Genomic DNA, 57,671 nt, shown 5'->3' with positions numbered 1-57,671 from the left:
AGTGCGGCTTCAATTCGAAAACATCTTTCTACGCGAATTTTAAAAAACATACAGGGTTAACTCCCAAGGAATTTCGAAATCAATAGGTGCTATTTTATGTAAAGTTCCGAATTCTGCACTCCTCAACCCTCTGAATCTAATAGGTTTGTCAAAAATTAAACTCGACAAACTATGCGAATTCTATTTAGCTTTATCAGTATTCTACTCTGTGGAATTATTTTCACTTGCCAGGCACAACAACCAATTACAGCTATTGAAAATGTTCATGTTATTCCCATTTATAAAGACACCCTACTTCTCAATCATCGAATACTCATCCGTGGGAACCGAATTTTGCAAGTAGCTCCGAACTCAAATTCTTGTGACTACGAGATAACAACGATTATTGACGGAAAGGGTTCGTACATCCTTCCCGGATTGTGTGAAACACATTTTCATCAACAAAATGATATTCAAAACGAATTCAAACTTCTTATTGCAAATGGGATTACCTCGGTTAGGAATATGGCCGAATTTCCTGGTCAGGACCAAATTCTAATTAAAAATCAAGTCCAAAACGACGAATATCTCGCTCCGTACTACTATACGGCCGGTCCATATTTAAAAAGAGAGCACTTCGCTCAACAAAGTGTACAGGAAATTGTTAACCAACACCGATCAAAAGGATATGACTATATCAAATTAGCTGACAACCTCCCTAAAAAAACCTATTTGGCATTATTGAAAAGTGCCAAAGAGGCCGCTATCCCCCTTATTGGCCACGGACAACGTAGACTTCCTTTGCGTTATACACTGCGGATGAAATCGATAGCACATATGGAAGAGTTTCTGAACATCATACCTCCTCATCACCTTACGGTTCCTAAAAAACTTAAGAATATCGCTCAACAAATAAAATCTAGTGGTGTCTATGTTTCACCAACATTGGGAACCTTTGACATGATTAGCAACTATGCCAATCCCGAAAAAACTAAAAAGCTGCACTGTGATCCAAGTCTTGAGTACTTGCCTGAGAACTACAAAAACTACTGGATGTCTGATAGCATTAACTACCGCTCCAAAAAATGGTTTACAAGCCTCGAATCACTCGCTCGATTACAACGCGAATTTAATTGGCAACAGCAGTTTACACACATTCTTCACCAAGCTGGGGTTCCTTTAATGGCTGGCAGTGACACCTATGGCCTTTTTGTGGCTGGATTTTCTTTACACAAAGAGCTCTCACTACTCCATCAATCAGGACTTTCTACCTATGAAACCTTAAAAACTGCCACAGTAGTTCCTGCCAGATACTTTAACAACGTTGCCCACAGCGGAACTATCGAAGCAGGAAAACTGGCAGATTTGATAATGCTTGCAAAAAACCCTCTTGAAAACATCGAAAATACACAGACCGTTATCGGAGTCTATTTAAAAGGGCAATGGCATTCGGAAAAACGTCTCAAACAATTGCTGCATTCGGTAAAATTAAACCTCAAATCCCAGCATACGACGCATTAATTCCGTAAAAACCAATCGTAATAACCAGGCATTTAAAAAAAGTTATCTTTGCAAAAAAATTGTAATTAATCAAGGGAACTTCCCTTACACCAACAAATAATTAACCGCAATCATTTACTATTGAACCATGAAATACATGAACCGAATGCTACTGCTTTTCGCAGTTCCGTTATTACTAAACTGTTCAGGAAACGAACCTATAAAAGCCCCTGCAGATGATGAAGAAACTCCTAATTACAGTAAACGTCTTAAGAGTATTAGCTACCAAACACCAGATGTTCCGTTTTCATATGACGGCCTAATTCTTAACTATAACCAAGAAGGTAAGATACAACGAGCTGACTCCTTTATGTGGGATTATGAAATAAGCTACCCCTCAGACGCAGTTATTGAATTCGTCGTTGTAGACGATCGATTATCGAATGTAAAATACAATGAGCTCAAGAGATTTTTCATCAAAGACAATAAAATTACCCACCACACAGTGAATGGGACTTACCTGTACGCAAACAACACGACCAGTGGAGTATACGACTCTGTAACCTACAACTACCAAAACGACAGGTTGATAAAAATTGAAAGCTTTGACAAAAACAAGACGCTAAAACGCTACGCAACCTACACGTATGCCAATAATAACATCTCAGAAGTCAAACGATCATATATCAACTACAAAAAGGTAACCGAAACCACTACGTTGACTTTCACCTATGACAATACACCTCGTATACAGTGGAGTAACTCAAACTATTACGCTCCCCTTGCCGGCTTTATTGGGTTCCGTGATTATCCAATAATTCAAGATAAACTAGGGAAACTCAATCAGAACAATATTACAGGAATTACCTATCAATACGATCACCCTGTACTCAGCCCTAGTTTTTCTTCAATTCAACTAACGTACGTGCGAAATAAAGACACGAATTTATTGGAAGAAGTTAAACTCAAAGGACACATAAAAACAGATGACAAAAATTCTGATTACTACCCTACGAAAGCCTTCGATAAGTGTGCTGTAGTCATAGAATATGAAAAATACATCAAATAAGTAGTATGGGCCCCTCAGGGCCCGTACTCAATAGGATTTTTTGAAAAACATCTCCTCAGAAATCGATATTCTACGATACGAAAACACCGACTTCCTTCAGAATTGATTCGGTACTTCCCAAAAAGTCGTTTGGCACTGCCCCTCACAATAGGATGCTTGGAAATTGCTAAAAGCAAAAACCTATAACACGGCCTTTACGCAAACACCTTAACCTTTGATCTTTCATTGATCGGGCTATGCATAGCACATGTATGGCACGAATAATCATTTTTTTATAGTACAACGCTGTAACTTTTTAAGTCCACCACACGTCAAACAGTATAAAAAAGATGCCTTCAAACCACTCATTTTCAAACAACACCCACAAAAACCAATTGGCTTTCTTAGTAGACTGTGCATTGTACCTTGCCGTCATGTTTCTGATTCGCGAACTGTACTTTGAACGCCTTCATTTTATTGCCAATGGATTATTTTGGTCTTTAACAACCCTGCTGGTCGCAACGTGGCGAATGCACGCTAGAGGAATTCGTTGGAAAGATCTAGGCTTGACCCAACCAGAGCATTTAGGAAAAACCTTATTGATTACTTTAGGCATCCTGATCGCTGTCCCAGCAAGCTTGATCGTATTCCACCTCATAAAAGATCAATTTGCCCTAGAAATCATCGCCGATCATTCAGAAGCTACGGCTGTTGATAAATTCGGACCGTTGAGAAACAATTGGTCCCAGTTTTTTGTGATCATGCCCTTTGTTTTACTACAATCCACTTTAGAAGAACTCTTAGATAGAGGCTTTTTGATCACATGGTTAGAAAAAACCTTTTCTTCCACCACAGGAGCCACAGTACTCGCAGTGCTCTTACAAGCAGCTATCTTCGGATTTAGACACTCCTACAACGTCTCAGAGAGATCCATCACCGTTGCCATTATCGGTTTACTCATGGGGATTGCCTATGTGTGTTTTGGGAGAAACCTATGGCCTTTAATAATTGCACATTGTACCCTGAATACCCTTTCCATGCTAAACCGAGTATAGTAATCATAAATACTAAATGTATTAAATTGTTTTATTTTTACCTTCGATTGAAAAGTACAGGTAATCCATGATCAACGAACACTATATTCAGCGACGAAAAAAAGCCTTAGACACCGCAGCAAAACTGCGTAAAGACAAGGCGATTGTCCCATTTTTAGTAACAGTACTCCCCTTAAAACAGCACGAATATAAAATTAGAAAACTCTACCGCCTACTCTTAATTCAATATTTTTTCAAATGGGTATTATACGCTCTTCCAAAAACAGCAGAGGATTTAAAACTTGCTACCGACGATTTGCTAGTAGCGCTCGACACCTCTCAATTCCACTTCCCAACATTAAAGCAGGTGTTTAGAGAGTTACACGTTCATTCTAATTATGGAAAACAGCCCATAACAGTTGTCGCTTTTGCCTACTTCGAAATTTCCAAGGCAACTTACAACCCTATGAAAGAAATTCAGCGATATATGGATTTACTCTTTACTCACGATATATTAGAGGTGGTCCCTCACCAACCAACTACTACCTATCAATTTACTGAAAAAGGAGCCACAATTCAAGATGACCTAGCCATTAAAAACCTACTCTCCTTAACAACCTAATTAACAAAACAGTAAGCCAAATTCAGATATTCCATAAAAGCCGCAGTACGTTTCATGCAGAACACAAACCAGCCTTAATAAACATACCTTAGCATTACCTAAAAACGACTAAAATGGCTATTAAGAAAAACTCAAAAAAAGGGGGGCAGCGAGTAATACAAGAAGAACAGCATGCACATAAAGATGGAGTGAAAGTAATAAGAGAAGAGCAACACCCACAAAAAAATACCATAAAAGATAGGCCGCAAGTAATACAAGAAGAGCAGCACCCACAAAAAGATACCATAAAAGATGGGCTGCAAGTAATACGAGAAGAGCAGCATGTACAAAAAAATGCACTAAAAGATGGGGTTCAAGTAATACGAGAAGAGCAGCTTGTACAAAATGATGGAGTGCTAGTAATACAAGAAGAGCAACACCCACAAAAAGATAGAGTGCTAGTAATACGAGAAGAGCAGCATGTACAAAAAGAAGCTATAAAAGGTGGGCTTCAAGTAATACGAGAAGAGCAGCTTGTACAAAAAGAGACTAAAAAAAGTAGTCAGCAACTATCAAAAGAAGCTAAACCGTATCTAAAACAACCAACAAAAAAGACAAAAACAAAGAACTGCTCTTCGGACAATGAACAAAAAAAGGATTCAAGAAAAAGACTTCCTCAGTTAAAAACAGCAGCTAAACAAAACTCAAAAAATGATATACGCCAGTTAAAAATTGCAACTCAATACCAACCGCGATCGCGTTATAAGCTAATCAAAGTTCCTGAAATCCGCCTTGTAGGCAAGTGGCTCAGAGAACTAGGGTTTACAGAAGGAAATTTCGTTGAACTTCAACTGAAGCAAAACAAAATCACCATCACTCGCTGCATTCCAAAATCTTAACGAGCATCCAATAAACATTGAAAACACCTTACCAACCCTTTCGGTAGGGTGTTTTTATTCCTTCTCTTTTCTAGAAGAATTATCAGATATTTTTGTAACTTTAATTTATTCTATCCCTATAATAGAACACCTACTACGTTCTAGTACTAATTGGTAACACCCCCTAAGTACCGTTACCCTAAAAGGTTGTGCTCTATAGCCAACGAAAAAATGAAACGAATATGAACGCTCGAAGTGAAAAAACAAAAGAAAGTAAAACACTGTTAGCCAAGGATCCCCAATCGCTACACAGTACTAAAAACAACCCTACCTATCAATTTAACGATAAGAGGGTGAAATCAACTACCCATAGCGTAGTACAGCAAATGGCAGATGAAAGTAGCCAAAGCAAACACGCCGCCCAACTGCAATCAATGGCAGACCAATATACAGATGCAAAAACAGGCACCGTTCAACGTCAGGAAAATCGGACGGGACTACCAGATCAACTAAAATCTGGTATTGAAAATCTCTCTGGTTATGCCATGGACGATGTTAAAGTACATAGAAACTCTGACAAACCAGCGCAATTGCAAGCACACGCCTATGCTCAAGGCAGTAATATTTACCTCGGACCAGGTCAAGAAAAACATTTAGCACATGAAGCCTGGCACGTAGTTCAACAAAAACAAGGTAGAGTAACTCCCACCAGACAATTTAAAGAAAAAGTCCCTATTAATGACGATAGCGGCCTAGAAAGAGAGGCTGACATCATGGGAGCTAAGGCAATGGAGTTCAGCGGCAACCCTGAAACCACCCAACTAAAAACCACTACGCTCAACCAACAACCAATTCAACGTAAACCCGGAGATCAGTATCGAAAGAAGAAGAACGACTTGATATATGGAACCTATAAGGATCGACTTAATTACGAACCTAAACTAGGAGCTATGAATAGAGCTTTCAGCAGTATGGATGGCGACTCGATCGTAGCAAAACCAGAACTCGATGAACCATTGATTGCCGATTTCATGAACGATTTATTCCTAGGAACCAAAAAAGGAAGTTCGTATGGAAACGCTGTTGATGAAACCCCTGACATCGCCAAAGACAATACAGCATATAGAGATTTTATCTTTTATATACATCGCTATTTAGCCCCCAAATTCCCGCATGGTTCGGAAGAGGAGGGAAATCGAGTTAGAATTGCCGCCGCTTGTAAATTTGGAATCTGGTTGACAGCAAAACAAGGACGTAACGTCCATTTCGTATTGGATGAATTGAACACCAACAAGATACAACACAATATTGCAAGTGGAAAGTCATCATCTTTTACCTCTAGAGAATTACGATTTGTAAGAAACAGTTGGCATGATAAAGATATCAGCCAACATGTAAAATTCTACGTCAAACAAAAGGAAGTCGCTCCACCATGGGAAACCTATCAAAATGAATGGGCAGCTTTTAAACCAGGTAAAGAGCATGGATTAGACCTATCTCAAAAAGCAGAAGATGAAGTTCAAGCACTTCAAAAGCTCACGATAAATAACAATGAATTAGAAAAAATCCAAGTAGAAGTTTCTCAACTTATTAGTGAACGTTCAGAAAAACTAGAACTAATCACAACAATGACAGAGGAAATTAAAGAGCTACAAGAAACAAACACTCCAACATTCTTCCAAAACATGAAAACTTTCTTTGGAGGAACTAACACAACGGCAACCAAAATGCATAAGAATTTACAAAAGGCAAAACACATGGCTTCCGAAGTTAAAAGTTTGATCGCAGAAGCAAGAGAACTTGGAGAAAAAATCATTTCATTAAACCAAGAATCCATGAAGAGAGCGAAAATCATGAAAATACATTTAAACAATGTGAGTAGTATTAACATACAAAAAGAAGAATTCTTTAGAAATCCACCTCCTCCTCTTGATAAAGTTTTATAAAAAACCACAGAAAACAACTCATGCTAACCAATAATACATACCACTATGACAACCATTGAAAGTATTCAAATTGACCTATTTATAAACAAAACACATTCATTAGTCATTCATTTATTCAATGACGGAACCATACATCGGAAAGGATATGGAACGACCAACTTCCCAGACAACGATTTATATGTTGGAATTATTGACCCTTCCATATTTGAAAATTACATAGCTCAAATTCATGAAGGATACCTCCAACATGCTGGTGTATATGATTTTGATACTAAACTCGGTGAGCAATGTATGTTGAGCTACATAATCAACTGTAAAGACCAAAGCTATACTTTTGAATACCAATACGGTTCGCAATCGGAAGGACCCCATCAAGAAATAGCCAATTTATTAAGTGATGCTATCAAAATCACAGATCCTTGGTTTGTTAAACAACGTACAACAACAACCCCATAGACTGAAAGCCGAACTAGATGTTCGGCTTTTATTTTGGCTATCCTATAAATACCAATCCTCAAAAAGTATCAAAAAACCTTACTTTTTTTACCATTAACCCGCTGACATACAACAACAAAAACAGTAAATTACTCTCACAATAACAACTTCTCTCGCAAAGAAGCGACATATACCTCGGGTGTCTTTAAAAAATTCGGGGAAACACAAAACTAAATTCAAAAATGATGACAAAAAACATCTTAAAACTTGGAAAAACCCTGAATGCCACAGAGCAAAAAGAAATCAATGGAGGAATGGGAAGCACTTGTATGGGCTTTGGATCGTACTATGTTAACAGCTGTAATCAGTGTGTTAACAACATCATCCCTGGTGGACCAACTGCCTGTATCAGGAACTGTTGTATCGTTGCCTACTAAGTAAACACTTAAAATTTCTCTTCTTACTCTCTTAGTACGCAATTATCAAAAGTATTAAGAGAGTTTTTTAACAGTCACTCCTCATAAAGCTTCTATTACTTTATTCTTTAGCACTATTTTTTTAATTTTGAGACTATGTGGACGGTAAAGAGGTGTTTATTTCTACGAATTGTGCACAAACAAGATACATCTCTCAAAAACAATTAGGCATGAAATACAACATAACGAAGTTCCTGATTATCGTACTTGTATCGATAGGTTGTCAATCTCAGAAAAAGAGGCCAACCATTACGCCACAATTACCCAACCCACTCCCTACTCTTGGTGATTATAAAAAAGAATTAAATGCGGAAGGGATCGTAATTTCAGAAGGCTATTATCTGGATGGTATTGCCAATGGACCAATGAAATGGTATCATGACAAAGGGCATTTAGCCGCCGAAGGTACCATGCATAACGGAAAACGCACTGGTGTTTGGAAGGTATATGCTATTGATGACGGAGTTCATTTAGCAGACGTTCTTTTCGATAATGATCGAGAAATTGGAGTAGTCAACGCTTATTATTCTAACGGTCAATATAAGTATACTCATAAATACGAAGCTGGTGAACTATTTCAAAAAACGTGTTATGACTCCTTAGGAACGGTTATAGACTATAGTTTACTACTAAAACATAAACAACAGTAAACCGTCCGGAATACACCAATTTATTAACGCACTACGTTTTCCTCTTGCAATCTAGCAACATTTTACTCAAATTGTCTCGTCCTTTCTCCTAACAACATCCTCAACAACCAATGACGAAGGATTACCGACTGAATTTCGAATAACGTTTTAAATACGCGAAATCTATATTCAAAAAGATACCTGAGCCTTATCGTTAACGAACTATAAAAGGCATACTAACATGCTATCAACAAAAACACATGAAGCTATATTCAATAAGATACCTGAGCCTTATCGTTACCGAAATATAAAAGATATACCAACATACTATCAACAAAAACACGCGAAGCTATATTCAAAAAGATAACTAAACCTCATCGTTACCGAAATCCAAAAGACATACGAACATACTATCAACAAAAACATATGAAACTATATTCAATAAGATACCTGAGCCTTATCGTTACCGAAATCCAAAAGACATACGAACATACCATCAACAAAAACATATGAAACTATATTCAATAAGATACGTGAGCCTTATCGTTACCGAAATCCAAAAGACATACGAACATACCATCAACAAAAACACATGAAGCTATATTCAATAAGATAACTAAACCTCATCGTTACTGAACTATAAAAGATATACCAACATACTATCAACAAAAACACATGAAACTATATTCAATAAGATACCCGAGCCTTATCGTTACTGAACTATAAAAGACATACGAACATGCTATCAACAAAAACATATGAAACTATATTCAAAAAGATATCTGAGTCTCATTGTTACCGAACTGTAAAAGACATACCAACATACTATCAACAAAAACACGCAAAGCTATATTCAATAAGATACCTGAGCCTAATCGTTACCGAGCTATAAAAGACATACCAACATACTATCAACAAAAACACATGAAACTATATTCAAAAAGACACCTGAGCCTTATCGTTACCGAACTATAAAAGACATACCAACATACTATCAACAAAAACACATGAAACTATATTCAATAAGATACCTGAGCCTGATCGTTACCGAAATATAAAAGACATACCAACATACTATCAACAAAAACACATGAAACTATATTCAAAAAGATACCTGAGCCTCATCGTTAACGAACTATATAAGATATACGAACATACTATCAACAAAAACAAGCGAAGCTATATTCAATAAGATACCTGAGCCTCATCGTTAACGAACTATAAAAGACATACGAACATGCTATCAACAAAAACACATGAAGCTATATTCAAAAAGATACCTGAGCCTTATCGTTACCAAAATCCAAAAGATATACGAACATACTATCAACAAAAACACATGAAGCTATATTCAAAAAGATACCTAATACCTGAGCCTTATCGTTAACGAAATCCAAGCCTTCCCAAAAACAATCCCCATATTTTCAGTAACTTAGACAAACACCAAAACCTCTTGACTATGATCGTAAAAAGCATCCTTCCGCAAGACTTTGAAAGTATTCTTGAAATCATCAACGATGCCGCCAAAGCTTATAAAGGTAGTATTCCTGCTGATCGCTGGAAAGAGCCGTATATGTCACCGCAAGAACTTCAAACACAACTTACAGAAGGAGTTATCTTTTACAATTTTAAAGAAGACAATCGAATTCTTGGAGTTATGGGAATCCAATTCAAAAAAGAAGTCACCCTCATCAGGCATGCCTACGTTCGGACTATTGCTCGGCAAAAAGGAATAGGAGGAAAACTACTAAATTACCTAAAAAGACTTAGTCATGCCCCGATCTTAATTGGTACTTGGGCCGCAGCAACCTGGGCCATTTCCTTTTATGAAAAACACGGGTTTCGAATACTCTCTACCGACGAAAAAAACACCTTGCTACAAAACTATTGGTCCATCCCCAAAAGGCAAATTGAAACATCCATAGTGCTGGCTGATAAGTACTGGCATCCCGGACTTTTAACACCTCCTTGGACTCCAGAACAAAACAACTAACAAACTACTAAAAGCATAATCATTAAACCTTTCCACGAATAAACCGTCTTAATTAAAAGAATTCCAAACACTTACTCCAATGAGAATATTATGGTCAATACTTTGTGGTTGTATCTTTCTAGTAGCTTGTAGTAAAGACAATTCATTTGCAAATACCACTGATGAGAATACTCCTACAGTCACTACCTCCAGCGCATACTCTGTACGTATCGTTCCCGATATAACCTATGCCAAAGGACTTCGTCATCAGCAAATCAATAGCAGTACTGCCACTGAAATCCCGTTAAAATTAGACCTATACCTACCTGATAATAACTCAAAAAACAGACCGGTCTTTATGTTTATTCACGGAGGAGGCTTTATAGGTGGATCTCGTAAATCAGCACAAATTATTGATATGGCTAACTATTTCGCATCACGCGGTTGGGTGTTTCTGTCCATTGATTACCGACTACGCGATGATACGGGAACTGTTCCGCAAGCTTGGGTTGATTATGCCAACAACCTACCTGCAACTTCAGTAGCGCAATTCTTGGCCATATACCCCGCACATAGAGATGCCAAAGCTGCACTCCGATGGCTAATTTCCAAGGCAAGCACCTATGGTATAAACACCGATTTTTTAACGGTTGGAGGAAGTTCTGCCGGTGCCGTTACCGCAGTTACTTTAGGAGTCTCGAATTTAGAAGACTACACCAATGAACTCACCTTACAACAAGACCCTACCTTAACTTCAACTCACCTTTCTCAATCCTATCAAATTCAAAGTGTTGTAGAATTCTGGGGCACCAAAGTGGGAGTTGATATTTTAAGTGAAATTTATGGTCACCAACGTTTTGATGATCAAGACCCTGACTTACTTATTATTCATGGCACGGCCGATGCCAATGAAAACACTCCATACAGCAGTGCCTTGGAATTAAAAAACAGCTACGATGCTTCCGGAGCCTATTCCGAATTGATTCCTTTAGTAGACAAAGGTCATGGCGCCTGGAATGCCTCTGTAAACGGCAAGAGTTTATCAGAACTTTCTTTCGATTTTATCGTAAAACAACAAAAACTACAGGTACAATAACCCTCTAATAAGTCACTGGAATTAAAAAAACATACCCTACAAGTAATAATGAGGTAAACTACTCACAATAGCACTTGTAGTTCCATCTTTCATTGACCTCACCATCAGAACAGTAGAGCTTTCTGAAGCATAGCAATACTACTTCCATGCCTCAAATCAAGAACGTTTGAGACATGATACAGCGCATTCACAACCATTTTCAGGATTACTTTGACTATAAAGGCTAGCTTTAACTTAAATAAGCAATAGCTTAAAAAGTCAATTACTATCCGTTCCTATTCGGTTTTAATAGGAGGTGAAACCGAAAAACCTTACGAGTAGGAATCAACTAACATATCATTACATTATGAAACATGCTTCAGTTTTAACCCCCAAAGCAGTGACTACACATACCCCAATTGTAGCAGAGCTCCAAAACATTTTAGACGGTCATCCCCTCATTAAAAAAGCCCTTGTTGCTTCTTTAAAAATTGCGGTTCAGAGAGCCCAAAAGGACCTCAACTCTGATTTATACAAAGCCATCGATAGAGTTTTTAACGGCAACGGATGGCCAACAGATATCGACAACTACTTAAACTACTTGGATCAGTACGTTCAACTGGTACCCAATGAAGAAAAAGACCCCTTGTATCCAAATGCATGGAAAAGTGATGGTACCAAAAACGGGTATAATCAAAAAATCTACGATTTATTATGCCAATTTTATTGGCTCATTGACCAGGGAGTCGACAATATTACCATGCAGAGTTTTCCTGCCTTTTCCGATTGGCTTATCGATTTCGCAAAAGCATGGGGTAGCTTTTTAGATAAACCTGAGTCGTTAACTCCAGCATCTTTAGCTTCTTTTAAGGCAGATAGAATGTATAAATTTGACATGTATGCCTCAAATGAAAAGAATTGGAACACTTTTAACGAGTTCTTTTACCGACAATTCAATCACGCTGACCCAACCACCGGAATTACACCACTTCGTCCTATTGCAGCCCCCAATGATAACAGTACCATCGTGGCACCTGCCGACTGTACCTTCCAAATGAACTACCCTATTGACAACGAAGGAAATGTAATTAGTGAAACCACAGGAAAGCCAACTCAACTTACCTTAAAACACACGCATACTATTGGGAATATCAACGATTTACTGGCAGGAAGCGAGTATGCTGAAGACTTTTACGGCGGAACTTTTGTACATTACTTTTTAAGTCCTTTTGATTATCATCGCTTTCATACCCCTGTAGGTGGAGAAGTTGTAGATTTTAGAGACATCCCTGGAAAAGTATACTTAAATGTTGTTATGCAAGAAGACGGACAATGGGACGCTCCCGATGGTGCTGAGGACGGTTATGAATTTTATCAATCACGTGGACTACTAATCATCGACACAAAATCTGCAGTTGGAAAAGTAGCAGTTTTACCCATTGGAATGTGTCAGGTATCAGGAGTCGATTTGTACACAGATAAAATTAAACTCAAAGACCAACTTATAAAAGGACAAGAGTTCGGAAAATTCCAATTTGGTGGATCCGATGTGATTCTATTGTTCGAAAAAAATCCTGACTTGTATTTATTCAAAAATAACCCGGGCTTAGATCCGATATATTTCCAATACGGACAAACCGTAGCTTATTGGAACGTCGAGGCTCAAAAATAAATACGATACCCGTTACAAAAACACTCTATGTTTGTTTAGAGATTATCGATTTCCTTCGGTAATCTCTATTTTTTGCCCCTATAATTCGCTTCAAAAATTGTATATTTCGATGGCTAACGAGCCAACTACATCCAAAAATTGAAACACTCATAAAGAACAAAAAACTGCTAACAAAACATGCACAGTAAAACTGTACTCATCACCGGAACAAATAAAGGAATCGGAAAGGGCCTAGCGCATCAACTGAAATCTATGGGGTACAAAGTGTACGGGACATCTCGAACTCCGCATAGCTCTACAGACCTTGACGGGGTATATACTTTAGATGTAACCAACCAACAAAGTATTTCAGATGCTATTAGCACCATGACTCATGATGCGCTTCATATAGATCTTTTAATAAACAACGCAGGGATAGGCTCAGACTACAATGAGCAACTCACGGCAAAAGAAAATTTTGAGCTACGCTTTCAAACCCATGTTTTTGGCACTTTCTTTTTCACCGAAGCCATTACCCCTTTACTCAAACCCGACGGAAAAATCATCAATATCAGTTCTAAGCTATCTTCATTTGCCGAGGTTGACAATATCGCCATCGCTAAGCTCACGCAAAACAAAATGGCATATATTCTATCGAAATCTTCCTTAAACATGTACACCAAACTGCTGGCAAGTCGTTTACGAGAAAAACAAATAGCAGTGCTAAGCATACATCCTGGTTGGGTGCAAACAACCTTGTCAACCACCAACAAAAACGCGCCACTTTCCATAACAACTTCTGTTGACGGAATCATTAAACTCATCCTAAAAAATCCTCCGACAGGAACTTTTTGGAACGCTGAAAACCAAGAGGAATTGCAATGGTAGGCACCAATATCCACACATTAAATGCAGCGATCACCTTCGCTATCATCGATTGTTAACCAACACAAAAAATAGTGTCTTGAATCAACAAAATCCAGCGACCAATAAAAATATAAGAGTACTCAAATTTAAAAACATCAGAAACCTGATGAGTTTCAAAGTACAATTATTCCAAAAGCTAAAATTAAGAGACTGTCACAATGATAGCCAAGCAGTCTTCTACACCCAACTAAGCCAGTACTGTAACAGACAACGAGGAACACATTTCGAAATCAGAATGTCAAAAACTGAACTAACAGCCTCCTTATACAAGCACAAATACGATGATTTAAGCAAAATTCCAATTCCCAAAAACTATCCTTGGGGAGCTTCCAACATGGAAACACAGACCTACTACCAACCTAGGAATGAGGAAGCTGTTAACGCCTCTAAACAACAAGCCCTAAATTTCGCTAAGAAAGAATTCAACGCATTTAAACTACTGTTTGTCAAACTTTCTGAGATTGAAAATTTCCACGTAATTTTACAAGACTAAGACTTGAAAAAACTCGAATATGAACGTCAAAACCTATCGCGAAGCCAAACAACTCACTCAAGAAGAACTTGCAAAAGCTTCGGGAGTATCCGTGCGTACCATTCAACGCATTGAGGCCGGGCAAGCTCCAAAAGGCCATACCGCTATAGTCCTGGCGAAAGCTTTAGGTATTGAGCTTACCCAAATTACCCAACCACAAACCATTGCCAACAAGGTTACACAGCTAAAACTCATTAACCTCGCACCCTTGTTTGTATTGAGTATCCCCTTACTAAACTTTATCTTACCAATAGCCATTACTGCATACCACAAGCAATTTAACAATATTACTAGGCAACTAATTACGCTACAAATTTTATGGAGTATCCTAAGCACGCTAAGCTTTTTTATACTTGCTTACCTTAAAATGACCTTCTCACTTTCACACCGACTACTTCCAGCATTTATGCTCGTACTCTTCATTAGTAATCTCATTATTATTGTAAAAAATGCCATAAGCCTAGAGCAACACCAGCAACTTTGTATCAAACTTAACTTTTCACTCTTATAAACACTTTTTGTTAACAACTCCAACAATGACGGGATATTGGCGGGGTATTGTCGGGAGGAAACTAGGGCCTATTGCGAAAAACTTAAGGAGTTTTGCACAAAAAAATGTCCATTATGCATAAAACACGATTCGGAACACTACTATTGTTTTTTGCGGTACTTTCACTGTACTCACAAACGTCTAGTACAAACAATACTGTTTACCACAAAATTGATGCTTATCTAAAATCGGGGATACATCACGGATTTTCAGGAGCGCTCACCATTATTAAAAACGACTCGATAAAACTCCAAGAAGGTTACGGTTTTGCTAATCGAGAGCAACAAATTCCCAACAGTGCTACTACCATCTATGATATTGGTTCGAATACCAAACAATTTACAGCAACAGCCATCCTCAAATTAGCGGAACTCGGCAAACTAAAGCTCGATGATTCCATTGCCCTGTATTTTAAGAATATTCCCGAAGACAAACGCTCTATCACCTTACATCAATTACTTACCCACAGTTCAGGATTGATAGACCGTATGGGGAATGACTTCGAAAAGACCAGTACCCAACCCTTTTTCAAACAACTTTTTCTCAGCAAACTCCTCTTCCAACCGGGGAAACAATTCCACTACTCCAATACAGGGTACAGCGTACTCGGTCGTGTTATCGAACTGGTTTCAGGAACCTCTTACGAATCCTTCCTACAAAAACACCTATTCCATCCAGCAGGAATGTATCAAACGGGCTACTTACTTCCCAAGTGGAGGAATTCCAAATTGGCCTCGAGTTATAATCGAGGAATACTCCCCAGTAACTCGCCCATACTCAAATATCAAAAAGACCAGGAAATTTCTTGGCATTTAAAAGCGAATGGAGGTATCAACAGTACTCAAACCGATTTAGCACTGTGGTTCAAGGCACTCAAAACAAACAAAATACTTTCAAAAAAGAGCCTTAACAAAGGTACTACTCCCTATATTTTCTATCCAAATAGTAGGCTACAATACGGCTATGGTTGGACCATTCGCACCCTAAAAACCGTAGGCAAGCGTATCGCTCATAACGGTTCAAACGGGGCATTTGCACATTCCTTACTCTGGTATCCTCAACAAAAGCTGTATATCAGTTATATCACAAATGCCAACAGTGACGAGGTGGAATTCCTTGGTTACCGAATTGCCAAAATGCTACTTGACCCCGAGTACGCTCCACCTCCTATAAAAAACAATGTATATGCTACGGCCTTTAGGTTTATGGAACAGCACCCTAGCACAGCGAGCGAACAGCTATTTTCCCTGCTCTCCAATCAATATCCTGAAGCCTACGGTCGATCTAACTTACTCAACAGCCTTGGGAATCTAGTACTTCGCTTACACAAAGACCCCACTTGGGCCCTTTCGTTGTTCAAAAAAAACACACAGCGCTTTCCTCAAGATGGCAATCTATGGGATTCTTTAGGCGATGCACATCAACGAGCACAGCAACCACATCGGGCTATACCTTGTTATCAAAAGGCAGTGAAACTAGGGTATACCCCGGCAAAAAAGAAACTGTTACGACTTCAAAAAAACATTCCCGAAAAATCACAATAAAAAGCCCCTCAAAAAACACTATTCCATATAGAAGTATGTTTGTTCTTAACACAAGCAACTAACTCCCTCCGACTCCTTATGCGCTACCTTGATAGCACATAAGGGTCGGTTTTTTTTGCTCCAGCTAATCAATTTATACTTTTGCAAGATTATTCCAATACATTATGTCTCATTTTTTGTTTAATTTAGGCATAGAAAATTATACTTTGTAAAAAACTTAGTAAGTTTAATAAGAAAATTCATGGGAGTATTTAAGAATCTAAAAATAGGTCTTAGTTATAATAAAATTCAAATTTCGGAACTTATTGGTGAAGCAAAAATGGCGAAATATCAGTCTGGAATTTACTACTGTGATACCCGAGATACTACCATACTTTTTGTAACTTTAGATAAAACTGGGAAGAAGAAAGATCTTCATTATAACGATTATTTTGATGGTGAATATTTCGAGTGGGACAGTCAAAACTCGCAATCATTAAAAAGCCCTCGAATCCAAAAAATTCTAACTCGTGAAACTGATGTTCATTTAATGATCAGAATTCAAGATAAAATCAAAGGACAAACTCAACCTTTTACTTATTGTGGTGAACTAAGCTATTTCGAATTCGACGAACTTACCAATAACCCAATTCACATTACCTTTCAAGCCTTAAACTTTGATGGCAACACAAAAAATACTGAACTAAAAAAAATTTACAATTGGAAACCCGCTCAAATCGGAGGGAGTAGTTCATTTCGAAAAAATTACAACAAACCCGTGAGCGAGGAAAGGAAGAAAGACTACAAAAAACCGAATAAAACGGAAAGAAATGGCATCGTACTTTCCAGAGTCGGACAAGGGTACTACAGAGAACAACTCTTAAAAAAATGGAACTACAAATGTGCAGTTACTGGCTCATCACTGACTAATATCCTAATTGCATCACATATAGTTCCATGGAAAAATGCAACCGATGAAGAAAGATTGAACGCTAATAATGGAATCTTACTAAGTCCAAATTACGATGCTCTTTTTGACAAAGGTTTAATCACCTTTAATGATGATGGAAGTATCGTATTTTCTGATATTATCTCATCAAAAGAATTAATTGCTTTAGGAATTGATAAAAATGCTTCAATAAAAGTAAACGAAGAAATGAAACCTTTTTTAAAAAAACATCGAAACTCCCTTTCTTAAAATGATTAATGTCGTTTGTGGTATCATTTACAAAAATGATAAAATCTTTATTGCCCGAAAAAAAACAGGGACGAATCTAGCCGGTTATTGGGAATTTCCTGGAGGAAAAATAGAAAAGGGGGAAAATCCCAAAACTGCTCTGAAGCGCGAACTTCTCGAAGAATTAGACATGCAAGTAACAATAAATGAGCAAATCGGAATAAACATTCATAAATATGAAACTATTACCATTAACCTCATAGCCTATCATTGTAATTTCATAAAAGCCACCTATCATTTAACGGACCACGACCACTATGAATGGGTTCATCCTAAAGAGCTTTTGAATTATAAATTTGCTCCCGCAGATATACCATTCTTAAGTCTAATATAGATCAAAAAAAAATCAAATAGTCGATATTATCAAGGATGAAATTCTCCTTACTTATCCAACAGAGCTTTACCATAAAAGAACCAAGGAACAAATGTCATCCCAATTGCATAGGATTTTGAACGTTTCAATTCACGAGCTAGGCTTAGGTTCATGGCATATTTCGGAATATAACGAACAAAAGGAATACACATCGGAAGTACCCACCAAAGTGGCTTGTTTGCCAATTTCAACAACCCTACACTGTGCAATACGGGAATAAATGCCCAATACCCTGCCTGTTGTTGATCCTTAAACCATAAAAACACACTGTAACAATACACCATGGTAACGGCCATAAAAAAACTCGGCGTTGCAAACAAAGCCATTAACCACGACAAACTACCTGTAGTTATAAACTCTACACACGCAATATACGGAGTCATCACAAAATACTGCCACAGATCAAAACTGTTAGCATCATATGGTGTAAAACTTGCCAAACTTAAAATGCCAGTAGACGTCTTTTCAGGAGTATTCCCTAACTGATGAACATACGCAAAAAGCATATCCGTAGCCCAATTCAAAACATAGGAAATCAACACAATGCTAATGCTTAGTAACAAACAACTCACAAAACGGATAGAAACCAGTTTCTTGTAGCTCTCGAAGCCCAATACCAATACCACACTAAATACTGCTATTTTGTAGGGTTGACTAAAAATCGCATTGAATATCGCGGCATCCTGAAAAGTTTGCACACCAAATATGAAGTATAACGATTTTAGTAAAAAGGTTGTCAATGCAACGTACAATACACTTTTTTTTAAACTTATCTCAAAGAGCACTTTCAAATCCATATACGATATTTTATAATCCTTTTAATACTGTTTTTCAGCATTTAAAGATAGTACAAATAATCAGTTGATATAAAATCATCAGTTATTAGCTTTACTTTTACAAAATCACTATTTTTACCCAACACTCGCTATAAACACTTTTTTATACTACCACTTTATGAATTGGTAGTTGCGAAGGATACGAGAAATTGCGTTTCAAAAAATTTAATATTGCGACTATGAAAACTTCAACTATAACTCTTTGGAGCTGTTGTGCCCTACTATTGACTACAGTGCTGAATTCCTGCAAAAAGGAGATACAACAACCAAAGGAAAATTCAGAAATCATCACAATTTCCTATCCTGAACCCTATGAATTGGCCAATATCATTTTAGCCTTGACAGACTATGGGAAATCAGATCGTTGGGAGGTGCAAAAAGATTTTGAATACTACCGTGAGGTACTAGACTATTTCACTCCAGTACAAAATCACCCACTCTTAGATTCTGTAAATTACTCACGTGCCAAATGGAAAGAATTATTGAGTTTTAGAACCGATGCCTATGCCTTCGCCTTCAATAATCAAAACCAACTCTACAGAACAACTGATTTTTATGCCAATAAAGGAGTTCAACCATTTGATGATCATCTTACTTTAGTAAATGACTTTGTTGAGAAATCAAATTTTCGTGATTTCTTCAAAAAGCATCTTCCGTATTACGAAAAGATTAAAAAACGTTATGCTCAAACACAATATCTGAACGAGATGCGTAGCTTTTTAAAAGCCGAATTCGGAGATCAGTTTTCACAAGATCAAAAATACGAAGTAGTGGTATCCCCTTTCGTAGGTCGAATGAACTGTCACAGAACCATCGATTCGATAACCACTGCTGATTTTATTACGCTACCAAAATACGTCATTACCGACAGCATTCAAATTCAACCTAAAAACATCGCTACCTCCGTTCATAACTTGTTTACAGAAATGGACCACGGCTATGTAAATCCTACCACCGAACACTATCGAGAACTCGTACTTGAGAATTTCGATGCCGCTCTGTGGGACCATAAGAGTGGTTATAATGAAAATTCCGAATTTGGTGTCTTTAACGAATATATGACCTGGGCTGTGTACGACATATTCTTGACCAAACACTTCCCCGAATACGCACGTGAGGTCGGTTTGTATTGGAGTTATCAAAACGATTCGAGAGGCTTCAAATACGCACAGGCCTTTAGTCAACAATTGCTCAAATGCTACACTGAACGAAAAGAAGGGCAAACACTTAAAGACCTATACCCACAACTTTTAAACTGGACAGCTGAATTTCAAAAAAAGGCTACAAAACCAACTGTAGTTTCCCCAAAAGATTCCTTAGCAGCCGCATTTTCTGCCTCTACGAAAATTCCTCTTACCTTTTCAGAACCCATGCATGCTTCCGATACCCTGAGCGTATTTGTGTTGGACGGGAAAAACTTTAAGAAAATCCATCGACTTACCAAGGCTAAAAATCAAATCTCTTGGAATGCGACGAAAACGGAGTTAGTACTTTCTATTGACCTACCCAATGACAGACCTGCCTATTATATACAGTTCAATTGGTGGGGAGCTCCCTACCCTTTGCAAAGTGATAAAGGGGTACTCATAGCGAGTGGACGCTATTTTAAAGTTCAAAAAAAATAATAATTCGTATCACAACTTTCACTTGCATTAGCAGCAAGAATTTCGAAGTTAGGTATTGCCTGAGAAAAGGTGATCCGTTTCACATTTATTTAAATTACCATGAGCCGTAAAAAATGGACTTCTGAAAAAATTTTTTCTCGACTACTTACCAATAAGACGAAAAGTACCTATTGGAAAAACATTTCTGAATTGAGAAGGAGACCTAACAACGAGGTCTACGATCGCGCCTATGAACTGGCGCAGTCTCCTCTAGCTTTCCAAAAAGAAATCGGAATTTACATCCTTGCACAACTCGGTTTTGCGCCGAGGTTTCAGCAAGCAAAAACGCTAGAACTGTACTTTCAACTTTTAAATACTGAAGAAAATCCAAACATAATAAGCGCTGTTTTATCGTCTATAGGACATAACAATGAACAACTCAACAAAGAACAAGTTCAACAACTTATTCCTTACCAAAATCATCGCTGGGTAGCTGTCCGATTTACACTGGTTCAAGCACTGTTGGCAGTCACACATCCCGAAGCCATTACGATGTTAATTTCTTTATCAAAAGACGAACACCCCGATATAAGAAATTGGGCAACTTTTGGTTTGGGAAGCCAACTCGAAGTCGACTCACCTGCTATTCGAACTGCTTTATGGGAGCGAATTGATGATGTCGATTTTATGACAACACAAGAGGCAATCATAGGACTAGCAGTACGCAAAGATACCGGCATTATACCTCGATTAAAAGCAGCTATTCAGAAATTGGATTACGATTCTGGTCTTGTCTTAGAAGCAATTGAAGCTATGCCTAATATTGCCTATATCCCCTTATTAGAACGAGCATTAGAACAGCGAAAAGGCGCACCTAACTTCCCTGCTAACTGGGTTACTGACACACTAATATTCTTAAAAAACAACACCTAAACAACGTATAGCATTGCATACACCTTCCGTTGTAAACCCAGAAAAAACAGCATTGGTTACCACGGCTTTTTAAGGAAATCCCATAAAAGTAGCTACTACTGAACTTCTAATATTAGTCAATAGTAGCTACTTTACATCAACAGTCATACAACTTTACAATGATGGTATCTTTTAGACATCACAAATCCCAACTTCCTCACTAAAAAATTAAAAGTGTATCTTTAAACCTCTCGAAAACAAACCACTAGTGTTTACACAAAATAAACCAACTACTCATGAAAAAGAATAACAAATACTTTCTCATTATAGGTATATGCTCCTTGCTCTGTATTGGGTACTTTATAGCCGATAACATCCTTTTTGACGGTATCCGACCTAAAAACATACGTGAAAAAGGAATCCACGCGCAGCTATTCCTTCCTAAAAATGGGAAAAACAACACCACCGTTGTCTTATTAGGTGGAGGACAATGGGGAGATTATTGGGGACAATACTTCGCCAAAAACAATTTTACAGGACTATCACTTGCCTATACACGACAACCGGGGTTACCACTACTTCCTGAAGCTATTGACTTAGCCTACTTCGAAAATGCTCTCCGCTGGTTACAAAAACAACCTGCTGTGGCTCCCAATAAAATTGTAGTCATGGGCGCATCGCGAAATGCCGAGTTGGCACTCGTACTCGCAGCGACCTTCCCTGAGCTTATTCACGGGGTAATTGCTTATGCACCGAGTTCTGTTTCTTGGTCCAATACGGTACTCCCATTTAATTCTGACGACCTAAAGGCCAGTTGGGTGTACCACAATCAAGATATCCCTTATGTCCCTATGGATAAAATTAAACCCGATAGCACTGGCACCCTCCAAATGCTCAGCTATTGGCAACGAGGACTCAGCAAGCCAGCAGCGAAAAATGCGGCCATCGCCGTCGAAAATATTCAAGGCCCTATTTTACTATTCTCTGGTTTGGACGATCAGGTATGGCCTTCGGCAAGCATGGCCAATCAAATAGAAAATCGCCTACAGCAACATAACTTCTCCCACAGCGTACAAAATATTCAGTATGCTCAAGCAGGGCATTTAATTACGACCAATCCCGATCAGCGATCAAAACAATATCAAGCGAGTTTACTGATCGAGGGCAAGTCGTATCCCTATAATTTTGGTGGTAACAGTGAGGGGGATGTAAAAGCAAAACAAGATGCTCGCACCAAACTCATGCAGTTTTTGAAAAAGCTCTAACCCTCATAAAAATCATTAAATTGACAGGATATTTCAACAGCTAGAGCACTGTAATTCTCAGTATTTTACTACCTTTAGCTCCACTGTGAAAAAACGGACACTCTGATTGCGAATTACAAACTTCGTGAAAGGTCTTAAAAATGAAAACTATGAAAAAAACGCTAGGCATACTCTGCGCCCTACTCCTTGCAGGAGGTAGTTATGCGCAATCACAACTTCCAAATACTTTGAGTAAGATTGACAAAATTTACGGTCTTTCGAAATATTGGAATGAAGTTAATTTCAATTTCGCCTACCTAAACAAGGTTGACAAAAACCAGTGGGAGGAAAACTACAAAGAACTACTTGCTAAAGTACAAAACACAAAAAATGATTATGACTACTACCGATTACTCCAGCAGTTTTCCGCTTCATTAAAAGATGGTCATACCAGTATTTTCTTACCAAAATCATTAACTAAATTTATTCTTAACGGAGAATTTGGTGACTATAAGTTGGTCATAACAACCATTGATGGCAACATGGTGATCACACAAGTTAATTATAGTAAGAGGAAAGAAATTCCTATCGGCACGGTAATTACAGCCATCAACGGTCAACAGACGGCCGACTACCTCGCTGAAAAGGTATTGCCGTATATCTCCTACAGTACTGAGAAATCGAGAGAGGCCTTGGCAGCAACCCAAATTCTCAACAGCCCGATTGGCACTGAATACCAGCTTCAACTTAAAAAACCCAACGGAAAACTACTGCATAAAACATTTCGAATAAGCCCAGCTAAAGAAACTAAGCTCTATCCAGAAATGAGCTCAAAGGCTTTTGAATTCAAAAAACTCGATCGCAATCTCGTGTACATCGCTATCAATAGCTTCGAAAACGCAGCGGTGGTCACCGAATTTAAAAACAAGCTTCCCGCTATCAGAAAAGCAGATGGACTCATCATTGATTTACGAAAAAACATGGGAGGAAATTCAGGCTTTGCCTATACTATTTTAAAGCACTTAACCCATGATCGCGAACTGGTTATTAACCGAACACAGGTTCTCGATTACAATCCTCTTTTTGAATTCTACGGAGTCCAATACAACATACAAGCAAAAGATACGGCTCAAGGAAGTCCTGAAAACAGGAAACTCCTACAACGTGCCTATTTAACTGCTAGGGATAGTTACTTTTATGAGATTCCATTTAATACTCACGATAACCAAATCAACAAATCAGAGCGAGTAGTTTTACCGACAGTTCTTTTAACCGGACCACTCACAGCTTCTTCTTCCGAAGACTTTATCGTGGCTACGGATAATCAACATCACATCACAACTATTGGGCAACCTACTGCTGGAACCACTGGGATGGCTATGGGTTTTCAGCTACCTGGCGGAGGTTGGGCTCGCATCTGTATCAAAAAAGAACGTTTTCCTGATGGTCGTGAATACGTAGGATATGGAATACAACCCAAAGTCCAGGTCAAAACGACGGTACAGGATTTTATACAACAAAAAGACCCTGTATTGCGAACAGCCATAGCCTACCTAGTAAAAAAATAAAATGAAGCCATCCTGAAAAGGATGGTTTTCTAAACAAAAACCTGTACAATTTTTATGACTGTAAATCATAGCTCAGCATCAAATTTAACTCGTCGTATTGTCTTTAAGTATTTGGGGGTATCTGCACTAATCATATCCCTATTAAGCTACTTATTTTACTTAAAAGTGCCAGAGTTCAACCACTTACTTCATCGCCTAATCCTGCAGCCAGTGCTGACGGAACCAATTTACTATACCATACAACTCATTGCTTTTCTCATTATTACCTACATCATTTCGGGGCAAATTGACAAGGCCATTTTCCAAAAAGCGCAGTCTCCTTATTGGCCCCTCTTTATAGGATTTGTAAAAATATGGCTTGCCGTCTTCCTCATGACAATGCTCTTAGAGTTTACGAATCGAATAGCCTTTAATTCGGACTGGAATTGGGATGCAATGAGCCTATTTTTAGGATTGCTTCAGTGGTGCATCACTCTACCTGCCTTCCTTGCAATTGGCGCCACTCAAGGTTTTTTCTACGCTTGGTTTATCGGAAAAGAACTCACTGCACAAAAAAGATGATTTAGTCGACAAACTATCTTCGGACAGGTTTGACACTCTGTCAAAGAAACACGAGCCCATCGCTACTTTTTAATCTCCGCGTTAATTCCTATATTGAGCTACCAACATTTATACACCTACTATGTATACACTCTACATCATCGCCTTACTTTTACTGGCACCATTCGGAATATTCGCATACCTCTTTGCAACAAAAAAGCCAACAACGGAAGCTGCTAAAAATGTCAAAGCTAAAATGGTCATTCGGTTTGGCATCGGGCTAATTATGTTTATCACTGGTATCATCCTTACCGTCATGTCTAAAGGAAATGCCATCTTTTACGGAGCCATTGTTGCTGGGTATGTGCTTGTATTAGCCTCCATCTTCCAGGTCTCCAAAATTAAATAACTTCGAATAACTGCGTACAGTGCTCGCTAATTAGCACCCCTTAATACAATCACCTGGCGAGCATTCACAAACTCAATAGCCTAGATATACTGTTCGAGTTCAAACTTGAACACTCTGAACTACATGCACCCTCACTAATGTCTTGTATTTCTAAAGTATGAATCCCCCCTAGTAACAGTGCCTATAAAAGCCATAGGTATTTCGTATTTGTTAACTTCACCCCACTTCACACCTCTGACAACTAACAATTACGAATTCTAAAAACGCCCTATAAGCAGCGTTTTTAGCCCAATAAAAGAATTAAAAAAGAGCTTTTATCGCTTTTTTTTAAACGAATATAACAATTTAAAGCCTCGTCTTTTTATGAAATTTACCATACCCAAACACCTATTTTTTACAAATAGTAAATAAACATATAGAAGTCCCTAAAAATTAAATATTCATGAAGCAAAATTAATATACGTATCCAATGGAACCGATTCCATTCACCTAAAAAAGGGCATTTATCACGCCCCTATTAACAGTAGATATAACCATTTTCTATTAAGCTATTCCAAACAAAGTCTTATAACTTAAGTCTATTTTCAATTCCCTATGAAATTTTGACATCAATGTTGTCATAAACGTCCAAAGTATCATGAAATTAGGATAGGTTGTTTTAAATTCCCCATACTAAAATAACTATAGATTTTTAGAGAAAAAGTACCTGTACTCGTATTCCATACTGCGGGATAGGTTATCTACCTAATAAAATTCAATAATACTGTACAAAATTTCTACAGGAGCCATTGATATTACCGAAACTGAGAAGGATTAAGAACAAAAAACAATAGAAAAACATAATAATAATTTCCATCATTCAATAATATACATCTCAACTTCTTATCTAACAGTTCTGCGAGTAGTCGATGCAATAACACAGACTTAATACCGACCTACCTAATGGCGATTAGCTGCTCAAATCACCTTTGACTAGCGACGTCTTAATTGAAAACGTACGTTTCCAAGCTTTCGTTAACAAAAGGAGTGGCCTCGGTAGTAGTATTTATAAAATATTCTTAAAGTTAAACGGGCTTCGTAAGGAAAATCTTAACGGAAGGTTTAAAAGAAGAGAAACATCTCATTTCCAATCATTTTCACTTTAAAACCCATACAAAATGTTAAAAAAATCGATTTACAAAAACATTATTAATCAATACTATACAAGTCAAACAGATTCGAGCATTTTCAGTACCCCTAAAAAAAGCAGAAAAATTTCTGTCGCCAATGCATTTAATGCTACCCAAACCTTATTCCTATATCTTATTAATGGAGAGCTCAATTTAAAACTAAACAAAAACAAAAACGTATCCTTGAAAAAAAATGAGGCCATCCTAATTCCAAATGGCAATGACCTTCTAAAAAAGGAAAACTACCTTTCCTATCATAATTGTAACGCTTTAACGATCAGTATTTCTAACAAAACTATTCAATCGTTTATCAAAAAAACGGATATCAATTATACAATTACACCTTCAAAAAAGGAGAAAAAAAGAATGACGTTTACTCAAAACCACCGATTAAAAAACCTCATCGATTCCTTATTCCTTATCAATCAAAACAATCTAAAGAACAAAGAAAAACGCTTCGAACTCAAAATCCAAGAGCTACTGTGGGAGTGTTTGGACAAGGATGAACATTACTTCATTTCAAATTTTATAGATCACAACGATATCAAGTCTATAAAAATAGACGAAGTATTGCGAAACAACATCCATAACAAAGTTACCATAGAGCAGCTCGCAAGAGATTGCAACATGAGTTTGTCAAAATTCAAACGCATTTTTAAAGCAGAATACAACATGACTCCTGGTAAGTGGATTCATAACGAGCGTATGAAAATTGCCTACAATTTACTATCAGAAACCGATATGCAGGTCGTTGATATCGCTTATCAAATTGGATTTAACAGTCCATCTCATTTTACCAAATCGTTCAAAAAAACCTATGGATATTCGCCAATACAGAAAAGAAAAAAAACTTAGGACCCCGTGTTATTCTGTTCAAATCACAGAAAAACTTCAATAGAAAAACGAATATAACTCGTGGAAAAAAAGACGGCATGCGTATGGTTCAAAGCCCCCCCGAACTTACTCTTATCAAAGTCTCAATACTCCCCAGAGTTATTAAAAAACAAACAATTCTTGACCTCCCCCCTACCAATTAAGGTATTGGTCAAGATTAATACAAGAGCTACATCCAATACTCAAGTTGGTAAATACATCGACGAGTAACCTCTGTGCCTCAGCTAAGCTATTAAAAGCTCGCCAATACCTCAATATACTACCAAGGTAACAACAAGCTGTCTTCTACTATAAAAACCTCTGTACTCCCAATACACTACTCTTTTACTCCCTAGGCTTTCCGCAGTAAGAGTTCCTCACTATTCTCAACTTCGTGAGCTTTCGCACGGTATAATCAATCTAGTACTGTATTCAAAGGAGTACGGTAATGACACATCCATCCACTGCTCAAGTAAAAAAGGACGTTTACAGCTTTTTAATGAACGAAAACGACAACACGAAACGCCCTGATTTCGGGAATTTTACCATGTCTAAAAATTAACCTTATCACAAGTAATTAAAGATATGTATACTAAAATCAAAAGCAAATTTTCGAATTCAATATCCTCGCAGATACTACAGCTATCGGTATCTAACAGTGATGATGAACAAGTAAAGAAATACATGTCCCGTTTTTTAGCTGCCGCAGGACCGGCAACTATTACTGGAACAGGTGTTACCCTTACTGAAGCAAAGCCCGGAAGAGAATTTCGAGTAACAGGAACATCCACTGCTCCCATCATGGGATTTACTGGAGGAACGTTTACTTTACTAGTCAGCGCAGTCTCCAACGATGAAATCAAAATCGATTACTCTGTAGAACACAAAGCAAGCGATATTCCTAAAAACGTTTTTATTCCAGCTACCTTACAGCAATTCAAAACCTCCGACTTCACCCTAAAGCTATCCATTACAGGTAGTGATTTAAAGGTCACCAAGGCGGTGCGCTTAAAAAATGCCCCCTTGAATTTGGATTTTTCTTCTACCGGTCCTCAAACCGACCAGGTAAAATTAGCTGTTGAAAACAATCAATTTCCAGCCTTATCAAATATCGACAAGCTTCCTGAACTCTTCGGTGTAACTGCACAAGAATACCCCGTTTTACAGTTTATCCCTACACCTGTAAAGAACGTACTTTCCAACATCAAGGTGAACGATACCGTAGTTATTTACAACAGGAATACCGGTGAGATTGATTTCTTTGAAATTGAGTTATCAACTCCAACAAACTGGTCAATTATCCCTTCCAAATTGACCCTTAACAACGTCGGTGTAAAGGCCAGCATGCGTGGTAACACTCCCGAAAACCGATTTTTCAACACCCAATTGTATGCAGACACCACCCTAGGCAGCTTGCGTACTAAATTCTATGTAGAACCAGGAATCGGAACAAATTCAACTTGGAAAGCCGGCTTGGCGCCCAGCCAACCTCAAGGCATTACCTTTGACAAAGGGTGGAATACCCTATTCGACTTAGCAGGAGTTCCTAAAGCATCGGTCCCTAGTCTTCCACAAGGATTGGATGCACTCAAAGCTATTGAGCTGAAAACCTTTGAGTTTGACTTCAGTCTAGCTCCTTCATTTCAAGCCAACAGTGTCAACGTGGCCCTAGCTTCTAATGAACCATGGGTACTTATCCCTAATTTCTTGACGCTTTCAAACTTTGATCTTTTCTTACAAATTGCGAAGTCCAATAACAAGTTTCAGTTCAACCATGCAGCCATCAACGCTATTTGGAGGCTCGGTAAAACCCCGATACAATTTTCAGCAAGTACTGACAACTCGAAATGGCGTTTCGACGGCTCGCTGTTGGCTCCGGTAAACTTCTCTGAGTTTCTAAAAGGACACTTTAACCTGCCAAGTGCCTTTCCTGACATTGAACTAGAAACTGCCAATATCCACTTTGAGACAGAGGGTTCTAAAAAGACCTTTCATATCGATACCCTCGTCGATATTAAATCGTCACATGCCAGTCAATTTCCAATGGCTTCGAGAATTGGTGGTACTTTAGACATAACGCACGACCCCAATAACCCTAGTGCCAATACAAAAGCAGGAAGCCTCACGATGGAACTCGACTTGGGAGTTACCTTTAATTTGAGCACCAGCCTAAGCGATGCGGGATTGATTTTTTCAGGAGCAGCCGACGGAAATATTGCCTTGGGTGGACTCCTTGACCAAATCGGAAAAAAACTCAATATTCCCGTAACCTTACCCGATAGTATCAAAGGACTGACAGCTTCCAACGTTGCTATCAACCTGAACTTTGCCAAGAAGGAATTTGACTTTACCTGTACCTTAAATGCTCCGCATTACCAATCGGATCTCAACCTGAGCTTAAAAATTGAAATTCGAAGAGTTGACGGGAAATACACTGTCAAAATCAACAATACTGTCACTATTGGTAAGTACCAATTTAACTTGCTCTTTGAAAAAAACCCGAAAAGTAAATTACTCGTAGCAACCTTCGCTCCAACAACATCTGAACAAGTAGATGTAAAGCAATTCGTAGCAACGCACTTGTCAGCCAGTGTAGGAAGTGTTATTCCACCAAACCTACTCGTGGGTCTTAAAGACATTATTTTTGTGTACGACAAAGACAACCAAAAAAGTAAGTTTTTCCTTGGCTTTGATTTAACTACTGGCTTTGATCTTTCGAGCTTACCACTCGTAGGCAAAATTTTCACTGAAAACCGCAAGGTTTCCATCGATGGCTTTAGATTGATGGCTATTTCTGGAGATTTCCAAGAGGATGAATTAACAGAAATCAATACGATCATAGAGTCGAATAATTTTACGGGAATTCCAACCCCTAAACCGGCAGCGACCATCAACATCACCGGGAAATTAAACATGGCAGGTAGCAAAAAAGAAATTGGTCTTCCTATCGGTGCCCAACCCGTAGATGACAAAAAACTCCCTGCAGCAAAAACAACCGGTGCCACGCTAAACGATACCAACCGAGCTATCAAATGGATGAAAGTACAAAAATCTATTGGTCCCTTTCATTGGGAACGCGTAGGAATAGAGTACAAAAAGAAAGAGCGAAAAATTTATTGTTATTTAGATGCCTCACTCAGTGCCTTTGGCTTGACCTTAGACCTTCAAGGGTTGGGTATAGGAAGTACACTCGATGCGTTTAACCCGTCGGTTGACCTACACGGACTCGGAGTTGAGATCAAGAAAGGAAACCTCGAAATCGCTGGAAGCTTTTTGCGAAATACTGTTGGCTCAGGTGCTGATGCCTACGACGAATACGACGGTTCGGTAGTGTTAGGAATGTCTGAATTCAAAATTATGGCCTTGGGTTCATATGCCAAGTACAAAGGACATACTTCCATGTTTATCTATGCTGCTGTCAACGCTCCGCTAGGAGGTCCAGTGTTCTTCTTTTTAGAAGGCTTGGCTGCCGGAATTGGTTACAACCGATCGTTAACGGCTCCTCCTTTAAATGAAGTTGCTCAATTCCCATTAGTAGCTGAAGTAGTGGGGACAGATACCAGCGGTAGCCTCACCGATGAATTGGTAAAGCTACGCAAGTACATCAAACCGCAACAAGGAGAATACTTTGGAGCTGTTGGAGTCAAATTCTCTTCATTTAAAATTATTGACTCTTTTGCTTTAATCACCCTATCCTTTGGGAAACACTTTGAATTAGATGTCTTTGCCATCTCTACACTCGTAGTTCCACCTGAAGACCCGAAACCATTGGCAGAAGTTCAAATGGCAGTAAAAGCTGTATTTGCACCTGATGAAGGTGTGTTGGGAATTAGTGCCATTTTAACGCCATCGTCGTACATCTTCTCTAAAGATTGTATCCTAACAGGTGGGTTTGCTTTCTATTCGTGGTTTAAAGACATTCCGGAAAGGCAAATTACCGCTGGAGACTTTGTGTATTCATTAGGAGGCTATCACCCGAGATGGGACAAGCCAAAACACTATCCGAATTTACCACGTGTAGGCTTCAACTGGAATGTGAGTTCGCACGTGCAAATTAAAGGAGGTTGTTATTATGCCCTCACAGGATCAGCCTTGATGGCCGGTGGTTTTCTCGATGCCACTTGGCATTCAGGAGCGCTAAAAGCTTGGTTTAAAATGGGAGCAGATTTCTTAATGTCGTGGAAACCCTACCACTACGATATTTCAGCCTATGTCGAAATTGGAGTTTCTTATACATTCCACTTCTTCGGAACCCATCATATTCACGCAAGTTTAAGTGCTGATTTACAAATTTGGGGACCTGAATTTGCAGGAAAAGCGCATGTAAAACTTTGGATTATTTCATTCACCGTGAGGTTTGGAGCCGGTCAGTCAGTACCAAAACCAATTTCTTGGAACGCCTTTAAGTCGGCCTTCTTACCAAAAGAAACGGCAAAATACACCTCGATAAGAATCAAAGACGGGTTGATTAAAGAAGAAAATGACTTCTACATAGCAAACCCAAAAACGCTAAACATGGCTATCAATTCGGTCATTCCGATCAATGAAGCAAGTGTCGGTGCAACGTCAATTACCGGGAGTTTAGGGAAACACAGTTTCGGAATCGCTCCTATGGCTAAAAAACAAGGAGATATCAGCTCTAAGATGGACGTTAGCGTAAGCTACGAAGGCAGTGACGCCACAGCGCAATTTAAAATCACACCGATTAAAAAAGCGATGCCTGCAGGTGTTTGGGGTAGCAAGTTACTTTCTGACCTATCGGATGACCAGTTTATCAAGGAGGTACCAGTAGGTTTTGAAATTACTCCAAAGACTCCAGTAAAACCCTCAGCTTCTCATTTCATAACGCAAGAAAAGCTTCTCGAAGGCGATCCTCATACTGGAAGCCAATTTAATTGGAACACAGAACTTCCTAGCGAAAAAATTTCAAAAAAAGCCTTAGCTGCCTACCAAATGGAATTTAACGAAGCTAAAAAAATAGCCAATGCCTTTGGAATCAACGTCACGGAACAAGGAAACACGTTCCTAAAAGAGGCCAGCTTTATCGGAGTTGTTTAACAGCCACTCATTAATCTAATACACTCACATGATGAATAAAATTCAATTTATCGAAAATCATAAACCAGGACTGGTTTCTGGTAATTATGAAATAGCCATAAATCAATCGCTGAATATCTCAGGGACAGCCACTGCTGACTCCAGAATTCCCGCGAAAAAACAGAAATTCGCCGTTCTTGGAGAGCGCACTACGATTCCTCCAACCATGGTACATGCCACCTTTCCGCCTAAAAATAACCTGGGGGAGTATTCAAACACATTTCCACACATTGTATTGAATAGAAGTACCTTTCCTTGGGAACGCGAAATTCAAGTACAGGATACAGATACGCCATGGTTAGCCTTACTTGTATTTACGGAAGCGGAAGCCCCAAAAGTACTCGTCAAAAAATGGTCGGACCTCAAAGGTGACAGAAGCTTGAAAGGAAACATTTACAAGCCATACGATTTTAGCTTCTCGGAAGTACACCAAAAAGACAGTGATTTACTCAAAGTTATTCAGGTGCCAAAGGCACAAATAGACCTACTTAAGCCCAGTGTCAAATCGTTAAAGTTAAGTGCACACGTACGTAAAACAACAGCTGCAAGCACTCCTGTAGCAGAGCTTCCTGAACGTGCGGTGATTATTGGAAACCGCTTACCTAAGCGCGGTGAAAGAACACATGTACACCTAGTTTCTCTAGAAAAGTGTTATATAAATGACAAATTAGCTGCGCCCAGCAGTGCTGATGCTGCCACGCAGTATCAGTTAATTTCACTGTACAATTGGAGCTTTAGTTGTATTGCGCGTGAGCACAGTTTTAGCGGACTACTCACCAACCTCAACCAAACTCCTTCTGTATTACAACGACCAGCAATTACAGGCAGCACCCCTGAAATACAAGCCATCAACCAGCAGTTGGCAGCTGGTAAAAACGCGTTGGAGTATCGTGGTAGAACCGGGGTTACTAGTGCAGCCTATTACCGTGGTCCTCTAGTTCCATTTACACCAAAAAAACCAGCTATTTACCGCCCAGTAATCAGTGCTGACACCCTACTTAACGTAGTCAAAGGCAAAGGAGTATTCGATGTATCCTACGCCGCTGCCTGGGAGTTAGGACGCTTGTTAACCTTGAACAGAAAAGGTATTGCAGAGAAGTTACACCTATGGAAGCTGCAGAAAAAGTCAGCATTTCACAAAGACTTTGATCGACACCACCTTCCAGCCCTTCAAAATACGAATCGCGTTGCCGAGACTACCATGGCAAGTGAACTCCAAAAATGGTTTACCGACCTCGGCTTGTTAAAACACCTTCCGTTTAACTATCTGGTTTCGGATGAAAGTTACTTACCTGACGAATCGCTGCGTTTTTTCTCGGTTGATCCAGCTTGGACACAAGCCCTGCTCGATGGCGTTTTGAGTGTGGGGCGAGTTACCAACCTAGCCCAGGCACACGATTTAAGACTGTGGAACGAGGTGGGCACCTTAATTCCTCAAACAACCGTTTCTGGGGTGTTACTCCGTTCTGAAGTGGTTTCGGGCTGGCCTGATTTCATTGTCAATGGCTATGCGAAATCAAAAAAACTAAAACGCCTTCGTTTTGAAAAATTATCCAAAACTATTGCCATCTGTTTGTTTGAGGGCGAACTGGAACAATTGGAAATTCACGAAAAACCAGAATTGCTACATTTTGGTTTGGACATTCCTGAAAAAGACCCTGATCAAATTACTTGGAATGATTACAGCAAAAGACTTCGCGATTACAATACGGGATCATTTACCTCGCAAAAAATCACGGCCATCCCACATAAAGACCAACGCGTACACCGAATAGTAGATTTTGAAGCTATGGCTGGGCAGTTACACCCTACGGCCAGTGCCAACCCTGCCGAATTTGCCTTTCAAATGACTGAAGGTGTGCAAAAAGTAGTCTTTAACAAATCCAATAAAAACGCTTAAAAATAAATATCAAATGAAATCTTTTATAGTTGTACCCATACATACCAACTTGCTGCATCTGAAAGATCCTATGCGTGTTATCAAACCGCATTACGACTTTAGTAAGCTTCCTTATTTTAACGGATCGTATAACGTAAACGAAAACACTCCTTATTTAGGAGACGCCATTTCGGCAAAGCCGTTTCAAAACCGCGATCACCTGTTAAAACCAGGAGTGCACTTACACTGGGCCTTACCCGATGCTTTAACCCAAGGTACTCATACAGAAGCACAGACCACTTTTCCTATTATACCCAACAGATGGTTGGTAGCTAAAACCACGCGAGTGTACCGAAAAGACGTCCTTATCGACACTAAATCCAATAAATGGATCGTCGAAAGTGACTACCTGTATCCACATGCAACACCCGAACCTGAATTAGCGACGACCACTACCTATCCGGTTATGTGGCCAACACCTAGTGATGCCCACCAACCGCCTTATCATCACATGGGGCGTAAAGTACGCTTTGAACATTGGAAAGAACAGGCAAGTGAGCGCTACCTCATGTCAAAACCCAACTACGAGCTATCGGCCATAGGATATGGATCTCCCGATTTCGCTTCAAATTATGTCAATTGTCATTCGGTGTTAGGATTTCACGATGAAGAACCTGCTCAAGCTGGAGAAGTTATCACCTATGAAATCATCGGTTGGTACAGTGATGAAGCCAAAGATGTACTCAAACAATACGTCGATAATTTAACCGCTAAAAACTCAGCAATCACTCCTTCTGAAATCGTTGAAAACATCAGCAACCACTTTAACTGGGTCACTGAAGAAAAAGGAGGGAAAAGTCCAAGCCAAACACTTTGCTACAGTTCCGTTGAGTATACCGCACCACAAAAAGGACAAACCTTACCAGAACACCCAGCCTTGAAAAACAGGGTAGGCAATCAAGTATCAGTAGGAAATAGCCTATCCGAAACGATGTCTTCTTTAATTGCCGACAACCTCGCTAAGGACGACAAAGCACTAAAAACCAGAATCGAAGAAGAGCTAGAAACTATTAGTTTACTCGATGATTTGGAGCATCACGACTTGGATTTACAATACCACATGCAAGATCAACGTCATTTAAGTGGGTTTAAAACTTCCGGAGCGGGAGAACTTTGGCTCGTCAAACTAGAAACAAAGGACACTGCCAATACAGCTGACTCTAAATCCGGTACCCATCACCACGCCACAGAGATCCCAGCGGATGTTTCTTTAGCTGTCAACAATTTGAATACTCTTCAAATTGAACTCAACAAGCGATTAAACGTATTGGAAACGCAACAACAGGAATTGTTTAGCTATTGGTACAAATACTTGGAAATTCGCTATAATACAGAGGCTTTCAATGAACTCGTTGACATAGACGAGATGAAAGAGTTGATTGAAAACAAGTATTTGCAAGACGTTGAAAATGAAAAGCTAAACATAGGACACCTACGCACGGAACTCAACAAGTTAAAGCAACAATTAGAGCAGCGAATTACTGCCTTTAATCAGGACGCAAAAAACATTGAGAAAAAGATCACCTTGGTGTTACGATCAGAACCTGCGCCGAGATATTATCAGCCCAACGATGTGAATATACTCCTTTCTGGGCCTTTAGCCGAAGCCAGTATTCGACATGGTTTTGACGGTCGATTAAGAGCGGATAACAAACTGCGCTGCCATACTGTAAATGCACAGAATTTACAAGAGCTCTTAGCCAATACCAAACCTCTTGTCAAAGCAGTATACAGTAGCAAAGAGTCGAAATCAATTGCGGTTAACAGGGTCACTACACTTCCTTGGAACCCACAAACCATTGAGTGGGAAGTCAATATTTTCCCGCAACTCAACGCTGATACAGCGCATTCCAAAGCAATTGACTATACCGAAAATACCGTTGAAGCCAACTACCGAGTGGCTGCCGATGCCCCAGACTTTCACACGCGTGAAGGAAGCGGAATTTCTTCGGTGTCTAACACCTTGCAAGGAAGAAACTTTATTGGGCAGCATCCGAAAGAGATTTTGAAGAACAAACTCAAAAACTACTTGTTAAACCATATCGATTTCAACGCTTATTTTAAGGCTAACAACCTTCCCGTAAGCGATAAAAAGTCGTACTTCGAAACTCATGGAGACAAAGTTATTACTTGGTATTTATCACTACCTGTCACAGGAAAACCAGACTATGACAGTAACGTAAGTGAAACGGCTCGTAGAAACTACGAGAACCAAGTTACGAACAGGAACTACGCTAAATCATACGCATTGTTGATTAACGAAACTTTCCATATCAATGCCATGAGTTTAGGTGGATTCAACGAAGGAATGCTCATGCAAGAAACGGCCATGCAGTTACCCATTCACGACCCCGTAGGTTTTGTAAATGACCAAGCCTTTGTAAACCGAGTAAAATCGGCTATTGGAAATACGCATAAATACACGCCTTTACCGCTAAACAACTACCTGCCCATCCGTGCCGGACATCTCGAAATAGCGCATCTGGACCTCATCGATTCTTTCGGGCGTACCGTAGCGTTTAAGAGCCCGGAGATTGTGAGACCTGTTTCGTTAGAAAGTAATTTTAGTCAAAATTTCGTGCAGTTATATCCGCGTTTATCGCATCCGGCACGCTTGTGGTTCCGATGGATTTCTGCTTCCGATTTAGCTGTAGAATCTAATCAGACGGCAAATTCGTCACCTGTATTTGGATGGGTCGTTGCCAACAACCTAGACTTCAGCCTAGAGTTTTATACCGCAAGCGGTGAACAGTTTGGAATTATTAATGCCGATGTACTTTGGGAAGCTTTTCCTGGCAAAGCAGAAATCAATTTAAGGGAGGCCGGTAAAAATGCCGATAACCAACAGGTTTTACTCTTGGATTTTATCAACAGAATCCTAACCTTTTCTAAGGCAGAATTCCAAGCCTTCATCACAAACATTGATGAATCTTTGGAGCATATTCATCCTGCCGATTTTTCAATGCACTTCGAGCGCGCATTGATTCAAGGAAGACCTATGGCTTTGACCAAAGCACAAGTTGCTATTGAAGTAAAAGGCGCCATTCCTGAAAACCAAAGTTGGGAAGCCTACCGCGACCAACTGAATGCTGCCAATGACCAAGTACATCCACACGAACACGTCAATTTCCCTATTCGAATAGGCGAGCACCATCGTTTAGACGACGGAACTATCGGTTACTGGTTGGACGACAACGATCAATACGATCGCAATACCGCGAATCTTCCTTATATCACTAACCCCGATGACAGCACCAGCTTTTCGTTGAATATGAAAAACGGACAACAAAACCTGACCCTGCTCATTGATCCTAGGGCTAAGATTCACGCCACTTCAGGAATTTTACCTGTAAAGAACATTGCTCTTTTACCGGTGCATTTCAAAAATGCCTTGTCTAAAATTCAGGTTAGCTCACGAGTTATGCCTATTCTAAGCTCTAAATCTCACTTAGAATTCCCTTTGCCGAGCGATCCGGAATTAACATTAAACTGGATTGAAAACCAAGGTGACCAATGGCGTACCATTTCGCAAGCGGGCAACTTCAGCTCCGCACAATTTACTGAGGTTTTTGGAGCCGTGAGCACTGAACTTTGGGCGGAACTCAAAAGCAAAACATGGATTCAAGAAACCCGACCAGGAGCAGCAAAAATCAGCTCAAAAGACGACCGTAGCACGGTAGCCTTGATCCCTAAATTCATTCCCTTAACTGCTAAAATCGAATCTTTTTTCAACAGTGTTTCTATTCATAACCCTATCACAGAAACTCAATTCCAACCCGATTTGATACTCCGTGAAGGATGGATTTCAATTCAAAACAAGTAAAAATTAATCATCAAATAAACTAAAATGAACACAAAAAAATTAGCCTTATACTTTCCATTGACAACTCTCAGTACGGCGAGTAACACCCGATATTTAAGCAATCGTGTTTTCACGAATAGTCCCGCAATTTTCTTTGGAAACCCTAGCGTAGTTTTAGATAAAAAATTTGGAAATGCCATTGTATTAGACGGAAGTTCTACCTACAGCCGTGTCGATACTACTGGAACTGAAACCATTGCTGATGGCAATGCGATCACTGTTCAAATGTGGGTAAAAATGAGCGAAAATAGCGCTAAAGAACGCTACCTCTTTGCCTCAAAACTGAGCAGAGCCAAAAACAACGGTTTCGAAATCTTTGTAAAAAATGGGATTATCCATGTTAAAACACCAAGTCAAACCGCCGTTGCTTTTTCCGGAACCGTGCTTCCGTTAGATCAGTGGGCCCACCTTTCCTTGATTGTCAATGCCACTGCGAACAACGTTCAATTAGTGCTCAACGGTGAATTAAAAGACACTAAAACCCTCAGCTTGCAAGCCGACGATTTAAAAATTGGACAATTTACCCATATCGGGGTTGCTACAGATGTGACAAAACACTTTAAAGGAGCTATTTCACACTTACGCTTTTACAAAGAAGCTTTGGATATTGCCAGCATCCGCCAAGTATTGGAAAGTGACCTAGTAACTCATGAGGCTGTAAAAAGATTCAACCCTTTAAAGTTTAAATGGTTAGACAACAGAGGTAACGAAGCTATTTTCTTCGGAACTACTGACAGCAATAACGTTACCAAGTTAGAAATCGCTAACCAATCTGAAGTTGATGTACAATGGAATGCCTCATCAGCAAGCGCTGCCAGCAAAGACAACTACCACCTTAAAATTGTCTTTAAACCAGGTGAACTAACCAATCCGAACTCGATTGACAAACTCGGTGATGCTCAAGACAAGTTGTTTAAAGAGGTTCATGCCAATGGTACTGTTGACGTCTACATCTTGTTTACTGCTGGACGCGTGATTAAAAGCAACCAAATCTATGAGATTCCTTTTACCAACCTAAAAGCCTCAGGAAACGGAGGAGGTAGATCGACTGTAGTCCGATATGAATACCAATCATTAATTGTTGAAAACAACCCGGTTCCTATAGCTCAAAATGCAGAAGCACAGTTGACTATTGCAAACCACTTAGGAAGCAGAACATCGCCTTTTAATATGAATTGGATTGGTAATGATTTTATTCAGTACCAAACGGAAAGTAAGCTTACGCTCGAAATTTTAAACAGTCTCTCAACACCTTTAGCTGTCAACGCTCAAACGCGCTTTATCATTAAATTAGATCAGGGTGACGACGCCTTAGATGTTACGACAAACGACAAAGCGGAGACGATAGTTGTAACGCAAGTTCTCGACAAGGCAAAAGAAAAAAAGAACGTTTGGAACATCGCCCAAAGTAAACAAGGATCACTCGTCACTTGGATCATTACTCCCGATTCCAAAACAGTTGACATTCCTGCCAATGGTAAGCTCGTTTTTACCATCGACAAGATTAAATCGGAGAAAGCGGTCAATAACAGCTCTAATTTTTATGTAGAATACAAAAATGTATTGGGGTACTGGGACAATAAAATCACCTTACCCATCCGAAAAATATCAGCTCCACAGGCCTTTAAGGTTCAAGGGGATGCCGATAAATACTATCCTATTTATTTCTTTGACACCCAATGGGAAATGGGACAACGTTACCAATTATCGATTTCGCGCTCCAATGTTCATTTAGACACCAATAATGGCTGGAAAGGGTCGTTAAGTTTAGAAATTACAGGTCATAGTACAAATTATGGACATCGTTCAAATTCACTTGAATACAGTTTGAACCAATACAACCAGAATGTAAACGGTCCACGATTCTTTATGGGCGCAGAAAATGTAGACCGAACTGCGGGAGTTATTGTTTGGTTACGAGGTGATGCCACCTATCATTGGTATTCTCCTACTCATATGCAGTTAAGTGATTTTAGCATCGCTAAAAAGCAATTTCACGGCGGAAAAGAATACGTGGTTAAAACCTTTGCGAACGAGTCTAAGTTTGACGCCTTTCACATCAGCCAGTCAGCCTTACTTCCTACGGGGTCTATTATTATGTGGAACGGTGCTCACAATGCTGTTCCAGCCGGTTGGAAACTCTGTGATGGAAATTTTGGAACTCCCAATTTAAGCGGTAAGTTCATTGTTGGATACAAAGCAGGTAATGCCGAATACAGCGTTGGAGCTACAGGAGGTGAAGAAAAGCACGTACTCACCACCCAGGAACTCCCTCCACACTCGCACGGCGTTACCGATCCAGGACACAGGCACTCCACACAAAAAACCTTGGACCCAAGTGCTACAGATGCCGACGATAACTCATTTAACGTCTATGCTCGTAGAGGGGGTACCAGCTATACGGACACGGTAAAAACAGGTATTTCTATCCAGAATACAGGTAGTGGTGCAGCCCATGAAAACCGCCCTCCGTACTACGCACTTTGTTACATCATGAAAATGTAATACTATGCAGTATCTACCCTATTTCAAGTTCCGGTTTCCGGAGCTTGAAATTTTAAACCAGCGCAGCATTGCAGAGGACAATGCCATATGTATTAGCAGAATTACGAGTACCGAGAACGAAACCTTTGTCAAAAAGAAACTTAAAAACTTCAATAACCCCAACTATCCCTTCCAAAGAAAAATGGAATTTATTGGTGAGTGTATTAACTACCTGTTTTTAAACGACTCTCGTGTTGTATTTGAAGGCAAACCAAGGTTAGTGCAATTGGAAGAAGATTATATGCTGTTGGAAGATTTGGGGCAAGGAGTCCGATTTAGCGAACAAAACACCCATGCTTTGGCCAAAACCATTGCCGATTTACACAATACTACGGCGCCACTGCAATCCGTGTACACCGAGCTTTGGAATACGTACAAGCCTCTGATCCATCAAACATCGCAATACGACGAACGGAAATACAGTTTGCAAGAACAGTCATTGTTTTTCGATTACGGAAGGAATTCGCTACTCAACTATGTTACTAACTGTCAGAAATTCAAAAGTGAGCCACTACAAAAATGCCTAGCCACTATCAAAGACACCATTGATACCCCGTCAGAGCACTGGTTAGCATTGATACATGACGATCTTATTTCGACGCGACAATTTATTGTCAATCAAGATAAAATCCAACTTATCGACTGGGAAACAGCAAAATTTGCTCATCGCTTACGCGAACTTGGACTGATGCTAACAGGGCGCTTGGAACGCGATGACTCACGTAACATTTTTCATAATAAGCTAGGGCTGACGGATGATTTCATTGACGTTTACAAGGCACATTCAAACCTCAAGGCTATTGACGATGAGGAATGGAAATTTCAGCTCTCTGCCGCACTTATGTACAATACTGTTGTAAACATAGGTGTGCTGTCACTGGTACACTTGCAACCAGCAACCACGAGGGTATTATTGCAACAAATGGTGGAAGCCACCCTTGCGTATCCAAACCATACGGAATCGCATAAACTACTAACAGACATTTTTTTTGATGAAAGCTATGTCGAGTTTTTCATCACTCAAAAAAACAATTAAAGAAAAAAATTATGGATTATTTTTTAGGAATAGACAAACTAAATACCACGCAGGAATTAAAAGCAGCCGAGGAGTCGTTGGGGTCAGAAGTCAAAATTTCACCCATAGGGTTTCTCTTGGCATATCCTACGATAAGTGCTATCAATATAGCCTTAGACACAACCGCTAAAACCACAATAGAAGAACTCGAACAAGAACTAGATCCCGATAAACTCGACGGTTTAGGCGTAAGAGAAAAGGCAACACGTAGGAATAACGTTGCAAAAGCCAGAACCTTTTACCAGCTCATTCAACACAAAAACGTTACTCCCATTCTTAGCAACTGTTTTAAACGTGCTGAATTTTTGGTGGAGCAATATCTCAAAAGCAAAAAAATAAACGCAAAGGAACTTTACAATACCTTACTACTTATTGACGGAGAAAAGATGGACACCGCTAGGGTCAGCAATTTCCTAGCAGATCACAGATTATTAAACGGACTTTTAACCCAACTCCAAGAAGGTATTAATCGCGGGATTCCGTTAATGATCAATCGAATTGTAAAGGAAGAGAAGAGAATCAAAAGCTTACAGGCTATTGTTCCTTTTCCCAACACAGCTGGGCCGGTATACGCAAACCAAAAACAACAGGTAATGCTTTTTGCTAATAATAACCAAGCTTTTACTTACAAACCTTGGAATTCGCAATTTGAGCAAGAATTGATAGGCGATGGAGAAAACAGTTTACTAAAGATTCTAACCAAGGAACAAGCAACAGCAGCTGGTTTAACGGAGTTTATTGATTTCCCCATGGCTAAAATCAAAAACTACTCTGATACCAAAGGGGCGTTTTCTTTCACGGTATACGAACAACTCCAAATTCCACAAAGTAAACAGGCGAACTACAATTTATTTTTTGACAACACGGTAACTGATCGTGCCTGTATTGATCGCATGGGACTCGATGACAAAGCCGTTGACTACAAAAAGTACTATACGCTCTTAGGACAATGGTTGGGGCTGTCGTACTTTTTTAAAATACCAGCGCTCTTTCGAGCAGAAAACTTGCTAGTCAATAAAAACAGTGAACCTGTAGTACTCAATACAGAATTTGGTCATGTGGACTTCCCTGATGATTTTGGAAGTGCCGCACTAACAGGCACTGGCGCCCTGAGTATTGATACTTGGAACAATTCTGGAATTCCAAACATTCCAGGTCGTTACGGAAACTTCCTTGTAAAAAAGAGCGAGCCTATAAAATTACAGTTTGAGAACAACTTTGGGTTAAATAGTGATTTCATTATTAAAGGATTCACCAATGTTTTACGTCTTATGTCCAAACAAGCTGCTGCCATTACCACATGGCTAGGCACGCTAGAACAACAAAATGTTCCAATTTACATCGTGGCTGCAGATACCTTGAAACTGTATGAAAAATCCTTATTGATTTTTAACGAGCGCAGTAGTGAACTGGTAAATCCGGAAAATCTTCTCAGGCTGTTAAATACCGAATTTGAAAATGCCTTAAAAACATTAAAAAGCAAGGATCGCATTGCCTTAACGCGTCCAGATAAGATTATTACCGATATTCAAAATGGCGGTATTCCGTTGTACCATGTGGGTATCAAAGACACCAAGCTTTTTGATGACAATAATGCCGAGATTAAAGCAGTGACCTTAACCGATAGCCCTACGGGTACTCCTGCCGTTCATTCGAGTCAAGAAGACTATTTCCAAACCTCTAAGCTCGACCTCTTTAAAGATACCTTAACTCGCCTTACCACAGACGTCGGTACCTTTGTAAACGAAGCATCTTCGAATATTAAAAAAAGCTTAGAAGGTCAATTGAGCAATGGTGAGAATTTTAGCTTTGATAAGGCCCCTTTGATAGCCCGAATCACTGCGGCTTTCGCAGGTCAACAAGCCAGTAAAACCAGAGCTTTAGATGCTCTTGAGAATTTTTCACAAAAGAAAAATTCTCGAAATTCATGGCTGGCTTACGAATTAAACCCCGAAGTAGCCACCCTTACCGATTTCGAACATTTCCATAAGTACGAACACGATCATATTGAGGAGGCAGGTACTATCACCTATGCGAAAAAAAGTACCAGCCCTCTATTGGAAAGCACCAATAAATGCGCTGTTGAGTACACCATCAGCTATGCAACGGTACCTACGGGAGGTAGCTATATCAGAGAAGTGCAATGTTATTATAGAAAAGACCCTGGGGTCTCACCAAAAATTCTAGACACAGAGCCTTCGAACGACAAACTTTGGCTAGACGATTATACTGCGGTAGTTTTCAAGGGTATTGCACCAAGTGAAGCTAACAAAACGAATGCCGAAATTCGTTTTAACTACCTACTCTCAAACAAGCGAACAGATAATAGCTATTTGCGAAATCAGGTAAGTATACTACAAAGTAGCGCATTAAAACCGCACAGTGCCCTTGACACTACCAAGTTCAATGAGAAATTAAATGCGAACATGGTGAACGAAACCTGGACAACAACCTCGAAAGGCACTTACTTTAAAACGACTTTTACCAATGCTACCAGCGATGCCAATAGCCTTATTTCTTGGACACGAACAAATTTAGGTGTTGCACAGGACCAGCTAACCCTATCGGTAAAAGCAGAAGTTGCTCCTCCTCCAGCACTTTACCTTCCTATAACAGGACGCCTAAAACCAGCTCCAGACTTTGGTAAAATTTTCCCTGGAAATTCGATGGGTATAGAAATCGAATTTAGCGGATTGACCTGTGCGCTCCCTGAGTCTGCAAGTCAACAGTTTGCTTGGGTACGAGGACGAAACAAAGAACCTCTCGTCATGATTACCAAAGATATTGGTCAAGGTCGTTACGGAAATCCAGCCAAACTTGATTTCGTCAATGACAAATGGAACCTTCACACTTTGGAACTGGTAACATATCCGTGTTTAATTGACGATGCCGAAGCTATTAAAGAACGAAACGACGCCATCATTTTTCTTACGAAACTCTTTACAGACAGAACCAACAACAATAACCACGCGTCGTTACCAGCCTTAAAAAGTGGTGATGGTCGATTTGAGGTAGTCATCGCCACTAACAAACACATCTTGGCATCGGGTAGTGGGGCCTCTATAGCTCCAACGGGGCAAACTATTGGAATCAGTAGTAGTGGACAGCAAATGACAGTTGGAATCAAAGCCAAAGATTTCGGTTCGGGCAATTCAGATCTCGTAAAACTCTTGGAAAAAGCCAAGTGGTATAAGAGTGCTTTTCAAAATGACGAAGTAATCAAAAATGAATCAGCAACATTTAAAAATGTCTACGCCTACCTGCTCTCGATAGCAATATTCACAACGGAGCTATGTAAAAAACATGGAATTTCTATCCGTAAATGGAAACCATCAGAAGTAGGAATTCCTGAAAAAGCTAAAGGGCTTACTGATCCAATAGTTAAAAATGAATGGGGTATACTACCAAGAACCAGACCCAGTATACTCTTAGAGCTTTTAGACAAAGAAAAGCAAAACCTTGTTAAAGAGTACATACGTACTAAAGGTGAAACAATCTTTACCAATGCGGCTATTAAAGAAGCTTTTTTATGGGAACAAGTATTGGCTTATTTTATAGAAAATGGAGAGGTCGCCGGACACGGTATCAACAAAGCTAAGGTAGGAAATGACCTGCAATCAGAAATTGCAATATTATTTGAGTTTCGCGCCATTCCAACAGAGCTTGAAAAGTTCACTCCTAAAGTGGAAACCGCTAAGGTTGATGTAAAGATCATTGATCAATACAAGGGCGATCAAAGGACCAAGATTGTGCGAAAAATAAATGAGCAAGTAAACAAACCGTCCCTAACGGAAAACTTTAACTCTTGGTATCATAAACTTCGTGAAACACTTCGCAAACCACCTACTTCAAAAGCTCCAGTAGCAATTGCCAGTATCAATGAGAAAGCTCAGTGGTTAATTGAAGAACACAATAGTATTTGGGAGCAAATTAAACGCGAGGTCGAAAATCAACTAGCCTAAATAAGGCTTAGGCTACGACTCCCAGAATTACGAACTCATCTTTGCGTCTGTGTACAGCGAAATGAGTTCGTAATTCACCCTCGTAATTTTACAGTAACCCACTAAAGAAATTAAGGTAGGGCAAGATCGTTACAACCACAGTCGGTTGTTTCCTGTGAATACTACCAACGAGCTTTACAGGCAGTACTTTTCTCAGGTCAACGCACTAGCAACTAATTTCCCTGTTCTCTTGCAAGGTGCAACCGACCACAGAAACACTGATTCCCTTAAATAGCAATGGTACGTACCTTCAGTGTAAACGCCTACAATCAGATTATTCAACACCTTCACCTAGCATTAGTAACCGGATGCTAGCCATATCCCCTTGCGAATAATTTGAAGAAGCCCGGAGTATTTGAACGAGCACGACCACCCCATTACTCGTGCGCAACCCGAACTGTCATAAGTATCACTTGCCCTACAAATTTCTTAATACCTAAACTCAAAATTACCTACTATGAATTTAATAGCCATCCAGTATCACGGTGCACCAAAGCATCCTCCTAACGAGTTCATTTCACCAAATAACACATTGGGTACTGCGCTCCCGTACCACCAAACAACATCCACCAAGTCACTGAGAAAAACACCTGGGTAAAAGCCTGAACTTCTCAAGCGACTATCCAAATAAAAACGAACTGTTTATGTTATACGATTTTTTACAAAAAAACTGGCAAGCCATTGCAAATATGATTGGTGCCATCTTCATTTTTCTGCTCGGCAGAAAGTCGAGAAGAATCAAGGGAAAAGAAGCTGAATTTCTGGCATATGAAAAGAAGTTAGAAAACTACAAGCTCGAATTTGACATCAAATCTGAAATGCTCGAAAACCTCAAAAGAGACTATGACAATCGAGCCAGCTACCTTGAAAAAAACCTCAACAAGGTTGTAGAAAACAACAAGGAACTGAGTGCTATCATCAAAGAACAGCATTCCATTATTGACTCTCATAAAAAACTAATTGCAAAATACATACAAAAATTTGGCACCATTGAAACGATTTAAACACTACCTGGTTTACAGCCTTGCTTTACTTCTGTGCACTGCCTGTGCAAGCACCAAAACCAAGCTAAAAAAAACCACCGACATACAACGAGACAGCGTGTTTTTCAAACGCGACAGTATCCAAATTAAAACCATTAACAAATCCATTCACGATGTTATTTTTCTTCCTCTTGAAACTGGTGACAAGAAAGTTGACAGTGTCATTTCTAAAAAGCTCAACCATTTCAAAACCTACAAAAAAAGTGGTGATAACAGTTATAAAATCACCTATAACAAAACGAATAAAGGCTTCGAAATCACGAGTAAAATAGGGGCTACCGAAAACACTTTAGTACAGCGAAAAGACAGTATCAAGAGCTCAAAAAAGCACTCGGTTACCATTGAAAACACCAAAGTGATTATCAAATACCGCATTCCCGGTTGGTTTCTAATGGTCTTCGGTATCAGTATACTGATCGTCTACCTTTTCGCTCGATTTAGGGTCTTCTAAAATGTCTAGTGCCCGTTTGTTAGGTATGCGAGTCGCTTGGGCTGTACTCATTTTCTGGCCCTTGTCCACCAATACACATACCTCAATAAATCAACAAAACCAACGCAGTAGTAACCACTCTTTTTCTCTAGGGTACCTCGTGACTACTAGAGGAAAACTTAAAAAACTAAATACAATGGCAGATTACACATTATTTAAAAAGTCTATTGAAATAGCCGAAGGAGGCTATCAAAATTTTAAACAAGATCAAGGAAATTACAATTCCTTAAACGAGCGTGTCGGCACCAACTTTGGCATATCGGCGCGATTTTACGAAGGAATTATCGGCTACCCACCTAGTGTTGAGGACATGAAAAACATAACCAAAACCGAAGTTCATATATTATTTAAAAATGAATTTTGGGACAAGGTCAGAGCCGATGAAATAACCCACCAAGGCGTTGCGGAACTCATTGTTGACCACGCCATCAATGCCGGCCCTAAGTCCGCCGCAGGCATCGTTCAAAAAACGCTTAACACCTACTTTAATAGCGACCTAACTGTGGATTATGCCGTGGGGCCAAAAACCTTAGCTGCCATCAACGCTGTCGATCCGGTGTTGCTATTTCAAAAAATTGCCATGGCCCGACTAGAAAACTACAAAGGCAAAAAAGAATATAAAAAATTTGGACGTAGCTGGCGATCTCGGGTATATAAGCTCGGCACCAAATTTGGCATTCCCCTTGAAAAATGTCCGACCTAATTACCCGCCATATTCAAGCGCAGCAAAGCTTTAGCCAATTACTAAAGCTTTTTTTAGTTTCCTACCGTAGTTTTTCAAATCACTTACGATGCGCATCGAATAACTTTTTTAAAATATCCAACATCACGAACTTAATTCACTTAAGCTACGTATATTAGCTACTCCTAACTAAACAAGACGCTATGAAACTGAAAAATCCTTTCAAATTTAAAAACTGGAAAAAATACCTATTCGAATTTACTTCAATTTTCCTAGCGGTAATGCTTGCTTTTATCTTAGACAGATGGAATGACAATAGAATTAACAGTGTTGCTGAAAACAAAATTCTGGAAGAAATCTACCAAGGTCTCGAACGCGATAGCTTAGACATTGCCAGTGACGAACACTATTTTAAAATCGCCTTTCGCGGACTGCGGTATTTTAATGATATCATCGATGGCAAAATGGTGCAACAAGATTCCCTCGTTCCATTTTACTTCTTTTTTTCACGTGAAAGCTTGGTGGTCCAAAACAAATCAGGTTATGAATCACTAAAATCACGAGGGCTCGAAACCATTAAAAACGACTCACTCCGCAGTAAAATCATCAATTTATACGAAGTCGATTACGAACTGGCTCGAAAATTCAACGAAGAGTACAGCGAGTATCAGTTTACTCAAAATTACTTCCACAAAATTAACGAAGCCATAGCCCCGCATTTTGAATACGATGCTACCAACAATATCACAGGCATCAATCTACCCATCACACTGGACGATGCAGAACGAAAGCTGTTAAAAAGCTACCTCTGGAAAATCGCCGTTGGCAAACAAGACCGATTTCAGGCATTTGTATACAGCAAAAAGAAAATTGGTCAATTACGCACCGCTATCAAACAGTATTTAAAAAATAAATAACAGAATCCAAAGCTAGGCATAGCGCATAAGCACTACTGTCTTCACACAGCAACTCCTCCGGATGCTGGAAGCTAACACCATTAGCTCTCGGTAAGTATTGAGCAGTGCTGTTCAAAGTAACATTGGCATGGCATAGTTCTTGATAAAACAAGCCTTTAATCAAGAATAAATGTATACTTACAACCCATACCGCTTGCTACTACTATTCGCTGTATTCACAACCGTGCTCGCATGTAATGACGACGACGAAGTACCCGCTAAAATTTACAACATCAGTGACCAACAGGCACCAAAGCTGCAACTCAAGCAACAGCAAATTGACCAACTACAACTCAACTGGGAAAAACCGACTTGGAAGTATGATAACTTCCATCTATATATCGAATCTGAGGCCGGGAATTCATCAATTACCCTAAAGCCCAGTACCACTTCATATACCTATGACGTCGTACCATCTTTTGATAAAAAATTCAAATTCTCACTAAGAGCACAATACGATGGCAGTGTATCCAAGGCCAGTGTTGCCAACATCAATAGTGAGTTTAAAGCTGTTAACAAACCAACAGTTCTAAAAAAAGCTCATAACAAATACCACATCTCTTGGACCCACGACAGTCAGCGCGCTGTGAGCTTCAAACTTTATTACAAAACTACCAACGATGCGCTTATCGCCATCAATAATTTAAAAATCACGAAAGATCCCAATTCTCAAAAGTGCTCTACTGAATTGGTGTTAGATAGCAAACGATATCCCAACCAATTAATGATAGAGGCGCAGTACAAAAACGGAATATCGAGACCTCGTAACTTTCAACTTATCAAAGCCCTGCATCCCATTCGCGATGTAAAACTCATTCCTATTGACGAACAGAAGCTTCAACTGGTTTGGAAAAAAGACAAGGACATAGAAACGGGAGTAAAAATTGTGATCGATAAAAAAATAGGTGCTGCTACCTGGGTTGAAAATTACGCCCAAGTGACGGCTAGCACCACTGCGTATACCGACCCTACTGCCTCAGCAGACAACAGCTATGAGTATCGATTACGAGCGGTATCTGCCAACAACTATTCTACCTATACCTCGGCTAAAATAGTACGCATGCGCCCCAAGCAACAACAGGTATACCCTTCAGGAGCTCTCGGATATACCCCTAAACAACTCGTAATCGACTTTAACCGCCCTATTAGCTTAGTTGCCGGGAACCTTGCAGTGGGCATTTATAACAAAACGACCAACCAACTGGTCACCGAACTATCGGTCACCGCGGCAGATATAATAGCTGACAAAATTTTCTTAAAACTCCCTGTTTCCTTAGCGTACAATACTAGCTATTTTTATACCCTTAAAAGCGGTGCTGTTAGCAGTGATACCAAAGACCCCAACCTCGAAATCAAGGTAGCATTTTCAACTCCGAAGTTCCTACCTGTAGCCTTTGTGAACGTCGCCGGTGGCTCGTACATTTTTGGAGCAAAAACTTTTGACAAGTACAGAAGCAGGCATGCAAAAGTTAGCAGTTATAAAATGGGGAAATACGAAATTACCACCACCCAATACGTACAGTTTTTAAATGATAAAAACATCGATGAGAAGTGCGAAATCAACGGAAATAAGTTGGTGCGCAGTATCAACTATACTTCCAATATCATCTATAAAAACGGAGCTTATCAGGTAAAAAGAGGTCAGGAAAATGCTCCTGTCATCCATGTTACTTGGTACGGCGCCAATGAATTTGCAAAGCATTATGGGTATAAACTACCTACAGAAATTCAATGGGAGTACGCTGCTTACGGAGGCCAATTGCACAGTGGCATCAATTACAACTCCGAAGCCATCCTAGCAGAATACGCGTGGTACCAAAACAATTCTGGTTCAAAACTACATGCTGTAGGTACTAAAAAACCCAATGAACTAGGAATCTATGACCTCCTCGGAAATGCTGGGGAATGGTGTCGTGATTGGTATGATAAGGATTATATTAAAAACATCCCTGAAACAACGGTTATGGTTGATCCTACAGGTCCTGCAAGTCCAGTGGATGCAAATAAAAACAAGGTGCAACGCGGTGGGTCGTACTACGAAGGAACTGTCGTTGTTGCCCTGTACTCACGTTGGTTCGACAAAGCCGATCCAGGAGGAACCTACGGAATCTGGAATGGTTTTAGAGTAGTGCAATAGCTGCGTTGTGTATGAGACAGCAACTAGCGTTATCATTTTATATAGTCCTCGGCGTTTTACGTCGGGGACTTTTTTTTAGGGTACTCCTATTACCATGGTATGGCTAAGTACAGGCGAGCAATGAGCCTAGCTTTTATTTACCATCTACTCATCTATACCATAAATAACTCATTTTTAAACAACCACCTTCAAATTCTCCCGCTGATAACGTATTAGCAACCGTTTATAACAGGAATTCATGAGTTTCTAATCTTTTTCATTACCTTGAATCAGGTGGTTCCAGAAAAACTCGGCAAAACTCGGCAAAACTCGGCAAAAACTCGGCAAAAACTCGGCAAAAACTCAACAAAAACTCAACAAAAACTCAACAAAAACTCAACAAAAACTCAATATAAACTACTCAAAAATATTTAAACAAAACCGGCCAAGTACTAATTTACTGAACAAAAAAAGCAGACTAAATAATAATCTACCAAACAAAAAAACTAGTCAAGACAAACACTTGGTAAAAACTTCACGACTGAAACAGAGAATAATTTAAAAAACTCCGTAGTTGAATGCCCCTTAGCGTAAATGGACAAAAAATTACATGTACTGACCTAAAAAATAATTAACTCCAACAAACAATAACTGACAAGGAATAACCTTAAACAATCCATAACAAATGATTAAATGGACCGCAATCATACTATCAATTTTCTATTTAAAAGCTTCATTAGACACTAGTACTTTAAAGTCTCCTGAATATTCCACTGCTGATAAGTGTGGGGAATGGGCACAAACTGTTGCTAGAGACTACAGCTTCCTAGGCTATGATTATTGGACAGTCTGGTTTGCTGCTTATGGCTATTGTGTAAAACGTACTCGAAGCTAAAAAATAAACGAAATTTAATATGAAAAAGCTAAGCTTACTACTACTTCTTATCTATCTTTATAAAAATGCTTTTTCACAAAAACCCATTGCATCAGGGGTGGTCATTTACAAAGTAAAAATCCATCCTAAAGTAACCGCTATCGATCATGCCAAGCAAATTAGATTTCCTGAGTTTCAAAAAAAAATCAATCGATTATTAGAAAATGTTCAATACACTTTAAAATTTAACGATCACGAATCGTTATTCACCGCAGATGTTTCCATGAGCCTAGAAGGCGAGGACGGTTTTACTCAATTAGCTCAGGCATTGGCAAAAAGCGATCAGGTGTACTATGTAAATACACAACAAAAAAAACTGCTCGTTCAACAATACTTTTTAGGAGAGAACTTTTTAATTTCCCAATCCACTTCTGATTTAAAATGGACCTTAATCGATGAGTCCAAAAATATAGGTGAATTCACCTGTTACAAGGCCATCACACAAAAACCGAAAAGCGGACCAATTGAGAAAAATCGGGAATACCTGACTTATACCGCGTGGTATTGCCCTTCTATTCCTGTTAGTTTTGGTCCTTTTGAATTCCATAGTTTGCCAGGACTCATCATCGCACTCTCTATAGGAAACCACACATATCAAGCTACCCAAGTTCTTCTAAAGAGAGCGTATATCCACCTTACAAAACCCTCAAAGGGTACCACGATCACACAAAAAAATTTGACGCTATGAAAATAAAAGCCTTCGAAAATAGATGAATTCAAGGGAAAACGACAATAGACAATACTTGATGCTTCCAATTTGGTTTTTCACAATCACAGTTTCAAAAACAGCTATTACATCCAAATTAGATTACACCCTTTATTTCATTATATTCTTTTTTTGTTACCAAAACCAAGTACCATGCTATTCCTCAACAACCTATCGCATTTACCAAAAGTCCATAGAAATGAGCTCTGTAACATTACCCAACGCATAGTGCGCACAGGAAAGGCAGAGTTGGTAATGCTATTCGGTTCTTATGCACGCGGTGACTACACAACTATTAAAAATACCCAATCAGGAAAACAAAGCGACTACGACATTCTCGTTGTCACCGCAGATGCCGATACTAGAAAAGGACTTCGTAGAAAACTACGACAGGCCTTTCAGGACATAGAAATCACCGTACAACTACTCGTTGAGAAAATACAAACCGTTAACCGCAACCTCGAAGAAGAACAGTACTTCTTTACCGATATCAAACGAGAAGGCAAACTACTCTACAGCTCAGGGAACTTTGTACTTTCCGAACCACGAACCCTTAGCGCAACCCGAAGAAGAGAAATTGCAGAAACTGACTTTCAGGAATGGTTTCGTCAAGCCAAGAGCTTTTATAGGTCTGCAAAACACGATCTTCACGATGGTGAATTCAGAACAGCGGCTTTTCACTTACAACAGGTTGTTGAAATGTGTTATACCACCCTTGAAATGGTTTTTGATCATTACAATCCTCACGAACATAATCTTAAATCTCTTTACTACCGCATACGTTCTTATGATCGACGTATAAGCGATGCTTTCCCCTTGAAAACAGCAGAGCAAATAGCCTTGTTTGACCACCTCAACCTAGCTTATATCGGCGGACGGTATCACAGCCATTCGGAATATATGGTCACGAAAAAACAATTGACCTACTGGTTCACAGAAGCCGAAAAATTACTATCCATTACACAAAGCGTTTGTCTCGATCGGATAGCGCAACTACAAAAACACGAATACAAAAACTAAGGTCTTAATAATCCTCAATTCAGCTACAAGGACTCAGAATCGCATTTTCAAATTACCGCTGAATTAATCCTTTTACCTCCCGTGATACTCCATGTTTGGTAATTGCTCTTCGTTTTTTAAAAATCTAGCAAACCAAGCCAATACCTGTTCATTCACCTCCTTTTTATGCTCAGAAATTCCGTGATTGCCCCCCTCAAACATCACCAATCGATAGGGAATTCTATACTTTTCGAATTCCAATGCCAGTTGTAAACTCTGTTCTGGTTTTACGCGCCAATCGGCATTCCCGTGCAACATCAAAATTGGTACTTCTTTGGGGAAGTCAGCAACCCAGTGAACTGCTGATCTCTTTGTGAGTTCCTGTTGTTTATGTTCGGCATATGCTGGAACTACTTGCGCCAATACCGCAGATTCCATTTTTGGTCGGTCGTTAACCAGTCCAAAACAATCTGAAACCGCTCCACCAACAACGGCAGCCTTTATATTCTTCATCTTCGTCAATGCAATATAGGTCATCATTCCTCCTCTACTCCATCCGTACATTCCTATTCTTGAAACATCGGCCTTTGAAATTTCTTTCAGTACCTCAGGAAGCACGGTAACGTCATTTACATCAGCACCTCCAAACTCTTCGCTTCCTTCCCCTCCAGCATTCCCTCTGTATTGACTGGCAATAACCACATAACCTTCTTTGGCAATCTTTCCTAGCGTTACCAAACCATGCCCTTCACTGAGGGCTCCAAAATTTCTGTTTCCTCCACGGTTATAAATAATACAAGGATATGTACCTTTCTTCTTTGGAGTAACTAGCAATCCATGAACTTTCAAACCATCACTGACATACGCAATCTTATACACATCAATACTATCAATATAGGTATAGCCTTCCTTCCAGTGAATATTACCTGTAACATTCTCAGCGATTCTAGAAATAAATGGAATTTTCGAATAGTCCGATACTAATTCTTTTGTTAGGATACGTGATTTTTCTTGTGCATAAACCCCTGAAAAAAATAATACCAATAGGAGTAACTGTAATCTTTTCATTTTCAAACATTTTTTAATTTATAGCATGAGACCTGTGTTGTTACGAAGGTTATACAACCTCTAAAAACAAAAAGGTCTACTTTTATTCAATAGTATATTAGCAACGTAACTTTAGCAAATTAGGTATACTAACTGCTAACAAAAATAACCATTACAGGTAATACTAGCACGTTAGCACCCTCTATAACTTTCTTAAAACGCTATTAAAACCACAAATATCTATACATCACATAGCACTGCAGCTAAAACCGATAAAAACTGATCTTCTTTCCATAAAATACCGAGGATTTTCAGTAGTTTTGCTGCAAAAATTGTCTTAACTCACCACTTATTATTGCTAAAAATGAAAAAAACACTAATACTAAGTATTTTACTTACATTCATCTGCTACACGAAATCTTTTTCTCAATACAAACTAAAAATAATTTTTAAAGATGGTACTGAAAAAACAGACACCTATAAAGCAAAAGGATGGAAATTAACCTCGTTAACCACGGATGAAAAATTTCATTTAAACGACATGAAAGAAATCACCTACTATAAAGACGATAAAAGTTTTAAATACTATGTGATTGATACCAAAACCTATGTAAAATCAAAAAGGTCTAAAATCCGATTAGCCAGAAAAGCATACGAAGGAAAAAACATAGAACTTTATTATGTATATTTCAGGTGGACCGACGGACATGGTACTGGAAGTTTTTCTGTCAATGCTTATGACGAGGCCTTTGTAAAAAAGAAAGACGAACCTTACGCGTATAATATGGGGTATATTTACGGATTTATTTATGAAGGTATAAAGAAAAGAGTACGCGTATATTTTAAAGATTGCCCCGAACTGATACAAAAAGTCAATAAAAACAAAATTAAAAAGAAAAATACCTTGGAAATGGTCACGTTTTACGATCAACATTGCGGACAATAAGTTTTTATAACTAGCATGGAAGTACAACTGCAGCGCATAAAAAGCAAATTGACACAACTGAAATCAACGGACACTCAATTAGAAGTGTTTGGTGCTAAAACCCATGCTTACCAACTAAACGCTCGGTTGTCAGAAAGGCGTTTACGTCTTTTCGAAAAAAAACACGGAATCATTTTACCTCCAGAGTATCGCAACTTCTTATCCCAAATCGGCAATGGAGGTGCGGGACCTTACTACGGCCTTCTGCCCTTAGAAAAAGGTAATTTTGCAGACATCTCAGAAAAAAAAGCCACGGAATTCATTGTACTATCCACTCCCTTTTTACACACAAAAGCATGGAATAAAACCTGGGAGCCCAGCGATATTACAGACGAAAAAACGCTCGAATACCTAGAAAATGACTATTTTGACCCCAAATGGAGTCCTGGAATGTTACGCATAGCGCATGCGGGCTGCGGTATTGCTATCAACCTGATAGTTAATGGTCCGGAATACGGAAATATTTGGGTAGATAGCAGGGTGAATGATAACGGGATCTATCCTGAAGTTCCTACCCTAGGTACAGGCAGGATTCAATTTTTAGATTGGTACGAACAATGGTTAGACCGCGAAATGCAGCAACGTTCAATCAAGAGCACAAATAAGAAACAACAAATAGGTAATCATATGAACAAAGACAGAAAAAATCAAATCATCGGAGGTATCTTAGGTGTAATTCTCTACAAAGTAGTAACAGAACTTCTCTTGCCTCTATTATCAAAATAATCACGATGACTTTTTAAACCGGTGTATTTTCAGGGAAACAATGCCAAAAATCACTCCGGATGTACTCACCTCAACCTATAACTACCATGTCGTATTTCCTTAAAAAAGTAATTCCGCTTACCATCCTATTCCTCATGATAGCCGGTGCTTGCAAAAAAGCCCCTGCCAAAACAACGGAAAAAGAAGAAGAAAAATACTCAGTTATTTGTAAAGAAGCGATTATCAATGGCGCCGTATTTAAAGTCTATAGTCGAAGGCCTGGAAACTTCACGATTGTAAACGAAGCACAAAAAATCATCTATCAACGTGACGAAAATCCAGCAGACTTTAAAATTGCAGATGTCAATGGTGATGGTTTTCCCGATATTCTCTTGGAATACTTCACAAATGTTCCGGGCGTTAATGAACTCTTAGTATACGACCTAAAGACAGCGAGTTTTAAAGAGGTTACCGACTTCGCTAATTTTCCAGCAGCTACCAGAATCGAAAACAGCGATTTTTACTACTCCTACCACAAAAGCGGCTGCGCAGACTCAAATTGGGATAGCGATTTATTTAAAATCATCGACTACAAAGCCATTCGGTTCGGTAATATCAGGGGTATCGGCTGTGGTGTGGGCGAAGCCAATGGCATATACATTAACAAAGTTGACAACGAAAAATTAAAACAGATCAAGTTCATTCCAAGAGAGGCTGGGTATTGGGATGGAAAATGGGACTTTATCGCGGAGTATTGGTCAAAAAATTACACTAAATTCCAGTAAGCAAAACGAAGCTTTCAGGTCCAGTAAAAATTCAGACATCGCCCTACTCAAACCACGTTTAGCACACTAGCAGGCATATGAACACTTTATTAACAAAACTTCAACTTTCCACTACCTTTGAATCTGAGCTAGATATCGAAAAAAGTGTATTTATTCATGAAATGGAAACGTTAATAAACACCAC

47 protein-coding genes (2 of these 47 only partly in view) are annotated in these 57,671 nt (G+C 39.3%); 45 read left to right on the top strand and 2 right to left on the bottom strand.

The window, feature by feature from the left end; translation table 11 throughout:
* The 19 genes from ACKTS5_RS01450 to ACKTS5_RS01360 all read left to right on the top strand — a co-directional run.
* On the top strand, nucleotides 1-86 hold the final stretch of the coding sequence (locus ACKTS5_RS01450; RefSeq protein ID WP_408042049.1) for a helix-turn-helix domain-containing protein. Its footprint begins 1,000 nt before the window's first position; the window shows 86 of its 1,086 coding nt (coding positions 1,001-1,086); the start codon falls outside the window, past its left edge; it ends in the stop codon at nucleotides 84-86.
* An 85-nt stretch (nucleotides 87-171) separates the two neighbouring features.
* Nucleotides 172-1,500 (top strand): amidohydrolase family protein, encoded by a 1,329-nt coding sequence (locus ACKTS5_RS01445; RefSeq protein WP_408042048.1) that lies wholly within the window; start codon nucleotides 172-174, stop codon nucleotides 1,498-1,500.
* Nucleotides 1,501-1,627: 127 nt separating this feature from the next.
* Nucleotides 1,628-2,548 (top strand): hypothetical protein, encoded by a 921-nt coding sequence (locus tag ACKTS5_RS01440; RefSeq protein WP_408042047.1) that lies wholly within the window; start codon nucleotides 1,628-1,630, stop codon nucleotides 2,546-2,548.
* A gap of 329 nt (nucleotides 2,549-2,877) precedes the next feature.
* Nucleotides 2,878-3,582: a CPBP family intramembrane glutamic endopeptidase gene (locus ACKTS5_RS01435; RefSeq protein ID WP_408042046.1), complete on the top strand. Its 705-nt coding sequence runs from the start codon at nucleotides 2,878-2,880 to the stop codon at nucleotides 3,580-3,582.
* A 67-nt stretch (nucleotides 3,583-3,649) separates the two neighbouring features.
* Nucleotides 3,650-4,183, top strand: a complete 534-nt coding sequence (locus ACKTS5_RS01430; RefSeq protein WP_408042045.1) for a hypothetical protein — start codon at nucleotides 3,650-3,652, stop codon at nucleotides 4,181-4,183.
* Nucleotides 4,184-4,296: 113 nt separating this feature from the next.
* On the top strand, nucleotides 4,297-5,061 hold the full coding sequence (locus ACKTS5_RS01425; RefSeq protein WP_408042044.1) for a SymE family type I addiction module toxin: 765 nt from the start codon (nucleotides 4,297-4,299) through the stop codon (nucleotides 5,059-5,061).
* A gap of 221 nt (nucleotides 5,062-5,282) precedes the next feature.
* Nucleotides 5,283-6,986, top strand: a complete 1,704-nt coding sequence (locus tag ACKTS5_RS01420; protein ID WP_408042043.1) for an eCIS core domain-containing protein — start codon at nucleotides 5,283-5,285, stop codon at nucleotides 6,984-6,986.
* A 45-nt stretch (nucleotides 6,987-7,031) separates the two neighbouring features.
* Nucleotides 7,032-7,442 (top strand): hypothetical protein, encoded by a 411-nt coding sequence (locus ACKTS5_RS01415; protein ID WP_408042042.1) that lies wholly within the window; start codon nucleotides 7,032-7,034, stop codon nucleotides 7,440-7,442.
* A 221-nt stretch (nucleotides 7,443-7,663) separates the two neighbouring features.
* Nucleotides 7,664-7,858 (top strand): hypothetical protein, encoded by a 195-nt coding sequence (locus tag ACKTS5_RS01410; RefSeq protein ID WP_408042041.1) that lies wholly within the window; start codon nucleotides 7,664-7,666, stop codon nucleotides 7,856-7,858.
* Nucleotides 7,859-8,067: 209 nt separating this feature from the next.
* Nucleotides 8,068-8,547, top strand: coding sequence for a toxin-antitoxin system YwqK family antitoxin (locus tag ACKTS5_RS01405; RefSeq protein WP_408042040.1), 480 nt, complete (start codon nucleotides 8,068-8,070; stop codon nucleotides 8,545-8,547).
* A 1,438-nt stretch (nucleotides 8,548-9,985) separates the two neighbouring features.
* On the top strand, nucleotides 9,986-10,519 hold the full coding sequence (locus ACKTS5_RS01400; protein ID WP_408042039.1) for a GNAT family N-acetyltransferase: 534 nt from the start codon (nucleotides 9,986-9,988) through the stop codon (nucleotides 10,517-10,519).
* A 79-nt stretch (nucleotides 10,520-10,598) separates the two neighbouring features.
* A complete protein-coding gene (locus ACKTS5_RS01395; RefSeq protein WP_408042038.1) occupies nucleotides 10,599-11,594 on the top strand; it encodes a carboxylesterase family protein in 996 nt (331 codons plus the stop codon).
* 346 nt (nucleotides 11,595-11,940) lie between these two features.
* On the top strand, nucleotides 11,941-13,245 hold the full coding sequence (locus ACKTS5_RS01390; protein WP_408042037.1) for a phosphatidylserine decarboxylase: 1,305 nt from the start codon (nucleotides 11,941-11,943) through the stop codon (nucleotides 13,243-13,245).
* Nucleotides 13,246-13,422: 177 nt separating this feature from the next.
* A complete protein-coding gene (locus tag ACKTS5_RS01385; protein WP_408042036.1) occupies nucleotides 13,423-14,112 on the top strand; it encodes an SDR family NAD(P)-dependent oxidoreductase in 690 nt (229 codons plus the stop codon).
* A 76-nt stretch (nucleotides 14,113-14,188) separates the two neighbouring features.
* The gene (locus tag ACKTS5_RS01380) at nucleotides 14,189-14,644 is read left to right on the top strand and encodes a hypothetical protein (protein ID WP_408042035.1); all 456 of its coding nucleotides are present in this window, start codon (nucleotides 14,189-14,191) and stop codon (nucleotides 14,642-14,644) included.
* 19 nt (nucleotides 14,645-14,663) lie between these two features.
* Nucleotides 14,664-15,194 (top strand): helix-turn-helix domain-containing protein, encoded by a 531-nt coding sequence (locus tag ACKTS5_RS01375; protein WP_408042034.1) that lies wholly within the window; start codon nucleotides 14,664-14,666, stop codon nucleotides 15,192-15,194.
* Nucleotides 15,195-15,307: 113 nt separating this feature from the next.
* Entirely contained in the window at nucleotides 15,308-16,777 is a 1,470-nt protein-coding gene (locus ACKTS5_RS01370) for a serine hydrolase (protein WP_408042033.1), read from the top strand.
* Nucleotides 16,778-17,018: 241 nt separating this feature from the next.
* Nucleotides 17,019-17,954 (top strand): HNH endonuclease, encoded by a 936-nt coding sequence (locus ACKTS5_RS01365; RefSeq protein ID WP_408042032.1) that lies wholly within the window; start codon nucleotides 17,019-17,021, stop codon nucleotides 17,952-17,954.
* A 1-nt stretch (nucleotide 17,955) separates the two neighbouring features.
* Nucleotides 17,956-18,327, top strand: coding sequence for a (deoxy)nucleoside triphosphate pyrophosphohydrolase (locus tag ACKTS5_RS01360; RefSeq protein ID WP_408042031.1), 372 nt, complete (start codon nucleotides 17,956-17,958; stop codon nucleotides 18,325-18,327).
* 47 nt (nucleotides 18,328-18,374) lie between these two features.
* Here ACKTS5_RS01360 and ACKTS5_RS01355 read toward each other — a convergent pair whose 3' ends face one another.
* Nucleotides 18,375-19,163 carry a DUF5684 domain-containing protein gene (locus ACKTS5_RS01355; protein WP_408042030.1) on the bottom strand — a complete coding sequence of 263 codons (789 nt, stop codon included), beginning with the start codon at nucleotides 19,161-19,163 and terminating at the stop codon, nucleotides 18,375-18,377.
* Between the two features lie 218 nt (nucleotides 19,164-19,381).
* On the opposite strand from ACKTS5_RS01355, the gene ACKTS5_RS01350 reads away from it, so the two are divergent.
* From ACKTS5_RS01350 to ACKTS5_RS01245, 22 genes are all read left to right on the top strand, one after another.
* The gene (locus ACKTS5_RS01350) at nucleotides 19,382-20,827 is read left to right on the top strand and encodes a DUF4932 domain-containing protein (protein WP_408042029.1); all 1,446 of its coding nucleotides are present in this window, start codon (nucleotides 19,382-19,384) and stop codon (nucleotides 20,825-20,827) included.
* Nucleotides 20,828-20,926: 99 nt separating this feature from the next.
* On the top strand, nucleotides 20,927-21,739 hold the full coding sequence (locus ACKTS5_RS01345; RefSeq protein WP_408042028.1) for a hypothetical protein: 813 nt from the start codon (nucleotides 20,927-20,929) through the stop codon (nucleotides 21,737-21,739).
* A 275-nt stretch (nucleotides 21,740-22,014) separates the two neighbouring features.
* Entirely contained in the window at nucleotides 22,015-22,983 is a 969-nt protein-coding gene (locus ACKTS5_RS01340; RefSeq protein WP_408042027.1) for an acyl-CoA thioester hydrolase/BAAT C-terminal domain-containing protein, read from the top strand.
* 149 nt (nucleotides 22,984-23,132) lie between these two features.
* On the top strand, nucleotides 23,133-24,530 hold the full coding sequence (locus ACKTS5_RS01335) for a S41 family peptidase (protein WP_408042026.1): 1,398 nt from the start codon (nucleotides 23,133-23,135) through the stop codon (nucleotides 24,528-24,530).
* A 210-nt stretch (nucleotides 24,531-24,740) separates the two neighbouring features.
* Nucleotides 24,741-25,091 carry a hypothetical protein gene (locus tag ACKTS5_RS01330; RefSeq protein WP_408042025.1) on the top strand — a complete coding sequence of 117 codons (351 nt, stop codon included), beginning with the start codon at nucleotides 24,741-24,743 and terminating at the stop codon, nucleotides 25,089-25,091.
* Between the two features lie 121 nt (nucleotides 25,092-25,212).
* On the top strand, nucleotides 25,213-25,479 hold the full coding sequence (locus tag ACKTS5_RS01325; protein ID WP_408042024.1) for a hypothetical protein: 267 nt from the start codon (nucleotides 25,213-25,215) through the stop codon (nucleotides 25,477-25,479).
* Nucleotides 25,480-26,636: 1,157 nt separating this feature from the next.
* The gene (locus tag ACKTS5_RS01320) at nucleotides 26,637-27,503 is read left to right on the top strand and encodes a helix-turn-helix domain-containing protein (RefSeq protein ID WP_408042023.1); all 867 of its coding nucleotides are present in this window, start codon (nucleotides 26,637-26,639) and stop codon (nucleotides 27,501-27,503) included.
* A gap of 702 nt (nucleotides 27,504-28,205) precedes the next feature.
* Nucleotides 28,206-32,579 (top strand): DUF6603 domain-containing protein, encoded by a 4,374-nt coding sequence (locus ACKTS5_RS01315; protein ID WP_408042022.1) that lies wholly within the window; start codon nucleotides 28,206-28,208, stop codon nucleotides 32,577-32,579.
* Nucleotides 32,580-32,607: 28 nt separating this feature from the next.
* Entirely contained in the window at nucleotides 32,608-34,518 is a 1,911-nt protein-coding gene (locus ACKTS5_RS01310) for a hypothetical protein (RefSeq protein WP_408042021.1), read from the top strand.
* Nucleotides 34,519-34,531: 13 nt separating this feature from the next.
* Nucleotides 34,532-38,380, top strand: a complete 3,849-nt coding sequence (locus ACKTS5_RS01305; protein ID WP_408042020.1) for a hypothetical protein — start codon at nucleotides 34,532-34,534, stop codon at nucleotides 38,378-38,380.
* A gap of 24 nt (nucleotides 38,381-38,404) precedes the next feature.
* On the top strand, nucleotides 38,405-40,924 hold the full coding sequence (locus tag ACKTS5_RS01300) for a LamG-like jellyroll fold domain-containing protein (RefSeq protein WP_408042019.1): 2,520 nt from the start codon (nucleotides 38,405-38,407) through the stop codon (nucleotides 40,922-40,924).
* A gap of 4 nt (nucleotides 40,925-40,928) precedes the next feature.
* A complete protein-coding gene (locus tag ACKTS5_RS01295) occupies nucleotides 40,929-41,999 on the top strand; it encodes a phosphotransferase family protein (RefSeq protein ID WP_408042018.1) in 1,071 nt (356 codons plus the stop codon).
* A gap of 11 nt (nucleotides 42,000-42,010) precedes the next feature.
* On the top strand, nucleotides 42,011-46,000 hold the full coding sequence (locus ACKTS5_RS01290) for an actin cross-linking domain-containing toxin (RefSeq protein WP_408042017.1): 3,990 nt from the start codon (nucleotides 42,011-42,013) through the stop codon (nucleotides 45,998-46,000).
* 496 nt (nucleotides 46,001-46,496) lie between these two features.
* Entirely contained in the window at nucleotides 46,497-46,637 is a 141-nt protein-coding gene (locus tag ACKTS5_RS01285; RefSeq protein ID WP_408042016.1) for a hypothetical protein, read from the top strand.
* A gap of 46 nt (nucleotides 46,638-46,683) precedes the next feature.
* Complete coding sequence (locus tag ACKTS5_RS01280) at nucleotides 46,684-47,043, top strand: hypothetical protein (protein WP_408042015.1); 360 nt, start codon at nucleotides 46,684-46,686, stop codon at nucleotides 47,041-47,043.
* On the top strand, nucleotides 47,030-47,533 hold the full coding sequence (locus tag ACKTS5_RS01275) for a hypothetical protein (RefSeq protein WP_408042014.1): 504 nt from the start codon (nucleotides 47,030-47,032) through the stop codon (nucleotides 47,531-47,533). Before ACKTS5_RS01280 ends, ACKTS5_RS01275 begins: the two co-directional genes overlap by 14 nt.
* A 175-nt stretch (nucleotides 47,534-47,708) precedes the next feature.
* The gene (locus ACKTS5_RS01270; RefSeq protein WP_408042013.1) at nucleotides 47,709-48,275 is read left to right on the top strand and encodes a glycoside hydrolase family 108 protein; all 567 of its coding nucleotides are present in this window, start codon (nucleotides 47,709-47,711) and stop codon (nucleotides 48,273-48,275) included.
* Nucleotides 48,276-48,457: 182 nt separating this feature from the next.
* The gene (locus tag ACKTS5_RS01265; protein ID WP_408042012.1) at nucleotides 48,458-49,171 is read left to right on the top strand and encodes a hypothetical protein; all 714 of its coding nucleotides are present in this window, start codon (nucleotides 48,458-48,460) and stop codon (nucleotides 49,169-49,171) included.
* 169 nt (nucleotides 49,172-49,340) lie between these two features.
* Nucleotides 49,341-51,347 (top strand): formylglycine-generating enzyme family protein, encoded by a 2,007-nt coding sequence (locus tag ACKTS5_RS01260; RefSeq protein ID WP_408042011.1) that lies wholly within the window; start codon nucleotides 49,341-49,343, stop codon nucleotides 51,345-51,347.
* A gap of 664 nt (nucleotides 51,348-52,011) precedes the next feature.
* A complete protein-coding gene (locus ACKTS5_RS01255) occupies nucleotides 52,012-52,221 on the top strand; it encodes a hypothetical protein (RefSeq protein WP_408042010.1) in 210 nt (69 codons plus the stop codon).
* Between the two features lie 19 nt (nucleotides 52,222-52,240).
* Nucleotides 52,241-52,948 carry a GLPGLI family protein gene (locus ACKTS5_RS01250; protein ID WP_408042009.1) on the top strand — a complete coding sequence of 236 codons (708 nt, stop codon included), beginning with the start codon at nucleotides 52,241-52,243 and terminating at the stop codon, nucleotides 52,946-52,948.
* Nucleotides 52,949-53,119: 171 nt separating this feature from the next.
* On the top strand, nucleotides 53,120-53,986 hold the full coding sequence (locus ACKTS5_RS01245; protein ID WP_408042008.1) for a nucleotidyltransferase and HEPN domain-containing protein: 867 nt from the start codon (nucleotides 53,120-53,122) through the stop codon (nucleotides 53,984-53,986).
* 72 nt (nucleotides 53,987-54,058) lie between these two features.
* Here ACKTS5_RS01245 and ACKTS5_RS01240 read toward each other — a convergent pair whose 3' ends face one another.
* Nucleotides 54,059-55,033, bottom strand: coding sequence for an alpha/beta hydrolase family protein (locus tag ACKTS5_RS01240; protein WP_408042007.1), 975 nt, complete (start codon nucleotides 55,031-55,033; stop codon nucleotides 54,059-54,061).
* Between the two features lie 343 nt (nucleotides 55,034-55,376).
* On the opposite strand from ACKTS5_RS01240, the gene ACKTS5_RS01235 reads away from it, so the two are divergent.
* The 4 genes from ACKTS5_RS01235 to ACKTS5_RS01220 form a co-directional block, all read left to right on the top strand.
* Nucleotides 55,377-55,958, top strand: a complete 582-nt coding sequence (locus tag ACKTS5_RS01235; protein ID WP_408042006.1) for a hypothetical protein — start codon at nucleotides 55,377-55,379, stop codon at nucleotides 55,956-55,958.
* 15 nt (nucleotides 55,959-55,973) lie between these two features.
* Nucleotides 55,974-56,723 (top strand): SMI1/KNR4 family protein, encoded by a 750-nt coding sequence (locus ACKTS5_RS01230; protein ID WP_408042005.1) that lies wholly within the window; start codon nucleotides 55,974-55,976, stop codon nucleotides 56,721-56,723.
* A 59-nt stretch (nucleotides 56,724-56,782) separates the two neighbouring features.
* Entirely contained in the window at nucleotides 56,783-57,487 is a 705-nt protein-coding gene (locus ACKTS5_RS01225) for a hypothetical protein (protein ID WP_408042004.1), read from the top strand.
* A 77-nt stretch (nucleotides 57,488-57,564) separates the two neighbouring features.
* A protein-coding gene (locus ACKTS5_RS01220) for a hypothetical protein (protein ID WP_408042003.1) crosses the window boundary here: on the top strand, nucleotides 57,565-57,671 show its 5' end (the start). The gene runs 466 nt beyond the window's last position; the window shows 107 of its 573 coding nt (coding positions 1-107); its start codon is at nucleotides 57,565-57,567; its stop codon lies off the right edge, out of view.

Source organism: Tenacibaculum litopenaei, from assembly GCF_964514025.1.
Classification (GTDB): domain Bacteria; phylum Bacteroidota; class Bacteroidia; order Flavobacteriales; family Flavobacteriaceae; genus Polaribacter; species Polaribacter litopenaei.
The sequence above is the reverse complement of the archived record's forward strand: the minus strand, read 5'-3'. Positions and strand labels throughout refer to the sequence as shown.

Excerpts from the sequence above, each read along its gene's own strand:
- ACKTS5_RS01445 (WP_408042048.1), top strand. The coding sequence starts at position 172 with ATGCGAATTCTATTTAGCTTTATCAGTATTCTACTCTGTGGAATTATT.
- ACKTS5_RS01440 (WP_408042047.1), top strand. The coding sequence starts at position 1,628 with ATGAAATACATGAACCGAATGCTACTGCTTTTCGCAGTTCCGTTATTA.
- ACKTS5_RS01435 (WP_408042046.1), top strand. The coding sequence starts at position 2,878 with ATGCCTTCAAACCACTCATTTTCAAACAACACCCACAAAAACCAATTG.
- ACKTS5_RS01430 (WP_408042045.1), top strand. The coding sequence starts at position 3,650 with ATGATCAACGAACACTATATTCAGCGACGAAAAAAAGCCTTAGACACC.
- ACKTS5_RS01425 (WP_408042044.1), top strand. The coding sequence starts at position 4,297 with ATGGCTATTAAGAAAAACTCAAAAAAAGGGGGGCAGCGAGTAATACAA.
- ACKTS5_RS01420 (WP_408042043.1), top strand. The coding sequence starts at position 5,283 with ATGAACGCTCGAAGTGAAAAAACAAAAGAAAGTAAAACACTGTTAGCC.
- ACKTS5_RS01415 (WP_408042042.1), top strand. The coding sequence starts at position 7,032 with ATGACAACCATTGAAAGTATTCAAATTGACCTATTTATAAACAAAACA.
- ACKTS5_RS01410 (WP_408042041.1), top strand. The coding sequence starts at position 7,664 with ATGATGACAAAAAACATCTTAAAACTTGGAAAAACCCTGAATGCCACA.
- ACKTS5_RS01405 (WP_408042040.1), top strand. The coding sequence starts at position 8,068 with ATGAAATACAACATAACGAAGTTCCTGATTATCGTACTTGTATCGATA.
- ACKTS5_RS01400 (WP_408042039.1), top strand. The coding sequence starts at position 9,986 with ATGATCGTAAAAAGCATCCTTCCGCAAGACTTTGAAAGTATTCTTGAA.
- ACKTS5_RS01395 (WP_408042038.1), top strand. The coding sequence starts at position 10,599 with ATGAGAATATTATGGTCAATACTTTGTGGTTGTATCTTTCTAGTAGCT.
- ACKTS5_RS01390 (WP_408042037.1), top strand. The coding sequence starts at position 11,941 with ATGAAACATGCTTCAGTTTTAACCCCCAAAGCAGTGACTACACATACC.
- ACKTS5_RS01385 (WP_408042036.1), top strand. The coding sequence starts at position 13,423 with ATGCACAGTAAAACTGTACTCATCACCGGAACAAATAAAGGAATCGGA.
- ACKTS5_RS01375 (WP_408042034.1), top strand. The coding sequence starts at position 14,664 with ATGAACGTCAAAACCTATCGCGAAGCCAAACAACTCACTCAAGAAGAA.
- ACKTS5_RS01370 (WP_408042033.1), top strand. The coding sequence starts at position 15,308 with ATGCATAAAACACGATTCGGAACACTACTATTGTTTTTTGCGGTACTT.
- ACKTS5_RS01365 (WP_408042032.1), top strand. The coding sequence starts at position 17,019 with ATGGGAGTATTTAAGAATCTAAAAATAGGTCTTAGTTATAATAAAATT.
- ACKTS5_RS01360 (WP_408042031.1), top strand. The coding sequence starts at position 17,956 with ATGATTAATGTCGTTTGTGGTATCATTTACAAAAATGATAAAATCTTT.
- ACKTS5_RS01355 (WP_408042030.1), bottom strand. The coding sequence starts at position 19,163 with ATGGATTTGAAAGTGCTCTTTGAGATAAGTTTAAAAAAAAGTGTATTG.
- ACKTS5_RS01350 (WP_408042029.1), top strand. The coding sequence starts at position 19,382 with ATGAAAACTTCAACTATAACTCTTTGGAGCTGTTGTGCCCTACTATTG.
- ACKTS5_RS01345 (WP_408042028.1), top strand. The coding sequence starts at position 20,927 with ATGAGCCGTAAAAAATGGACTTCTGAAAAAATTTTTTCTCGACTACTT.
- ACKTS5_RS01340 (WP_408042027.1), top strand. The coding sequence starts at position 22,015 with ATGAAAAAGAATAACAAATACTTTCTCATTATAGGTATATGCTCCTTG.
- ACKTS5_RS01335 (WP_408042026.1), top strand. The coding sequence starts at position 23,133 with ATGAAAAAAACGCTAGGCATACTCTGCGCCCTACTCCTTGCAGGAGGT.
- ACKTS5_RS01325 (WP_408042024.1), top strand. The coding sequence starts at position 25,213 with ATGTATACACTCTACATCATCGCCTTACTTTTACTGGCACCATTCGGA.
- ACKTS5_RS01320 (WP_408042023.1), top strand. The coding sequence starts at position 26,637 with ATGTTAAAAAAATCGATTTACAAAAACATTATTAATCAATACTATACA.
- ACKTS5_RS01315 (WP_408042022.1), top strand. The coding sequence starts at position 28,206 with ATGTCCCGTTTTTTAGCTGCCGCAGGACCGGCAACTATTACTGGAACA.
- ACKTS5_RS01310 (WP_408042021.1), top strand. The coding sequence starts at position 32,608 with ATGATGAATAAAATTCAATTTATCGAAAATCATAAACCAGGACTGGTT.
- ACKTS5_RS01305 (WP_408042020.1), top strand. The coding sequence starts at position 34,532 with ATGAAATCTTTTATAGTTGTACCCATACATACCAACTTGCTGCATCTG.
- ACKTS5_RS01300 (WP_408042019.1), top strand. The coding sequence starts at position 38,405 with ATGAACACAAAAAAATTAGCCTTATACTTTCCATTGACAACTCTCAGT.
- ACKTS5_RS01295 (WP_408042018.1), top strand. The coding sequence starts at position 40,929 with ATGCAGTATCTACCCTATTTCAAGTTCCGGTTTCCGGAGCTTGAAATT.
- ACKTS5_RS01290 (WP_408042017.1), top strand. The coding sequence starts at position 42,011 with ATGGATTATTTTTTAGGAATAGACAAACTAAATACCACGCAGGAATTA.
- ACKTS5_RS01285 (WP_408042016.1), top strand. The coding sequence starts at position 46,497 with ATGAATTTAATAGCCATCCAGTATCACGGTGCACCAAAGCATCCTCCT.
- ACKTS5_RS01280 (WP_408042015.1), top strand. The coding sequence starts at position 46,684 with ATGTTATACGATTTTTTACAAAAAAACTGGCAAGCCATTGCAAATATG.
- ACKTS5_RS01270 (WP_408042013.1), top strand. The coding sequence starts at position 47,709 with ATGGCAGATTACACATTATTTAAAAAGTCTATTGAAATAGCCGAAGGA.
- ACKTS5_RS01265 (WP_408042012.1), top strand. The coding sequence starts at position 48,458 with ATGAAACTGAAAAATCCTTTCAAATTTAAAAACTGGAAAAAATACCTA.
- ACKTS5_RS01260 (WP_408042011.1), top strand. The coding sequence starts at position 49,341 with ATGTATACTTACAACCCATACCGCTTGCTACTACTATTCGCTGTATTC.
- ACKTS5_RS01255 (WP_408042010.1), top strand. The coding sequence starts at position 52,012 with ATGATTAAATGGACCGCAATCATACTATCAATTTTCTATTTAAAAGCT.
- ACKTS5_RS01250 (WP_408042009.1), top strand. The coding sequence starts at position 52,241 with ATGAAAAAGCTAAGCTTACTACTACTTCTTATCTATCTTTATAAAAAT.
- ACKTS5_RS01245 (WP_408042008.1), top strand. The coding sequence starts at position 53,120 with ATGCTATTCCTCAACAACCTATCGCATTTACCAAAAGTCCATAGAAAT.
- ACKTS5_RS01240 (WP_408042007.1), bottom strand. The coding sequence starts at position 55,033 with ATGAAAAGATTACAGTTACTCCTATTGGTATTATTTTTTTCAGGGGTT.
- ACKTS5_RS01235 (WP_408042006.1), top strand. The coding sequence starts at position 55,377 with ATGAAAAAAACACTAATACTAAGTATTTTACTTACATTCATCTGCTAC.
- ACKTS5_RS01230 (WP_408042005.1), top strand. The coding sequence starts at position 55,974 with ATGGAAGTACAACTGCAGCGCATAAAAAGCAAATTGACACAACTGAAA.
- ACKTS5_RS01225 (WP_408042004.1), top strand. The coding sequence starts at position 56,783 with ATGTACTCACCTCAACCTATAACTACCATGTCGTATTTCCTTAAAAAA.